General features: G+C 62.0%; 38 protein-coding genes and 1 pseudogene. 19 read left to right on the top strand and 20 right to left on the bottom strand.

Annotation, left to right across the window (positions count from 1 at the left end; genetic code table 11):
* From ABI660_RS11375 to ABI660_RS11395, 5 genes and pseudogenes are all read right to left on the bottom strand, one after another.
* Positions 1-184 (bottom strand): annotated as a pseudogene (locus ABI660_RS11375) (methylmalonate-semialdehyde dehydrogenase (CoA acylating)); the annotation flags it as partial.
* A gap of 85 nt (positions 185-269) precedes the next feature.
* Positions 270-932: an ATP-binding cassette domain-containing protein gene (locus ABI660_RS11380; RefSeq protein ID WP_348068001.1), complete on the bottom strand. Its 663-nt coding sequence runs from the start codon at positions 930-932 to the stop codon at positions 270-272.
* 5 nt (positions 933-937) lie between these two features.
* Positions 938-1672, bottom strand: coding sequence for an ABC transporter ATP-binding protein (locus tag ABI660_RS11385; protein WP_348068003.1), 735 nt, complete (start codon positions 1670-1672; stop codon positions 938-940).
* A complete protein-coding gene (locus tag ABI660_RS11390) occupies positions 1669-2412 on the bottom strand; it encodes an ABC transporter ATP-binding protein (RefSeq protein ID WP_348068005.1) in 744 nt (247 codons plus the stop codon). Before ABI660_RS11390 ends, ABI660_RS11385 begins: the two co-directional genes overlap by 4 nt.
* Complete coding sequence (locus ABI660_RS11395) at positions 2409-3422, bottom strand: branched-chain amino acid ABC transporter permease (protein ID WP_348068007.1); 1014 nt, start codon at positions 3420-3422, stop codon at positions 2409-2411. The genes ABI660_RS11390 and ABI660_RS11395 overlap by 4 nt, the downstream gene beginning before the upstream one ends.
* Before the next feature lie 154 nt (positions 3423-3576).
* Between ABI660_RS11395 and ABI660_RS11400 the strand changes: the two genes are divergently transcribed.
* The 7 genes from ABI660_RS11400 to ABI660_RS11430 all read left to right on the top strand — a co-directional run bounded on the left by ABI660_RS11400 (position 3577) and on the right by ABI660_RS11430 (position 11462).
* Positions 3577-4449 carry a MurR/RpiR family transcriptional regulator gene (locus tag ABI660_RS11400; RefSeq protein ID WP_348068009.1) on the top strand — a complete coding sequence of 291 codons (873 nt, stop codon included), beginning with the start codon at positions 3577-3579 and terminating at the stop codon, positions 4447-4449.
* Positions 4446-6365, top strand: a complete 1920-nt coding sequence (iolC, locus tag ABI660_RS11405; RefSeq protein WP_348068011.1) for a 5-dehydro-2-deoxygluconokinase — start codon at positions 4446-4448, stop codon at positions 6363-6365. Before ABI660_RS11400 ends, iolC begins: the two co-directional genes overlap by 4 nt.
* Before the next feature lie 23 nt (positions 6366-6388).
* Entirely contained in the window at positions 6389-7291 is a 903-nt protein-coding gene (locus tag ABI660_RS11410; RefSeq protein ID WP_348068013.1) for an NAD(P)-dependent oxidoreductase, read from the top strand.
* Positions 7292-7320: 29 nt separating this feature from the next.
* Positions 7321-8670 (top strand): ABC transporter substrate-binding protein, encoded by a 1350-nt coding sequence (locus tag ABI660_RS11415; RefSeq protein ID WP_348068015.1) that lies wholly within the window; start codon positions 7321-7323, stop codon positions 8668-8670.
* Positions 8671-8781: 111 nt separating this feature from the next.
* Entirely contained in the window at positions 8782-9711 is a 930-nt protein-coding gene (locus tag ABI660_RS11420; protein ID WP_348068017.1) for a branched-chain amino acid ABC transporter permease, read from the top strand.
* Between the two features lie 143 nt (positions 9712-9854).
* Positions 9855-10598 carry an SDR family NAD(P)-dependent oxidoreductase gene (locus ABI660_RS11425; protein WP_348068019.1) on the top strand — a complete coding sequence of 248 codons (744 nt, stop codon included), beginning with the start codon at positions 9855-9857 and terminating at the stop codon, positions 10596-10598.
* A 54-nt stretch (positions 10599-10652) separates the two neighbouring features.
* Entirely contained in the window at positions 10653-11462 is an 810-nt protein-coding gene (locus ABI660_RS11430; protein ID WP_348068021.1) for an SDR family oxidoreductase, read from the top strand.
* 11 nt (positions 11463-11473) lie between these two features.
* Here ABI660_RS11430 and ABI660_RS11435 read toward each other — a convergent pair whose 3' ends face one another.
* Together ABI660_RS11435 and ABI660_RS11440 are read right to left on the bottom strand one after the other, a co-directional pair.
* Positions 11474-12370 (bottom strand): DMT family transporter, encoded by an 897-nt coding sequence (locus ABI660_RS11435; RefSeq protein WP_348068023.1) that lies wholly within the window; start codon positions 12368-12370, stop codon positions 11474-11476.
* 28 nt (positions 12371-12398) lie between these two features.
* Entirely contained in the window at positions 12399-12917 is a 519-nt protein-coding gene (locus ABI660_RS11440; protein ID WP_348068025.1) for a flavin reductase family protein, read from the bottom strand.
* 65 nt (positions 12918-12982) lie between these two features.
* Between ABI660_RS11440 and ABI660_RS11445 the strand changes: the two genes are divergently transcribed.
* Positions 12983-13834: a M14 family murein peptide amidase A gene (locus ABI660_RS11445; RefSeq protein WP_348068027.1), complete on the top strand. Its 852-nt coding sequence runs from the start codon at positions 12983-12985 to the stop codon at positions 13832-13834.
* A gap of 123 nt (positions 13835-13957) precedes the next feature.
* On the opposite strand, the gene ABI660_RS11450 is transcribed toward ABI660_RS11445, so the two are convergent.
* Positions 13958-14263, bottom strand: coding sequence for a hypothetical protein (locus ABI660_RS11450; protein WP_348068029.1), 306 nt, complete (start codon positions 14261-14263; stop codon positions 13958-13960).
* A 225-nt stretch (positions 14264-14488) separates the two neighbouring features.
* Here ABI660_RS11450 and ABI660_RS11455 point away from each other — a divergent pair, with 225 nt between their 5' ends.
* Positions 14489-18634 carry a PAS domain S-box protein gene (locus ABI660_RS11455; RefSeq protein ID WP_348068031.1) on the top strand — a complete coding sequence of 1382 codons (4146 nt, stop codon included), beginning with the start codon at positions 14489-14491 and terminating at the stop codon, positions 18632-18634.
* A 14-nt stretch (positions 18635-18648) separates the two neighbouring features.
* Here ABI660_RS11455 and ABI660_RS11460 read toward each other — a convergent pair whose 3' ends face one another.
* Positions 18649-19200: a hypothetical protein gene (locus ABI660_RS11460; RefSeq protein ID WP_348068033.1), complete on the bottom strand. Its 552-nt coding sequence runs from the start codon at positions 19198-19200 to the stop codon at positions 18649-18651.
* Positions 19201-19267: 67 nt separating this feature from the next.
* Between ABI660_RS11460 and ABI660_RS11465 the strand changes: the two genes are divergently transcribed.
* Complete coding sequence (locus ABI660_RS11465) at positions 19268-19600, top strand: hypothetical protein (RefSeq protein WP_348068035.1); 333 nt, start codon at positions 19268-19270, stop codon at positions 19598-19600.
* 50 nt (positions 19601-19650) lie between these two features.
* Positions 19651-22272 (top strand): CHASE domain-containing protein, encoded by a 2622-nt coding sequence (locus ABI660_RS11470; protein ID WP_348068037.1) that lies wholly within the window; start codon positions 19651-19653, stop codon positions 22270-22272.
* A 57-nt stretch (positions 22273-22329) separates the two neighbouring features.
* Here ABI660_RS11470 and ABI660_RS11475 read toward each other — a convergent pair whose 3' ends face one another.
* Positions 22330-23184 (bottom strand): metallophosphoesterase, encoded by an 855-nt coding sequence (locus ABI660_RS11475; RefSeq protein ID WP_348068039.1) that lies wholly within the window; start codon positions 23182-23184, stop codon positions 22330-22332.
* A 227-nt stretch (positions 23185-23411) separates the two neighbouring features.
* Between ABI660_RS11475 and ABI660_RS11480 the strand changes: the two genes are divergently transcribed.
* Positions 23412-23588 (top strand): hypothetical protein, encoded by a 177-nt coding sequence (locus ABI660_RS11480; RefSeq protein ID WP_348068041.1) that lies wholly within the window; start codon positions 23412-23414, stop codon positions 23586-23588.
* 158 nt (positions 23589-23746) lie between these two features.
* Here ABI660_RS11480 and ABI660_RS11485 read toward each other — a convergent pair whose 3' ends face one another.
* Positions 23747-24703: a LysR family transcriptional regulator gene (locus ABI660_RS11485; RefSeq protein WP_348068043.1), complete on the bottom strand. Its 957-nt coding sequence runs from the start codon at positions 24701-24703 to the stop codon at positions 23747-23749.
* Between the two features lie 145 nt (positions 24704-24848).
* Between ABI660_RS11485 and ABI660_RS11490 the strand changes: the two genes are divergently transcribed.
* Complete coding sequence (locus tag ABI660_RS11490; protein WP_348068045.1) at positions 24849-25376, top strand: hypothetical protein; 528 nt, start codon at positions 24849-24851, stop codon at positions 25374-25376.
* Between the two features lie 152 nt (positions 25377-25528).
* On the opposite strand, the gene ABI660_RS11495 is transcribed toward ABI660_RS11490, so the two are convergent.
* From ABI660_RS11495 to ABI660_RS11505, 3 genes are all read right to left on the bottom strand, one after another.
* Positions 25529-27397 (bottom strand): phosphoenolpyruvate carboxykinase (GTP), encoded by a 1869-nt coding sequence (locus ABI660_RS11495; protein WP_348068047.1) that lies wholly within the window; start codon positions 27395-27397, stop codon positions 25529-25531.
* Positions 27398-27711: 314 nt separating this feature from the next.
* A complete protein-coding gene (locus ABI660_RS11500; RefSeq protein WP_348068049.1) occupies positions 27712-28881 on the bottom strand; it encodes a glycosyltransferase family 9 protein in 1170 nt (389 codons plus the stop codon).
* Positions 28882-28885: 4 nt separating this feature from the next.
* Complete coding sequence (locus ABI660_RS11505; RefSeq protein WP_348068051.1) at positions 28886-30121, bottom strand: O-antigen ligase family protein; 1236 nt, start codon at positions 30119-30121, stop codon at positions 28886-28888.
* 99 nt (positions 30122-30220) lie between these two features.
* Between ABI660_RS11505 and ABI660_RS11510 the strand changes: the two genes are divergently transcribed.
* Positions 30221-30913 (top strand): methyltransferase domain-containing protein, encoded by a 693-nt coding sequence (locus ABI660_RS11510; RefSeq protein WP_348068053.1) that lies wholly within the window; start codon positions 30221-30223, stop codon positions 30911-30913.
* A 105-nt stretch (positions 30914-31018) separates the two neighbouring features.
* On the opposite strand, the gene ABI660_RS11515 is transcribed toward ABI660_RS11510, so the two are convergent.
* The gene (locus ABI660_RS11515) at positions 31019-31186 is read right to left on the bottom strand and encodes a hypothetical protein (RefSeq protein WP_348068055.1); all 168 of its coding nucleotides are present in this window, start codon (positions 31184-31186) and stop codon (positions 31019-31021) included.
* 157 nt (positions 31187-31343) lie between these two features.
* Here ABI660_RS11515 and ABI660_RS11520 point away from each other — a divergent pair, with 157 nt between their 5' ends.
* Positions 31344-31811 carry a glycine zipper family protein gene (locus tag ABI660_RS11520; RefSeq protein WP_348068057.1) on the top strand — a complete coding sequence of 156 codons (468 nt, stop codon included), beginning with the start codon at positions 31344-31346 and terminating at the stop codon, positions 31809-31811.
* A 34-nt stretch (positions 31812-31845) separates the two neighbouring features.
* On the opposite strand, the gene ABI660_RS11525 is transcribed toward ABI660_RS11520, so the two are convergent.
* Positions 31846-32265 (bottom strand): PaaI family thioesterase, encoded by a 420-nt coding sequence (locus tag ABI660_RS11525; RefSeq protein ID WP_348068059.1) that lies wholly within the window; start codon positions 32263-32265, stop codon positions 31846-31848.
* On the bottom strand, positions 32262-33464 hold the full coding sequence (locus ABI660_RS11530; RefSeq protein ID WP_348068061.1) for a threonine ammonia-lyase: 1203 nt from the start codon (positions 33462-33464) through the stop codon (positions 32262-32264). Before ABI660_RS11530 ends, ABI660_RS11525 begins: the two co-directional genes overlap by 4 nt.
* 440 nt (positions 33465-33904) lie before the next feature.
* On the opposite strand from ABI660_RS11530, the gene ABI660_RS11535 reads away from it, so the two are divergent.
* A complete protein-coding gene (locus tag ABI660_RS11535; protein WP_348068063.1) occupies positions 33905-36268 on the top strand; it encodes an AAA family ATPase in 2364 nt (787 codons plus the stop codon).
* Positions 36269-36344: 76 nt separating this feature from the next.
* Here ABI660_RS11535 and ABI660_RS11540 read toward each other — a convergent pair whose 3' ends face one another.
* On the bottom strand, positions 36345-38105 hold the full coding sequence (locus ABI660_RS11540) for a 7TM diverse intracellular signaling domain-containing protein (RefSeq protein WP_348068065.1): 1761 nt from the start codon (positions 38103-38105) through the stop codon (positions 36345-36347).
* A 302-nt stretch (positions 38106-38407) separates the two neighbouring features.
* Here ABI660_RS11540 and ABI660_RS11545 point away from each other — a divergent pair, with 302 nt between their 5' ends.
* Together ABI660_RS11545 and ABI660_RS11550 are read left to right on the top strand one after the other, a co-directional pair.
* Positions 38408-38923, top strand: a complete 516-nt coding sequence (locus tag ABI660_RS11545) for a serine O-acetyltransferase (protein ID WP_348068067.1) — start codon at positions 38408-38410, stop codon at positions 38921-38923.
* A 22-nt stretch (positions 38924-38945) separates the two neighbouring features.
* The gene (locus tag ABI660_RS11550; protein ID WP_348068069.1) at positions 38946-39938 is read left to right on the top strand and encodes a glycosyltransferase; all 993 of its coding nucleotides are present in this window, start codon (positions 38946-38948) and stop codon (positions 39936-39938) included.
* A gap of 32 nt (positions 39939-39970) precedes the next feature.
* Here the strand turns inward: ABI660_RS11550 and recQ are convergent, their stop codons facing one another.
* Positions 39971-41854, bottom strand: coding sequence for a DNA helicase RecQ (recQ, locus tag ABI660_RS11555; protein WP_348068071.1), 1884 nt, complete (start codon positions 41852-41854; stop codon positions 39971-39973).
* A gap of 98 nt (positions 41855-41952) precedes the next feature.
* On the bottom strand, positions 41953-42345 hold the full coding sequence (locus tag ABI660_RS11560) for a rhodanese-like domain-containing protein (protein WP_348068073.1): 393 nt from the start codon (positions 42343-42345) through the stop codon (positions 41953-41955).
* 209 nt (positions 42346-42554) lie between these two features.
* On the opposite strand from ABI660_RS11560, the gene ABI660_RS11565 reads away from it, so the two are divergent.
* The gene (locus tag ABI660_RS11565; protein ID WP_348068076.1) at positions 42555-43601 is read left to right on the top strand and encodes a homocysteine S-methyltransferase family protein; all 1047 of its coding nucleotides are present in this window, start codon (positions 42555-42557) and stop codon (positions 43599-43601) included.
* Positions 43602-43861 lie beyond the last annotated feature (260 nt).

The raw sequence follows: 43861 nt of genomic DNA on the forward strand, positions 1-43861 counted from the left end.
CTGCGGCGACTGCGGCATCGACTTCGGCGGCGCTGGCCAGCGCGACTCGGCCTGTTACCTGGCCTGTGGCGGGGTTGAAGACGTCTTGGTTGCGGGAGGAGGTGGCGGTTGACAGGCGGCCGGCCGTCCAATGCCCGATGAGAGGAAGGACGGAGCGGGAGGCCAAAGGAGGAGTGGTGTTCATGGAGCTTGATTCAAGAGATGACGGTTGTGAGGCGAGCGGAAGCGAGCTGCGCTTCCGGCCCGGCCTTCAATGAAGTGGGCGACGCTCAGGTGGCGTGCGCAGCCAGGGGAAGAGCCTCGGGCGCTGCATCCACGGCTGGCGCCAGCGCACCCAGATAGGTGCGTACGCGCGGGTCGCTGGTGAGCGTTGCAAAGTCGGCTGCTTCGGTCACCACGCCCTTCTGAACATAAATGAAGCGCTCGCAACTTTTGCGCAGAATGTCGATGTGGTACGGCTCGTTGGGGTGAAGGCAGAGAAATACGATCCGTCCCTGGCTCTTGAGTTTGCTGAAAAAATCGAGCATGAAACCGATGTAGCCATCCTGGGTGTTGAACTGGGGTTCATCAAACAGGTGCACCAGCGGAGAATTACCTTCAGCATGGGCCAACATGAAGTCGGGCTTGCTCTTCTGGAAAGACCTGACCTGGTAGGACTGGTGGTAGTGAACTGCGAGACGGTCGCGTTCACGGGTCCGCACCTGGTGAATATCCTGGCCGTTGACCAGCACCCGGCCGGCGCTGGGGAGGTTGCTTCCGGTGATCATTTCGAACAAGGTGGTTTTGCCCGAGCCGTTGGGGCCCATGACACCGATGACGCAGGGCTTGTTGACTTCGAAGTCAGCCGTCAGGGAAAACGTGGTTTTCTTGCGGATCAGCCCGCGCTGGTATTGCTTGGCGAGTTGTTCAACACGCAAAAGAGGGTGGTGCATGCAGACTAAACTCCGAGAAGCTGCCGGCGCAGGGCAGCGTTGTTGCGCAGCTCTGCCGCGGGACCTTCATGGACGATCTGGCCCATGTTCATGACATAGACGCGGTCAGCAACTGCCAGCGCGCTCTGAACGTTCTGCTCGACGACCAGCACGGCAATGCCTTCGGCCTTCAACCGCGTGATGGTTTTCATCACGTCCTGGACCACCTTGGGTGCGAGGCCCTGGCTAGGCTCGTCGAACAGCACCAGCCCTGGCGAGCCAAGCAGCGCGCGGGAGATGGCCACCATCTGCATCTCTCCGCCGGAGAGGTTTTCGCACTCCCGCTCCATCAGGTATTCCATGGCGCTGAAAATTTCAAAACATTCCTTTTCACTCCACTTGCGAAAGCGGGTGGTCTTGCGTGCAATGGCCAGATTTCGTGCCACCGTGAGGGTCGGGAAAATGCGCCTGTCGTCAGGAACCCAGCCCAGGCCTGCTCGGGCAATCTCGTGGGTAGGCATGCGCGTAACGTCCCGCCCATCGAATGAAATGTTGCCCTTGCGGGGCGCGGTCAAGCCCAGGACGGAACGCAGCGTGGTCGTTTTGCCTGCCCCGTTGGGCCCGAGCAATGCCACCACTTCACCCGCACCGACACGCAGGGAAACATCGAACAGGACCTGTGTTTCACCGTAAAAGGTGTCGATGTGTTCGACCACCAGCATGTCGGCGGGAGCCGCTGAAGGCTTCAATAGGGCGTTCATGCCAGCGCTCCCAGATTGGAGCGCTGGACCCACTCGTTTTGTTTCAACTCGGCCGGTGTGCCTTGCGTGATGACCTGCCCCCAGTGAATCACCGAAATCTGGTCTGCCAGATTGAAAAGAAAGTTCATGTCGTGCTCGATGATCACAATCGTCAGTTGCCGCTTGAGTTCCCTGACCAGGTCCATCAACCGGTCCGTGCCCTCAGCCCCGAGACCTGCCGTAGGTTCATCGAGAAACAGCATGCGTGGCTCGGCGGCCAGCGCAACACCAATTTCAAGCGCGCGGCGCTGACCGTACGACAGGCTGCTGGCCATCACGCGCTCCTTTCCCTTGAGGCCCACCCGTTCCAGCACTGCCGCAGCCATCTGCTGGGCGGTGGTGTCAGCACCGAGATCGCGCCAGGCGTTGAAGCCCTGTTTACGCACATGCGGCATGGCCACCAGCACGTTGTCCAGCGCGGTGTAGCTGTCGAACAGGTTCATGATCTGAAAGGAGCGCGATATTCCCTTGTGGGAAATTTCTCGCGGGGACAAGCCTGTGATGTCCTCTCCGGCAAAAGTCACGCGGCCACGGTCCGGCTTGTAGCGCCCCGTCAGTACATTGAAGCAGGTGGTCTTGCCAGCACCGTTGGGGCCCATGATGCCGGCCAGCTGGCCTTCCTCAAACCCGAGCGTGATGTCCTGCAACACCATCTGTGCGCCGAAGCGCTTGGACAGGCCATGGGCTTCAAACAGCTTCACAGCACACCTCCTGCGCGTGTTGCGGCTGCCACCGGGGTCTTGCGAGGCCTGGCTTTCCAGGCCTGCCAGACTCCGGCGATTCCCTCCGGCTTGAACAGCACCATGGCCATGAAGATCAGTCCATACCAGAGCAGCCAGGTCTCGGTGTAGGCGCCCAGCAGGTCACGCGCAAGAATGAAAAAGGCGGCACCAATCACCGGCCCCCAGAAGCTCACCAGGCCGCCGCCAATCAGCACCATCATGACCACAAACCCGGAGGTGTGCAGGCTCATCACATTGGGGTACGCCGATTGCTGCGCCATCGCAAACATGGCGCCGGCCAGTCCCGCCACCGCCGCGGAAAGCGTGAAGGCCAGCCATTTGTAAAGCCAGACGTTGTAGCCTACAAACGCTGCGCGGGTTTCGTTTTGCTTGATGGCGCTGAGGATGCGACCCAGCGGTGAATGAATCAGCCGCCAGAGCCCGAGCAGCACCACTGCAAAAAGAACCAGGCAGAAAAAGAACAGCGCGTTGTTGCTGGCAAGGTCAAAAGAGACAAAACCAAAGTCTGCCGGCAGGCGCTTGATATTGAGCAGGCCGTCCTCACCGCCCGTCACGGTATGCCATTTGTTGGCGACAAACCAGAAAACCTGTCCGAAGGCAATGGTCAGCAAGGCGTAGTAAATGCCGCGCCGGTGCGAAATGAATGCCGCGACCGCAGCTCCCAGGAAAGCGGTGACCAGTACGGCGCCCAGCAGGTCAAACCAGAGGTTGGGCCAGACGCGCAATTGCAGCAGGCCAAAGGCATAGGCGCCCACGCCAAAAAATGCGCCATGGCCGAAGGAAGGCAAACCGGTGAAGCCCAGCAGCAGGTTGTAGCCCAGGGCAAAAAGCACCCAGATCATGATTTCCAGGGCCAGGTATTGGTAAAGGCCGACGCGTGCCACCCACAGAGGAGTGGACAGCAGAACCACCAGGCAAATCAGCATCGGCACAGGAAACAGGGGTGCGCGGCCGGAGGCAAGTTGCATGAGCGTTGTGTCTCGGTTGATTTATTCGATTTGAAAAAGAGGTGGACAAAACAGAATATACATTCTAATATTTAGTCATGCAAGAATATTTGTTCTATTTACACGGTGCGCACGAGCAGCTGGCCCGTGTGTATTTTTCAGGCGGCGGAGACCCATGGACCCTGTGACTACTTACGAGGACCTCAAGGTGTTGATGGCCCGGGCTTATCCGGACATGTCCAAGCAGCTGCAGCGTATTGCGCGTTATGCCATGGAGCAACCCAATGAACTGGCGCTGGGCACCGTGGCCACCGTGGCGGAGTCAACGCAGGTGCAACCTTCGGCTGTGATCCGGTTTTCAAACGCGTTGGGTTATGGCGGCTTCTCGGAAATGCAGCAGGTGTTTCGTGGTCACCTGCTGGAGCGCTCGGACAGCTACCGCGAGCGTATCGCGCAGATGCGACGCAAGCAGGTCAACGGTAGCCGCGCGCCGGCCGGGGTATTGCATGAACTGGTCGGCGAGTCTGTGGCCGAGCTGGGCCACCTTGAGGAAAAAATCCAGCAAAGCGACCTGAAATCGGCGGTGAAGCTGATGGCTGCCGCGCCGCGAATCCACGTGCTGGCCCAGCGGCGTGCATTTCCGGTGGCCGGTTATCTCGCCTATGCGCTGAGCCAGCTGGAGCTCCGCACGCATCTGCTGGACGGCACCGGCGGCATGCTCAGGGAAAGCCTTCGTTCGATCGCACCTGGTGATGTGCTGATCGTCGCGAGCTTCCGCAATTATTCGCCTGAGGTCATAGACGCGGCTGTTGCTGCGGAGAAACTGGGCGCGACGGTGATTGCCATCACGGACGGTCCCGTGTCGCCACTCAAGGCGCCGGCCACGGTCTGTTTTGAACTGGCCGACGATTCGTCAAAACCGTTCCGCTCCCTGGTCGCTCCCCTGTGTCTGGCGCAGGCGCTGGTGGTCAGCACCGGACACCACATCGCAGAACAGGGCGCCGGCAAACCCGCAGGCAAGCCGGCGCGGCGCAAGGGGACGGCATGACTCGCGCGCTGGATGTGATCTGCATGGGCCGCGCCGCGGTCGATCTGTACGGCGAGCAGATTGGTGGCCGCCTGGAGGACATGCAGAGCTTCACCAAGTATCTGGGCGGTTCACCCGCCAACACGGCAGTGGGCGTGGCCCGGCTGGGGCTCAAGGCGGCCATGCTGACCCGCGTGGGCGATGAGCACAATGGGCGCTTTGTACGTGAAACCCTAAGCGCAGAGGGTGTGGACGTGGGCCACGTCAAGACCGATCCGAAGCGGCTCACGGCGCTGGTTTTCCTGGGCATCCAGGATCAGGAAACCTTCCCATTGGTTTTCTACCGCGATAACTGTGCCGATATGGCTGTCAGCCAGGATGACTTCGACGCGGCCTTTATCGCCTCGAGTTCGGCCCTGCTGCTTTCAGGCACCCACCTGTCGCAGCCAACCACTTACGAGGCATGCCGCAAGGCCATCACTTTTGCCAGGCAGGCGGGCACTCGCGTCGTGCTGGACATCGACTACCGGCCAGTGTTGTGGGGCCTGACCAGTCCCGGCATGGGTGAGCAGCGCTTTGTGCCGTCCGGCGAGGTCAGCGCGCATTTGCAGACGGTGATCGGCCAGTGCGACCTGGTGGTGGGCACCGAAGAGGAAATCCATATTGCGGGGGGCAGCACCGATACGCTGGCGGCGCTGCGCTGTTTGAGGGCGCTCACGCCAGCCACCCTCGTGGTCAAGCGTGGCCCCATGGGCTGCGTGGTGTTCGAGGGTGCCATTCCGGACGAGCTCGAACAAGGGCTCAAAGGCCCGGGCTTCCCGGTGGAGGTCTACAACGTCCTGGGCGCGGGTGATGCCTTCATGGCCGGCTTTCTGAGAGGCTGGGTACGCAACGAGCCCCTGACGCAGTGCTGCGCTTATGCCAATGCCTGTGGCGCGCTGGTGGTGTCGCGCCACGGATGCGCTCCCGCCATGCCCAGTTGGGAAGAGCTGCAATTTTTCCTGCTCCACGGATCGAACACCCGCAAGCTCAGGGAAGATGCGCGGCTTGAGCACCTGCATCGGGCCACTACGCGTACAAGACGTTGGGCCGAGCTGGTCATCCTGGCGTTTGACCACCGCGTGCAGTTGGAAGAGCTGGCCGCACGGCACAACGCGGGTCATGAGCGCATCCGGCTTTTCAAATCGCTGATTGCGGAGGGCGCCAGGCGGGGTGCCAGGGGCCGGGCTGGCGTCGGCGTCATCGTGGACGGGCGCTTCGGTGATGAAGTCTTGCCCACCATGACAGGCAAAGGCTGGTGGGTCGCGCGGCCTGTTGAGTTGCCCGGCTCACGGCCCCTGCAATTCGAAGCAGGCGCCCATTTGTCGCAAGCCATGCGTTCCTGGCCCGCCGAACACGTGGCCAAGTGCCTGGTGAGTTATCACCCCCAGGATCCGCTTTCGCTGCGGGAGCAGCAGCTGGCCAGGCTGGCGGAACTGCAGCGTGCGAGCACAGACACCTTCCATGAATTCCTGGTGGAAGTGATTCCGCCCAAGGAAATGCCGCGAGACAGCAACACGCTGGCGCAAGCGCTCGAGCAGATCTATCGCGCCGACATCTACCCCGAGTGGTGGAAGCTGCCGCCCGCTGAATCGGCACAGGAATGGGAAGCCATTGTTGCCGTGATCGAACAAAACGATCCGCACTGCCGTGGCGTGTTGTTGCTGGGCCTTGAAGCCAGTGAAGACCGCCTGGACCAGAGCTTTCGCATTGCAGCACCGCATGCCATCTGCCGAGGTTTTGCCGTCGGGCGGTCCATCTTCTCGGAAGCCGCGGCCGGCTGGTTTGGGGGGCGCATGGATGACGAACAGGTCATTGACGACATCGCACAGCGCTACGCCAGGCTCATCCGGCTCTGGGACGAAGCCCGGGCCGGCGTGGCCGAAGCCGTGAGCTGATCAATTAACAAGGAGACAGACACATGACACAAAAAATCGGATTCATAGGGATCGGCATGATGGGCCACGGCATGGCCAAAAACCTGCTCGCCAAGGGTTTTGCCCTGACCTTCAAGGTCAACCGCAACCGTGACAACCTGGCGGACCTGATTGCCGCAGGCGCGCAGGAAGCGGCGACCAATGCGGCCTGCGCCCAGGCCTCGGACATCGTCTTCATCTGCGTGACCGGTTCGCCCCAGGTCGAAGAAATCATTTACGGAAAAGACGGCTTGCTGGAGTGCGGACGCAAGGGCTTGATCGTCGTGGATACGTCGACTGCCGAGCCCGCATCGAGTACCCGTATTCGCAATGACCTGGCCGCCAAAGGCATCAAGCTGGTGGATGCACCCCTGGCCCGCACCCCCAAAGAGGCGGAGGAAGGCCGGCTCAACACCATGGTGGGAGCAGACGACGAGGACTTCCGGGCGGTCGAGCCGGTGTTGAAAGCCTTCTGCGAAAACATTTTCCATGTGGGTCCGCCCGGCCACGGCCACGTCCTCAAGCTGGTCAACAACATGATGGCGATGAGCTTTGCCGCATCGATTGCCGAAGCCTTCGCCGTCGCGGCCAAGAGCGGCCTCGACCTGAACCGGCTGTATGACGTGATTTCAGCCGGTGGTGTGAACTGCGGCATCTTCCAGATGATGGCCACCAAAACCCTCAAGGAGGGTGATGTGACCGGCTTCAAGTTCGGCATCGCCAACGCGCAGAAAGATCTGCGTTATTACACCCATCTGGCGGAAATGCTGCCCGTGACCAGCTTCATGGGCGAAGCCGCGCACCAGAGCCTGATTCAGGCAAGCAACGCCGGCTTTGGCGGCAAGTTGATCGCCTCCCTTTTTGAAGCCCAGGAAAAACTTAACGACGTCAAGATCGTTCCCCGTTAACAACAACCCAACCACAGCAGGAGACAAGCATGAACGACACCAAAAAACCTACCAGCCCGGAATCGTCAGAGGACGCCCCTTCGGCGTCGCGTCGCGATCTGTTGAAGAAGTCCAGCCTCGCGCTTGTCGGTGCCGGCCTTTACGGTGCGGCACCCTTCATGGGGCCATGGAAACACAACCATGCGTGGGCCCAGACTGCCCAGAAAAAACCGCTGACCATCGGCCTGACCATGGATGCGTCTGGTCAGTACGCCGCATCCGGCGGCATGGAGCGCCTGGGCGCCATGATGGCCATCAAGGAGTTCAACGACAAGGGTGGCGTGCTGGGACGGCGCATTGAAGCCATTCACATCGACACCGAAACCACGCCGGCGACGGGCTCACGTGTGGCCGAACGCATGATCACCCGCAATGAAGCCGCTTTCCTGATCGGCGCGGTGCATTCGGGTGTGTCCAATGCCATCTCGCAGGTGGCGCAAAAATACGGCACCATTTTTCTCAACACCAACTCCAGCTCCCCGACCGAGGCGGGCAAGGACTGCCACCGGACCAAGTTTGTCTGGGACGGCAACGGCACCAATTTCTCCAACGCCACGGTCAAGAACGCCATCAAGGCCAGCGGCCGCAACTGGGTGCTGCTGACCAATGACTACGTCTGGGGGCACACCACGTCCAAGGCCACGCGGGCGATTGTCGAGGCCAATGGCGGGCGCATTGTTGAAGAGCTCCTGGTGCCGCAGAACACCCGTGACTTCTCTGCCTACCTGCTCAAGCTGCAGCAGCTCAAACCTAACGTGGTGGCGACAGCCGTCGGCGGGGACGACATCAAGGCGCTGCGCCAGCAGGTGGTGCAGCTCAAGATGAACCAGTCCATGGCCTGGATCAACAACCAGCAGGACTGGCCGGATGTGTATGGCCTGGGCCCGGACGCGATATTTGGTGTGTTTGGCACCACCTGGTACTGGAAACTCAATTTGCCGGGCGTGAAGGAATTCGTGGCGGCTTACCAGAAGCAGTTCCCGGGCATGGCCATCCGCGTGCCGGGCAATGTCTTCCACAATGGCTACATGGCCACGCGGGAACTGTTGCGTTGCGTGGAAGAGGCGGGCACAACCAACAACATCGCCGTCATTAAAAAGCTCGAGGGACGCAAAATGACAGCCGTCGACCGCCTGCAGCATTACGACGCATGGATGGACCCGGTCACCCATCAGTGCCAGCAGACGATTTACATGGCGACGTACAACGAAGCGCCGACGGAGAAGGATGACATCTTCAAAATCCTGACCCAGGCCGACCCCAAGGATGTGCAGGACAAGGACTCCCTGGGCGCCTGCAAGCTCGAGAGCTATGAAGCCACACCGAGTTACGAAGTCTAGGCCTGCCATGGACGCCAATGAAAAGTCCGCGACGCTGCCCGGGTGGCATCGATGCAGCGCAGGCGCTGCCAGCGAATCCTGACTCGGACCACGCCCTAACCGCAGAAATTTATGGACTTCCTTTTCCAGCTTTTCCCCCACCTCATCAATGGCGTGTCACTGGGCCTGTTGTTCGCGCTTATCGCTCTGGGCTTCATGCTGATTGTCGGGGTGATGGAAACCATCAATCTGGCACATGGCTCGCTATTTGCGCTGGGCATGTATTTCGCGCTTTTCATGGTGGCGCCGCAGCTGGGGATGTTTCCCGAGCTGCAGGCCTGGTACATGGCTTTTCCCATTGAAACGCGGTATTTGATTGCGCTGATTCTGGCGCCGGTCTTCGTCGGACTTTTCGGCATGCTGCTGGAGCTGTGCATGCGCCGCACCTATGGGCGCGACCCTCTCTATGGCTTGTTGCTGACCTTTGGCGCTGCCCTGGTGATCGAAGAGGCCATACGTATTGTGTGGGGCTCTTCCGAAAAACAGCTGCAGCTGCCAGAGGCTATTTCGGGCGCGGTGCTGCTGGGTGATCTGGTGTATTCCAAGTACCGCTTCTTTGCCAGCGGTTTTGCTATTCTGATGATTGTCATGCTCTGGTTGTTTCTGCAGAAAACGCCCTATGGGGCCATCATCAAGGCCGGAGCGCACGACAGCGAGATGGTGCGGGCGCTTGGCATCAACCTGTCGCGCCTGCGGCTTTTTGTCTTTGGCCTCGGTGTGGCGCTTGCGGCGATTGCCGGGGTTGTCATGGCGCCCATCTGGGGAATCCGGCCTCATGTCGGTGTCGATGCCGTGGTGCCGGCTTTCCTCATCATCGTCCTGGGTGGGGTGGGTTCGCTGTGGGGTGCGGTCATCGCCGGGCTGATGGTGGGCATGGTGGTGGGGCTGACCGGCTCCTACGCCTCGGAGTGGTCCCTGATGTCCATGTATTTGCTATTTATTGCCGTCGTGACCTTTCGCTCCCGCGGTCTGTTTGGAAAGAAGAGTGTGCTGGATGCATAAGTTGGGCTCCCCCGCCTCGGCTCACTGCGTGTAGCCGGACCCCCCCTAAAGGGGGCGCCATCTGCAGCCCGGCGGAGCCGGTTCTGCGCTGGCCCTGAAATAAGATTAATCCGGCCAGCTAACTGGCTTCACAGGTGACGGTGATGAAACCTCTCAAAGACAAAGTGGCCCTGGTCACTGGTGCGGCAGGCACCATGGGGGCCGCCGCCACACGCGTGCTTCTGGAAGACGGATGCAAAGTGGCCATGGTTGATTTCAGCGAAGAGCGAAACCGCGCACTGGCGGCAGAGCTTGGTGGGAGCGCCTTCCCCTTTTGCTTTGACATCAGCGATGCAAAGGCGGTACGGGAGGGTCATGCCCTGATCGTTCAGGCGCTGGGGCCCGTGGATATCCTGGTCAACAACGCCGGCATCCTTTCCAACAACAAGGTCGAGGCGACCGATGCACAGGAGTGGCGCCGCGTGATGGGTGCCAACCTGGACGGAGCCTTCTACCTGTCGCAGAAGGTGGTGCCGGCCATGAAGGCGCGGCGTTCCGGCCGCATCATCAACACCAGTTCGCTGGCGGCCAAAACCGGCGGGCTGACCGCCGGAACGGCGTACTCGGTGTCCAAGGGTGCGATGAGCGCACTGACCTTCTCGCTGGCGCGTGAATTGGCGTCTTTCGGCATCACGGCCAACGCCATCGCGCCGGCTTACGTGAAGACCCCCATGCTCACCGAGCAGCTCAATGAAGAGCAGCGGCAGAAGCTGCTCAGGGACATTCCGGTCGGCCGGTTTTGTGAGCCTGAAGAGTTTGCGCATGTGGTGCGCTTTCTCGCTTCCCCGCTGGCCGGCTTTATCACAGGCGAGATCATCGATCTCAATGGCGGCCTGCTGATGGATTGAAACGGGAAAGCCCTTGCGTTCAAGAAAGTATTTCCATACACAATCCGGTCATTCATGAGCCTCACTCCCCGCATTGATTTCACCTCGGCCCTGAAGGGCCTGTTCGACCTGAGCGGCAAGGTCGCGTATGTGCCGGGCGGGTACGGAGGCATTGGCGAAGCCATTGCCTGGGCCTTGGCGATGGCTGGTGCCAAGGTTGCCGTTTCGGGGCGGAGCGAGAGCAAGGCGCGCGATGTGGCCTCGGCCCTGTGCGCTGCGGGGCACGATGCCATCGGGCTGACGATGGATGCTCATTCAGTTCCGCACATGCAGGCGTCGGTAGACGCCGTGGCCGCACACTATGGCCGGCTCGACATCCTGATCAATTGCGTGGGCATGCAGCGCGAGCAGGCGCTGCTGGAGGTCACTGAGGAAGCATTTGACGAAGTGCTGCAGGTCAACCTGAAAGCGGCCATGTTCCTGGCACAGGCGGTGGCCAAGCAACAGATAGCCGGGGCGCGTGGGGGCGCTCAGGTTCATCTTTTGTCAGTGCGGGCGCAGCTGGGGCTGCGTGGCCGCGGCTATTCGGCTTACACCAGCAGCAAGGGTGGGCTGGTCATGCTGATTCGCCAGCACGCCAGTGAGCTGGCGCCACACGGCATCACGGTCAATGGGATCGCTCCCACGGTCGTCCAGACGGAGATGGCGCGTCATTGGCTGGAAAACCCCGAGACGCACCGGCAAGTGCTGGAGCGGATTCCGTTGGGCCGCGTTGCCGATCCGCAGGACGTGGCCGGGGCCGCGGTTTTTTTTGCAGCACCTGCCGCATCTTTTGTGACTGGCCAAGTCCTCTACCTTGATGGCGGCATCACCGCCTCGCAATGAGCGGTGGCTGCTCAGGACGCGGGTTTGCGATTCACCAGCACGATGCCCACAGCCACCATCACCAGCGCAGCCAACAGGCTGGGTGTGACGGACTCCTTCAGCCAGAGGGCGCCGAACAGCAGTGCAAACAGCGGCGTGAGGAAAACAAACACTGAAATCTTTGTAGCCGGGTAACGGCCGAGCATCCACATCCACGCCAGGTAACTGGCAAAGGCGCCAACCACCGTCTGCAGCAGCAGCGAAGTGATGGCGAAGGGGCTGAAGGCCCAGACCCATTGTTCACCGAGCGCCAGTGACAGAAAAGGCAGGGCCGCCGTACTCACAGCCACCTGGTAGAACAGCAGCTTCTCAGCCGACACCCGGGCCAGCGAAGATGCGCGTATCACCACGGTGGTCAGGCCCCAGAACATGCCGGCGGCCAGCGCGAGCAAGTCTCCGGACCGGGTGGAGGCGGCGCCGGCGCTGAAACCTTCGCGCAGCGCAAACACCACGGCCGCGAAGGCGCAGGCCAGCCCCACCCATTGCAGGCTGCGCAGTTTCTCGGATGCAACCCGCAGCGGCAGCAGCACCGCTACCCAGAATGGCGAGGTGTAGAGAAACACCGTCAACCGCGAGGCACTGGTGTACTGCAAGCCCACATACAGGCAGGCAAACTCGACGGCGAACAGGCCTCCGGCCAGCAGGCCGGCACCCAGCGTGCCGTCCCTGGAAAACAGCTTGACGCCGCGCCAGGCGCACCACAACCATAGCAGCAGCGTGGCGCCGGCAAAACGGATGGAGGCCTGGAACACCGGGGGCACCTCCGCCAAGGTGGCCTTCACCAGCACCTGCTGAAAGCCCCAGAACAGGCAGCAGGCGAGCAGCAGCGAAATCGAAAGGGTGTCGAGATGGGTTTTGCGGGTCGTCATGAGGCGATGATGGTGGCTGCGCTTGTGCTTACAGCGGATGCTCGGTATAAAACCTGCCACCGTGAAACAGCAGCGGCGCAGCACCCTGGCGGTGGGCGCAGCGCTCAACCTCGCCGACAAAAATCACGTGGTCACCTTCTTCATAGCGGCTGCGGTTGAAACACTCGAAGGTGGCGGCCGCGCCTGTCAGCAGGGGCGAGCCGCTGATGCCCTCGGTCCAGGCGACACCGTCCCACCGGCCTTCGCGTTTCGCCGCAAAACGCTCGGCCAGCTCTTTCTGGTCGGCGGCCAGGATGTTGATGGCGTAGTGGGAGCCGGTACTCAGCGCCGGCATGGAGCCGGCCGCCTGCGCCAGGCTCCAGAGCACCAGGGGTGGCGCCAGCGAGACCGAGTTGAAGGAGTTGGCCGTCAGCCCGACCAGTTCACCGTTCGCCGCGCGCGCGGTGACGATGGTGACGCCGGTGGCAAACATGCCGAGTGCTGCGCGGAACTCGGTCGTTGAAAAATCCGGGCGGCTGGCCTGGCGCAAAGGCGTGGGGGGCGTCATGGATGTAATTTACCTGAATCGGCTTTGCCGGCGCGGCCGGCCGGCATGGCGCGTAAAATCGGCCCATGCGCTTGTTCTGTCCCGCCGCTCTTATTTTTGCTTCTCTTTTGATAGCGAATAGCGCACAAGCGACAGGGCCTTGCGACGATTTTGTCCGAAAACTGCCGAACCTCAAGCGGAGCCTGTGCGAAGCAGCGCAGCTGCAGGCCACAGCGGCCCGTTCGGTCCAGGGCCAGACCCTGTGGATGCGCGATGTCAAGCCGGAAGAGCCTCGCCAGCGTGTCCTGGTGCTGGGTGCCATCCATGGTGACGAGCTGTCGTCAGCCTCGGTAGCCCTGCACTGGATCGGGCTGGCCAAGGAGACGACGGCGCCCTGGTCACAGGCGATTCACTGGCGCTTTATTCCGGCGCTCAATCCCGACGGCCTGCTGGCCACCCCGCCGCGACGCGTCAATGCCAACGGGGTGGACCTGAACCGCAATTTCCCCACGCCGTTTTGGGAGCGCGATGCCAAGGTGTATTGGGAAAAACGCACCGGCAAAGACCCGCGGCGCTGGCCGGGGCCCAAACCACTGTCAGAACCCGAATCGCGTTTTCTGCATGAAGAGATGCAGCGCTTCAAGCCGCACCTGATCGTCAGCATCCATGCGCCCTATGGCGTGCTGGATTTTGACGGGCCGTCGGTGCCGCCCTCCAAACTGGGCCGGCTTTACCTCGACCAGGTGGGCATCTTCCCCGGTTCGCTGGGCAATTACGGCGGGGTGCACAAAGGCGTGCCGGTGGTGACCATCGAATTACCCAATGCCATGCGCACCCCGCTCAATGCCGAGATGCGCCAGATGTGGCTGGACCTGTTGCGCTGGATGTCCGAGCGGCTGCCCCCTGGCAGCGCCGGGGGGCTGGGGCGCACGCCTTGAACTGCAGAACGCGCTGCCGTTATTGACACGTCAATTATGGGTCAAATCAGCCTCTAGACCTTTGTGGACGGGCACTGACAGCTATAAAAAAAGTAGCAATTCGCGCGCGCGAATGTCTCCGTTTCAGCGCTTGAGCTTCCTGTAGGCCTCGTTCATGGGCTTACCTTTGTCCGTGTCCTGTAGGCCGCGGCCGAGGTCGCGGCTCGCCTGTTCCACCTGGGGGTCGGCTTTGGCATCGGTCATGTCGGTGGACTGGTCGCGTTCATGCGGCAAGGACAGGCCGGTATCGGCCAGGTCTGCCAACACATTTTCCTCATCGCGCAAGGGGCGGTCTTTGGCTGGTTTGACCGAAGCCATGCCTTCGCTGGTCCCAGCCTCACGAGACGGGCTGTCGGGCGAGGGGGATGCGGGGGGAGCGGGTGCGGCCATGCGTGTTTTTCCTCGCAGCCACTGTGGCTGCAGGACCTCAGTCTGGTCGGTTCGGGAACAGGCACCTGTCAGCGTGCCCTGGGTGGCGATGTAGGAGGAGGGCGACCCGCCGCATGACGGCGGACGGGAAAACGCCAGACTGTCACGCTTTCGGGTCATATTGGCGTAGCCTCGTGTAGGCAATGCAATGCCAAAGGACTACGATATCCTTCAGCGGCGCGCGTTATGCGCGCTCGCCTTTTCCTGGTCCTGCAACAGGCGCTGCACGACCCTGTGCAAACGGAAGGCACAAGGCAAGGTCATGCGATGGTGAGTTCCCTGGGGCTTCGCGCCCGTCTGGTGTTGTTGATCGTGGTGGCGCTGGTGCCGGTTTTCGGCCTGTTCGCCTGGGTGGCGGCCAGCAAGCAGGCGGATGCCCTGAAACTCGCGCGCTCCACGCTGCAGTCGCAGGCCCTGCTAGCCGCAGCCGGCCAGCAGCCGCAAGTCGAGGTCATGAAACAACTGCTCAGCGACCTGACCAGCGCGCCTTCCATCAGGCGCAGGCCGCCGGACGCATGCGGCGAGTACCTGCGGGATGTGCAGGCTAGCCATGCGCATTACACCGATCTGGGATTGGTAGGGCTCGACGGCACCCTGTTGTGCCATTCCGAGCCGTCGCTGATCGGCACCAACGTCAGTACGCGGCCCTATTTCAGGCGTGTGCTGGCAAGCCGGCAGTTCTCGGTGGGCGAATACGGCACCGGTCGAAGCAGCCGCAAGGCAGGGGTTGCCTTTGCGGCGCCCGTTCATGATAGCGCAGGTGTATTGAATGCAGTGGTATTTGCCGCGCTGGATGTGCAGGCCTTCAGCCTCCCGCTGGCACAGCTGGCGGTGCCGGCAGGGATGAGCGTGGTTCTCACCGACCGCCAGGGCACCATTCTCGCGTCACATCCCGCGGGTCCCGACCCGGTGGGCAGCAGGCAACCCGACGACGCCGTTCAGGCTTTTTTGCGGGCTCCGCGCGTGGGCATCGAGGAAGCGCCGGACGCGAACGCAGAGCAGCGCATGTACGCCTTTGCGCCGGTGGAGGGCGCGGCACAGGGCGCGCTGTTTGTCGCGGTCAGCATGCCGCGCGAACTGGTCTCGGCGGAACCCGCAAGGGCGCTGGCGTTCGAACTCGCTGTTTTGTTCGCTGCCGCGCTGTTCGGCATGGCCTGCGCCTGGGCCATGGGCAGGCGCCTGATTGTCAACCCGGCCAATGCCATGCTGCGTGAGGCGGAAGAGCTTGCAGGCGGCAACCTTGCGGCGCGCGTCGAGATTGGCCCGCTCTACCAGGGCGAGCTCGGCCACCTCGCCAAAACCTTCAACCGCATGGCTGAATCGCTGCAGTTGCGCCGCGACGAGCTTGATACGGCGCTGGACCGCATCGGCAAGGAGCGCGGCCTGCTGGATCTGATCATCAACAGTATGAGTGAAGGCGTGCTCGCGATTGATGTCGAGGGCCGCTTCCTGCTGTTCAATGCGGCAGCGAAGAAAGTCTTTCCGGCCATTGACGAGGAGACGACCCTCGCGGCCTGGCGGCAGGACCACGAGGCCGTGTTGCTGGACGGGAAAACGGTATGTACACCGCAAAACAGACCGCTCAGCCGTGCCATACGCGGTGAAAGCGTCGACAACTGGGACGTTTTCCTGCGCCGGCCCGGTGTCAAAGACCGGGTCCTGCGCAACAATGTCCGCCCCTTGCATGACGAAACAGGAAAGCTGGTTGGTGGTCTGGTGGTGTTTACAGACATCACCGAGCGCAAGTTCACCGAGGATTTTGTCCGCGACCAGGAGCAGGTGCTTGAGCTGATTGCCTACGGCGTGCCTCTGGCGCAGGCGCTCGAAGCCATCGTGCGCTTGATCGAAGGCCGCTCTCCCGGGAGCCTGTGTTCCATTTTGCTGTGCGAAGGCCAGCAACTGCGCCACAGCGCGGCACCCAGCCTGCCGGACAGCTACAACCAGGAGATCGACGGACTGGAAATCGGTGAGGGCAGGGGTGCCTGTGGAACGGCGGCCTTCCTGAAAAAGGAAGTGGTGGTGGTGGACGTGGTCGGCGACCCGCTGATGCGCGACTACCGTGACCTGCTGAACGAGTATGACCTGCGCGCCTGCTGGTCCACACCCGTGCTGGCCAGCAGCGGCGAAGTGCTGGCCACTTTTGCCATTTATCACCGGACCCCCTACCAGCCGCAACCGGGAGACCAGGACCTGGTGGAAACTGCCGTCCGGCTGGCGCGTATTGCCATCGAACGTTCGCGTGCCGAGGAAGCCCTGCTGGGCAGCGAGGCGCGGTTCCGTGAACTGGCCGAAAACATCGAGGACGTGTTTTATAACCGCGACTTTGCCAGCGGGCGTTTCCTGTACATCAGCCCGGCTTACGAAACCATGTGGCATCGCCGCCGGGAAGAGCTGTATACCGCGCCGGATGCTTACCGCGACACCATCCATTCCGAGGACCGGGCGGCGGAGGCTGCAACCAAGCACTTGCAGGCCGGAGGCGCCACCACCGACCTGGAATACCGGATTGTTCGCCTTGACGGCGAGGTTCGCTGGATCCGCGACCGTTCCTACCCGATTTTCAATGCAGCTGGCTTGGTGGAGCGTATTGTCGGCACGGCGCGCGACATCACCGGGCGCAAACGTGCGGACCGTGAGTTGGCGCGTACCAACCGGGCGCTGCAGATGCTCAGCCGCTGCAACGAAGCGCTGACCCGCATCGACGACGAAACGGAACTCCTCTCCCAGGTATGCCGCCTGGCAGTGGATGTGGGCGGCTACCGCATGGCCTGGGTTGGCTACGCGCGGGATGATGCGGCCCTCACCATCGTGCCCATGGCGCATGCGGGCCACGAGGAAGGCTATTTGTCCGCCATCCAGCTCACCTGGGACGCAGAACAGCAGACCGGGCGAGGACCGGCCGGCCAGACCATACGCACCGGCGAGGTCCGGGTCAGCGAAAACATCTTCCAGGGCGCCAACCAGTTTCACTGGCACGAGATCGCCACGGAGCGCGGTTACCGCAGCGCCGTGTTCTTGCCCTTGCGTGATACAAACCGCACTTTCGGCCTGCTGGGCCTGTACTCCGGCGCGCTGGAAAAACTGGCCGCAGATGAAATCAAATTGCTCCAGGACATGGCCGACAACCTGGCCTTTGGCATTGGCAGCCTGCGCACCCGGCTTGAGCGCCTGCGCAGCCAGGAGGCCGCGCGCCAAGCGGCGGCCCAGGTGCGTGAACAGGCGTCGCTGCTGGACCGCGCGCAGGATGCCATCATGGTGCGCAACCTCGACCGGACCATCCGGTTCTGGAACAAGGGCGCCGAACGCCTGTACGGCTGGACAGCCGACGAGGTGCTCGGAAAAACCATGGACGCGCACATGTACCGCGGCCCGCAGGTGCTCATGGACGCGATGAACCAGACCCTGGCCAAAGAGGGGGACTGGACCGGCGAGCTGGAACAGGTGGCCCGGGACGGCTCGGTCATCAGCATCGAGGCGCGCTGGACCGTGGTGCGTGATGAAAACGGGCATGTCAGTGGCGTGCTCGGCATCAATACCGACATCCGCGAACGCAAGCGGGCGCGCGAGGAAATCCTGCAGCTCAACGCCAACCTGGAAGAGCGGGTGCAGCAACGCACGGAACAGCTGGAATTTGCCAACAAGCAGCTGGAAGCCTTTTCGTACTCCGTGTCGCATGACTTGCGCACGCCGCTGAGCGCCATCGACGGATTCAGCAACCTGCTTGCCAGGGACCTGGAGGCCAGCATGGTGAGCGAACGCAGCAAGCACTACCTCTCCCGCATACGCGCCGGCGTGGGGCAGATGGGCGAACTGATTGATGCCTTGCTCTCGCTGGCTCAAGTTTCGCGCATCAGCCTGCGCTGGGACAAAGTGGACCTGAGCGCGATGGCGCAGCGGATACTGAATGGCTACCAGGAAACGGAGCCAGACCGGGCGGTCTTGCTCGATATCCAGCCGGGACTGCTGGCGCATGGCGACGGGCGGTTGCTTCAGCAGGTGCTGGACAACCTGCTCGGCAATGCCTGGAAGTTCAGCAGCCAGCAGCCCCAAGCCCTGATTTCATTCAGGCGGGAGACCGGCCCGGACGGCGAGACCATGTATTTGGTGCAGGACAACGGGGCCGGTTTTGACATGGCCTATGCAGAAAAGCTGTTTGGCGCTTTCGAGCGGCTGCATACCGCCTCCGAATTTGCCGGCACCGGCATCGGCCTGGCGACGGTACACAGGATCATCACGCGGCATGGCGGCCGGGTCTGGGCTGTGTCCGCTCCGGGGCGTGGGGCAACGTTTTATTTCACACTGGGTGACACATCTTCCGGCGATCCGCTGTGACAGTCGCCCCACCCCTACAGGTCGCGCTGCAGCAGGGTTTCGCGCAACTTGTGGGCCTTGTCGGCATCAAACGCGCCTTCCGCGCGCGCCAGCACGTCCCCCTCGCGGTTGATCACCACGGCATAAACCTGGTCGGTTCCGTTCAGGCCGGCAGAGCGAACAAAGCGGGAGCGGTCGGTAAAGACCGGAACCAGACGGGCGCGTTCGGCATCGGCAGGGTAGATATGCAGAAGCTTGGTTTCGATGGCGCTGCGCGCCGCGGTGTTGCCCGGATCGTTGAGAACCGGCATGCGCACCCAGGCAATGGACGGGTCGGCATCGAGGTTCAGGCCCCGAACCCAACCGTCGATGTGCGCGCGCTGGGTGCTGCGAAAAGCGATCAGGGCCAGAGTGCGCTCGGCGGGCAGGCCGCCGGGCACCGTGATCGGTTGCTGAGCCAGCGTTCGAGCCATGAAGGACGGCAGTTGACCCATGACACTTCTTTCATTGGGCGCTGCCACGGCCAGCGCCAGCGCTGCAGAAACTGCCAGCAGCCAGGCCAGAGTGCTGGTCCAGGTGGTTTTCATGGTGCACGCTCCGTCAAGGAGAAACAAAAAGCCAAAGAAGCCGATAACGCAAGATACATGGACGGCCATGGCACTGGCGCACCTCTTGGGAACAAATTGTTCGCGGCCACAGTGCTTTATTGCAACGCACAAGCCAGCGCAATCAGCCGATCCGCCCGCTGGGAGCTGCCGCACACAGAACGACAGGGCGTGCTTCGATGGTTCGATACGCGTGGGCGGCCGGCAAAGCAGCGAAGAAATCATGAGCGGCATGATCAGCACCAACTTCCACAGGCTTCACGTCCAGCTGCTGTTGCCAAAAGCGGAATTTGCATTACATTGCGTAACCCTTTTCCTGCCGCCACGCGCGGCAGAAGGTTCTTTTTTGCAAGGGAAAATCCGTCTCAACCAACCTCCATGAGGCCATGAACCCATGAAGTCGTCTGTACTGCACATGAAGCTCACCAGGCCATGAGCCGGCACCTGGCCTCCTCAGACCTGCAGTCCCTGCGGAGCCAGCGCTTTGCCGTGGCCATGGCGGGGCTGGCCCTGGTCATCGGCCTGGTCTTTACCGGGCTGGGCGTTTTCTGGGTGCACAGCACCATTCAGCGCCAGGCGCGGGAACGTTTTGAGCTGCTGGTGGAGCGCGTACGGGCCGACGTGCAGGAGCACCTGAACGCTCCTCTGCAAGGCCTGCATGGCGCTGCCGGTGTATACGCAGCGAGCAGCGCGGTTATGCGGGACGAGTTCCGCGCCTATGTGCAGTTCAGTGAGCTGGCCCGCGATTTCCCCGGGGTGCGTGGCTTTGGCTTCATGGTGCGGGTCATGCGCAGTGAACTCGACAGTTTTGTGGCGGCCGTGCGTGCCGACGGCGAGCCGGCTTTTGCCGTCCACGCGATGTCCGGCGGGCCCGCCACCGACCACGCGCCCGACCTGTACGTGGTGCAGTTCCTGGAGCCGCAGGCCGGCAATCAGGCAAGCCTGGGGCTGGATGCGGGGGCCGACGCCCTGCGCCGCGAAGCCATCGAGCATGCCATCGCCACGGGGGAGCCCACCCTGAGCAAAAAAACCACCCTGGTGCAGGATCGGCAACAACAAGCGGGGTGGCTCTACCTGCTGCCGGTCTATCGCGTAGGGTCGGCCCCTGCCACGCCTGCGCAGCGCAAGGCCGCCTTGCTGGGGGTGCTGTTTGCCCCTATGGTGGTGAGCGAGGCGCTGCAGGGGGCGGCCCTGGCCACCCAGGGGCAGGCAGATTTTGAACTGTTTGACGCCGAGCGAGCCAGCGCGGAGGCGCTGGTGTATGACCTCGATGGGCATCTGGCGGTGGCGCGCGGGAACATCATGACTACCCACTACACAGGCCGCCTTTTTTCCGCGTCGCGTCTGGTCGCTGTGGGCGGGCGCAACCTGAGCCTGCGTGTCAGTACCACGCCTGCTTTTGAAGCGGGGGTTGTCAGCCCCTTGCCGCTCCTGCTCGGCCTGGGCGGTGTGGCGCTGAGCTTGCTGCTGGCCTTTTGCATCTGGCTGCTGGGCAGCAGCCGGGCGCGGGCGCTGTCGGTTGCGCAGCACATGACGCTGAGTCTGGCCCGCGAGCAGCAGCGTCTGCTCAGCATTGTGGAAGGCACCAATGTCGGCACCTGGGAATGGAATATACAAACCGGCGAAACCCGTTTGGACGAACGCTGGGCAACCATTACCGGCCACACGCTCAATGAGCTGCAACCCCTGGACATCCAGTCCTGGCGCTCGCTCATGCATCCTGGGGATCTGGTCGGCGCTGACTTGCTGCTCAAACGGCACTTCGCCGGCAAGACGCCTTATTTTGACTGCGAGATGCGCATGCGCCACAAGACCGGCCACTGGGTCTGGGTCTTGTCGCGCGGCCGCGTCTGCGCCTGGACCAGGGAGCGCCGGGCCGCCTTGATGGCCGGTACCCTGATGGACATTACCGAGCGCCAGGCGGCCCAGCTGGCCCTGCGCAACAGCGAGGAACATTTTCGCCAGCTCTTTGAAACCAGCCTCGAAAGCATCCTGCAGGCCCGGCCCGACGGGCAGGTCACCCATGCCAACCCGGCCGCCTGCGAGTTGTTTGGCATGACGGTGGAAGCCTTGCGCCAGCGCGGGCCGCGCGGGCTGGTGGACCCCCAGGACACGCGTCTGAAGGCTTTTCTCGACGAACGCCAGCGCGAAGGCCGGGCCCGCAGCGAGCTGCGCATGGTGCGCGGGGACGGCACGGTTTTCGAATGCGAGGTGTCGTCGTCCATTTTTCTGGACCCGAACAATGCACCCTGCGCCAACATTGTTTTGCGCGACATCACCGCGCGCAAACGATCGGAGGCGCGCATCGTGCAGCTCAACGCCGAGCTGGAGCAGCGGGTGGGGCGCCGTACCGCCGAGCTCGAAGCTTCCAACCGGGACCTGCAGGAATTTGCCTATTCGGTGGCGCACGACTTGCGTCAGCCTTTTATTGCCATTGGCGGTTTCAGCGGATTGCTGGAGCGGTGGGTGACGGACGAACGCGGCAAGCATTACATCCAGCGCATCAAGGCGGGCGTCAGGCAGGCCGGCGAGCTGACCGAAGCCCTGCTGGCCCTGGCCAATCTGTCGCGTGTGCAATTGCGCGTGCAGCCGGTGGACCTCAGTGCCATCGCCCGCCGCGTGGTGGACACCCTGCAGCAGGAAGATACGGCGCGTGCCGCCGACATCAGCATTCAGGACGGCCTGGTGGTGCAGGGCGATCCGATGCTGCTCGGGCTGGTGATGGAAGAACTGCTCAGCAACGCCTGGAAATTCACCTCACGGCAAAACCGCACCGACATCCGCTTTGCCGCGTTGCCTGCACAGGCCGGGGACGCGCGCGCCGAAACCGTTTATGTGCTCAGGGACAACGGCGAAGGCTTCGACATGGCGCATGCCGACAAGCTGTTTCGCAGCTTCCAGCGCCTGCACGCAGCTCAGGATTTCCCCGGCGCGGGCGTGGGACTGGCCAATATCCAGCGCATCATTGCGCGCCACGGGGGCCGGATCTGGGCGGAATCGGCCCAGGGCGAAGGCGCCTGCTTTTTCTTCACGCTGGGCCATGCCGGGCTGTGAGGTTTTCTGCGCAATTTGCTATTGAATTTATAGCTGCTTGCGCCCGCTGTGTAAGGGCTAAAAGCCGATTTCTATCAATAAATTCGGCTTGAAGCCTTCCTGCTCGCCCTTGCGCGCATAACCCAGCGGGTTGGCCACCACGCGGCAGCCGTTTTTCACGTAGTCGCTGGGGCAATGCAGGTGGCCATGCAGCCAAAGCTGCGTCTGGCCCAACAAATCATCCAGTGAATTGCAGAAACCGGCGGTGCCGGGTGCCAGGCCATACCGCGGATCGCCACTCAGCAGGCTGGGTGCAAAGTGGGTGACCACCACCGTCGGGCCGTCAAAAGGGCTGGCCAGTGCCTGCCGCAGCCAGGCCTGGCTTTGCAGGCCCAACTCGCGCACGGCCTCGGCCAGCATGGGCTGGCCGTTCTGGAATGAGTGGTGTTTGCCCAGGTAGAAGTTCGCGGCCCGAAAGGCCTTCTCACGTGCCTTGAGCAGCTCTTCGCCGTTCGGGGTGGAGCCTGCCGCCGTTGCCAGGCCCAGCGCGTCAAAGTCGGTCCACAAGGTGCTGCCGACAAAACGCACGCCCTGCAACTCCACTATCTCGCGCTCCAGCCAGACCAGGCCCAGCCGCTCGCAGGTTTTGCGCAGGCGGGCGTGTGCCTCGGCAAATTCAAGTCCGTCGTACTCGTGGTTGCCCGGCAGGAAAAATACCGGTGTCGGCCAGCCCGCACCGCCCTGCGCTGCCGGCAGAGGCGAAAAGCGGGCCAGCCCGAAATCGGGGTCATGCAGCAATTCGGCCAGCAGCGAACCGGGCTGGTAGGAGCCAATGTCCCCCGCCAGCACCAGCAGGTCGGCGCCCGGCGTAGGCCGGGCCACAAAATGCGGGTTGGACTCAAGGTGCAGGTCGGACAGGAGCTGGATGTTCACCCCGTCGATTGTGCAAGAAGCCGGGATTGACCCGTCCTTGTCATGTTGCCTTGATCTGCGGTCTGGACCTCCCTGACGGAAAGGAGGATCCGTAAGGGTTCATGCAGGCTCGCGGGCAAGATATGCGTTTTATGCATGGTCAGGGTGCTGTTTTGGGCTTGCAACCCTAGGGAAAACCCTTACTCTAGATGCATTGCCACTTTCGTCCTTCACCGGACGCCTCCGTCATGTACAAGCTTTTTTCGCAAATCTTCCGTTTTCTGCCTTTGCGCCCGGCCCTGGCGCCCATTCATGGGGTGGCGCGCAACCTGATGGAACGTGCCGAAGCGCGTGCTGGCCGCAACCCGCAACAGGCGCAGGAACTGCGCGGTGCAGCGCGCGCCTACCTCAGCGTGGTTCGCTGAAGCGCGTGCCGGTTTCATTTGCCAAGCTCGCAAATTCATGCGGGATTGGTAAAGCGTTGCTACTGAAACAGTAGCTTGAGGCGCCCGTGTATAAAGGGCTAGAGGCCGTTTTTACCGGAAATGCACGACGCCAGGAGCGCTGAAGGCGCTTGCGGGCTTCAGGCCGAGAATGCCTTGTCGGAGGCACGCACGATCGCTTGGCGCAACCAGGCATGGGCGCTGCGCTGTTGTGAGCGCCGGTGCCACACCGCGTCCACGTGCACCGGCGACACGTCAAAGGGCAATGGGCGCAGCACCAGCTGGTCAGCAATGCCGGTGACGCGTACAAAGTGGCGCGGCAGCACCGTCAGCAGGTTGGAATTGGCCACTACCCGGCCTGCAGTGAAAAACTGGTTGACTGTCAGCACCACCTTGCGTTCCCGGCCCAGCGAGGCGAGTGACTCGTCAATAAAGCCATAAGGCCGGCCCGAAAAGCTCACCAGCATGTGCCGTGCCGCGCAAAAACGGTTCAGATTGAAAGGGCCGCTGGCCAGCGGGTGGCCGGCGCGCATCACACACACGTATTCGCCGTCATAAAGCCGCAGGTGGCTGAATGGCAGAGGTTCACCGCTTTGCGCCCGGGCCGTCAGGTCGGCCAGCACCGCCGGGAAGTAGCCCACGGCGAGGTCGCAACTTTCTTCATCCAGCAGCCGGCGCGGATCACGCGTTGTCAGCGGCACGACCCGGACAGTGACACCGGGCGCTTCCTGCTCCAGGATGTCGACCAACCCCGGGATCAGCTCGGCGGCCGTGGCGTCGGCCATGGCCAGCACAAAGGTGGTGTTGGCCGTGGCGGGCACAAACTCGCTTGGGATCAGCGATTCCTGCAGCTGCTGCAGGGCTTCGCGCACCGCCGGCCAGATGGCAAGGGCACGCGGGGTCGGCGCCATGCCCTGGCCGCTGCGCTGGACCAGCTCATCACCGAGTGTCTCGCGCAGGCGCCGCAGCGCGTTGCTGACGGCTGGCTGGGTGAGGGAGAGGTTGCGCGCCGCCCGCGTGAGGCTGCGCTCAGCCATGACTTCGTCAAAAACGCGAAGCAGGTTCAGGTCCAGGGTGCGGAAATTGGGCGGGTTCAAGGGATGATTTCCTTGCAAAAGCTTAATTCATCACAGTTGTGAATAATCAGAATCATAAAGATAAAGTTGAGCAGCATGGGTATTAACCCTAATATCTCCTTGTGCCCAAACCAATACCGGTGGTGGCACTCATAGGGGAACCATCATGACCAGCTTTGTCAACGTCAAACATCCAGCCGAACATCCCGGCGTGGCCCGCTTCGAGTCGGCCCTGGGCACGGCACGTCAAATGCGCCGTGGCTTCGACGGCGTCAAAGGCCTGGCAGCCATGCTGCTTGCCGCTCTTGTTGCCGCCATGGTGGTGGTGGCCGACCAGCTGGTCGTTAACTGGGCCGATGGCCATTTGCTGGTAGGCTGGGTCGCCCTGTGGGCCGTGGCTTTTGCAGTGATCGCCCTGTTCGCTGGCACAGCCCGCGTGCTGGCCGCGCGCGCGGTCACGGCATTGGATGCATGGTCCAGAGCTATTGCCCAGGCCCGTGCTGATGTCCGCCTGTGGGAAGCCGCCAAAGCCGATCCGCGCGTGATGGCCGACTTGCAGGTTGCCATGGCGCGTCATGAGGCTGCGAATGAAGCGGTTTGTGCCTCTCCGGCCGTAGTTGCCAAGTCTGAGGAAGACCGCCCGATAGACTTGGGTAGCCGCTTGCTGCGCGCCAACCCAAGCTACTACATTTAAATTTCCGGGCGCGCTGGACGCGCTCACCGCCGTCCAGAACGGCAAAAAAAAGCCACCCGGTCGGGTGGCTTTTTTGCGTCTGGACGGTTTGCCCGCGACGTCAGGGCACTACGCAGATCGTGCGTCGTGCTGCGGTCTCTTTCGGCTACCGGTCAGGCAGCCAGTCGGCGCTCAATGGCGGCTTTTGTCTCCCCCAGCTCTTTCGGCAGGTGATGTTCGAGTTGCTGGAACAGCTCGGTGTGCAGTTCCAGCTCTTTCAGCCAGGCGGCCTTGTCGATGCTGGTCACGGCTTGGAACTGCTCGGCGCTGAAATCCAGCCCAGTCCAATTCATGTCTTCGTAGCGCGGGCTGACGCCTGTAATGTGTTCCACGCCCTGGCCCTTGCCTTCGATGCGGTCAATCATCCATTTCAGCACGCGCATGTTCTCGCCATAGCCGGGCCAGACAAACTTGCCGTCCTCGCCCTTGCGGAACCAATTGGCGGTGAAGATCTTGGGCAGCTTGGCGCCCGAACCTTCCAGTTTCTTGCCCACATTGAGCCAGTGCTGGAAGTAGTCGGACATGTTGTAGCCGGCAAAAGCGATCATCGCGAACGGGTCGCGGCGCACTACGCCGACCTGGCCGGTGATGGCGGCCGTGGTTTCCGAGCCCATGGTTGCGGCCATGTACACGCCTTCCACCCAGTTGCGGCCTTCGGTGATCAGCGGCACGGTATTGGAACGGCGGCCGCCAAAGATGAAGGCGTCAATCGGCACGCCGGCGGGGTCGTCCCAGGCCGGGTCCAGCGCCGGGTTGTTGATGGCGGCGACGGTAAAACGCGAATTCGGGTGGGCTGCCTTGGCGCCGGTTTCCTTGGCGATCTGCGGTGTCCAGTCCTTGCCCTGCCAGTCGATCAGGTGCGGCGGCAAGGCCTTGCCCGGAACGTCCTGCTCCATGCCTTCCCACCAGACGTCGCCATCGTCGGTCAGGCCGACGTTGGTAAAGATCACGTCGCGGTCCAGGCTGCGCAGGCAGTTGGGGTTGGTCAGCATGTTGGTGCCCGGTGCCACGCCGAAGTAGCCGGCTTCCGGGTTGATGGCGTAGAGGCGCCCGTCCTCGCCGGGTTTGATCCAGGCGATGTCGTCGCCGATGGTGGTGACTTTCCAGCCTTCAAAGCCTGCCGGCGGCACCAGCATCGAGAAATTGGTCTTGCCGCAGGCCGACGGGAACGCGGCCGCAACGTGGTACTTCTTGCCCTCGGGTGAGGTCACACCGAGAATCAGCATGTGTTCGGCCAGCCAGCCTTCGTCGCGGCCCATGTTGGAGGCGATGCGCAGTGCAAAGCACTTTTTGCCCAGCAACGCATTGCCGCCGTAGCCCGAACCGTAGGACCAGATCTCGCGTGTTTCGGGATAGTGCACGATGTATTTGGTTTGGTTGCAGGGCCATTTCACGTCCTTCTGGCCTTCGGTCAGCGGTGCGCCCACGGTATGCACGCAGGGCACGAAATCGCCATTGACGCCGAGCACGTCGAATACAGCCCTGCCCATGCGCGTCATGATCTTCATGTTGACCGCCACATAAGGGCTGTCGGACAGCTCGATGCCGATATGCGCAATCGGGGAGCCGAGCGGGCCCATGCTGAAGGGCACCACATACATGGTGCGACCTTTCATGCAACCATCAAAGAGGGGCTGCAGCGTGGCGCGCATGTCGGCGGGCGCCATCCAGTTGTTGGTTGGGCCGGCGTCCTCTTTTTTTGCGGAACAGATGAAGGTACGGTCTTCCACGCGGGCGACGTCGCTTGGGTCGGAGCAGGCCAGGAAGCTGTTCGGGCGCTTGGTTTCGTTGAGTTTTTTGAAGGTACCCGCATCGACCAGCTGCTGGCACAGGCGCTGGTATTCGGCATCGCTGCCATCGCACCAGTAAATGGTGTCGGGTTTGCACAGCGCCGCCATGTCGGCAATCCAGGCAATCAGTTTTGCATTCTTGACGTAGCTGGGCGTGTGAAGGTTAAGCCCTTGCATCGCGGGGTGATTCATCGAAATACTCCAAAGTTAAAAAGCGTCATTTCGAAAAACGTCGGGCGATGGACAGCAGGCTGTGGCATCAGGACGCTTGCCGGAATAAGGCTTGAAATAGCGGGTCACGTCTGGTCGGCGGGCGGGGGCTCACAGCCAGGATGTGCTGCGGGTGCGGGCGCTGAAAAGCGGTTTGTAGGTGCTTTTCCGGGGTTTTCGCGGGACGGCCAGAAGTTCATTCTAAGAACATCGGCGCGGGTTACCTGCGAGTTACAGCTGAAACTCATGCAAAACTTGCATGAGGTTATGCATCATTGGCGGCCGGGTTCAGGCAGTCATAACGAGGAGGCAGGGAATGCCGAATGCGAGACGTTCCTGTCCCCTGTCGCTTCGTACAGCGACAGGGTCTTTTCCGTGATTTCCGCCGGCGATATGTCGTTGACGTCCGCCGAGCTGGAGCAGGCAAACAATGTGAGCGGTCGCGAAGGAGAAAGCCGCCACCCCGGCCGGATGACGGAGCTGAAAAGGCCGACCAGGGGCGTTTGGGTGGTGGCTGCCAGGTGCATCAGCCCGCCATCGACACAAACAATGACGCGGGCAGCGGCCAGCAGCTTATGGCTTTGCGCAAGGGAGCATTTGCCCACGTAGTTGTGCACAAGCGCTGAGTTGCCTAATTCCAGCTCTATTCGACGGGCCTCCGCCAGGCCATTGTCGCTACCGATGAGAATGAACTCGGTTTTGCCCTGGAGCGCAAGCTGTGCCATCACCGCCGGCCACTGCTTGTAAGTGCGGAGTGTATCCACGCCACCGACCGAAAGGGCAATAGCCTGTCCCACCTTTGCGGCATTCTGCGTCAGGCCGGTGGGCGCTGTGCTGGGCCTAAGTTTCTGGCGAGCGTGGCGGGCAAACTCCTCCGGTTTCAAGTCCAGCTCCAGCAAGTCGGCAAGACGCTGGGTGGCATAGGCGGCTCGGTCAAAATTGGGTCCTGTGAAGTCTTCCAGGATCGATACCCAAGGCAATGCCCGGAAGTGGCGGATCTTGGGTTGAAGGGAGCGCCGCTTGTGGCTCAGAATAATTACAAAATCGTAGGGTACCTTGGCCACTGCGGAAATGTCATCGGTGGCGCGGGTAAACCAGGGGTCGTCTTGAAACAGCCGGGCAATGGTTGTATCGGTCAGCAGGTCCATGCTGAATCCATGCGCGTGCAAAAGGGAGCGCGGCGCCAGATCCATCAGGGCGTCGCCGATTTGCCCTTCGCCAAAATAAAGCCACAGCCCGCGTTTCCCGGCATCTTTCAGCGAATCGATTTTTACCTTGGCCTGGCCTGACATCATGAACACCAGGCGCCTTCTCAAGGCACGCCACCCGAGTTTGCGGTGCCCCACTTCAGAAATATATTCCTGCGCAGAGGCGGCGCTGACGGGTTTCTTCAGCTGCGGCGTTGTTGTTGCAAGGGCCACTTGCTTCAATTGACGATCCAGTGCGAAGAAAAACGTCTTGAGCATGAATTCAGGAAATGTTCGCGTCCGCCGGGCGGATGCTGGCGAGGCATGCCAACAATACAAAAGTCCAGCCCTCCGATTCGTTGTTCAGCGACGAATCGGTCATGGCGTTGATCAGGAAAATGACCAACCCAAACCTCACCACACCCTTCAGCCAGGGGTCGTGCCGCCCGGCCTGTCGATGGATCTGGTAGACCAGAAGCAGGAACAGGATCAGGCCGGCCAGGCCGTGTTGGGACAGGAGGGTCAGGTACTCATTGTGGGCATGCTTGTGTGTTTCGGTACGCAGCGGATTGTTAGGCCGCAGAAGGTTCTCGCGGAAGGCTCCCGGACCCTTGCCGAACAGAGGTGCCTCGACGAACATGCCAACACTCGCGCTCCAGTAATTCAGCCGGATGCCACCGCTTGTCTTGACGCCTGGATCTGTCATGTAGACGCGCGCTTCCTGCGTCACAGAATCAATCCTTGCATGTATTTTTCCCGAGAAGTGGTAAGCGCACATGCTGGCTGCAAAGATGGCAACAAGCAAGCCAACACGAAGGCGCAGACTGGAGATGTAGCTGATGGCCATCATCAGGCTGACTGCCAGCAAAGTAATCAGGGCAATTCGCCCACTGATGAAAAACAGGATATTGAGAACACAAATTGCAGCTACGGCAAGGAACAGCCACGCCAGCCGTCGATGGCGGATTGCCGACAGGATGCAAATGACGAACAGCATCGATGCATGGAAACCATGAACAATGTGGTTACGCCAATAGACCAGCGTCTCCGGGGAATAGCCGATGTTCTGGAACCTGGTCAAGTCGAGCGACAAGATTTTTGCCAGACCGGTTCCATCCAGCATCGTGGGCATCATTAGAACCAAGGCGCCGCAGCCATAGGCCACAACCAGACGGTACGCCCATTTACTGTCGCGATAGAGCATCAAAAATATCGGGATCAGCAGGAGCTTGCGGTATTTCTTGACGTCATGGATGGCCAGGTCCATCGGCGCATGCGTATAGAGCAGTCCTACCGCGATGTATGCAAAAAGCAAAATTGCCAGCAACGCGATGTTCTCCCGGCAGACCGTGATGAGCAGCCTGTAGTAGGTCGGCGAAGCAAGCAGGCAGGCAAGCATTCCCACCAGCCCGATGTAAAAAAAGGCGTGCGACCAGGGATCGCCAAACATCATGATCAGGCCAAACCAGCCTGCCGCGGGATAGGCAAAATTGGAAACCCGTTGAAGGATCTGCTTCATCGTTGGAGTTCAGCGGCTCTGGCCGGTTGGGTGGAAGGTACACGCCGGCGTCGAATGCAGGCCCCTGCGCCATGAGCGGGTCTGTTATCCTTCGCGCGGATGAAAGAGTCGAGCAAAACTATAACTATTCGCGGGTTCGCCCCACTTCAACAATTTCTGAAGGGGCGCGTGATTGACATTGGTGCGGGCAATGATTTGATCTGCCCTTCGGCCGAGGGCTTCGATGTTTCGCAGGGCGATGCGAACTATATTACGAAATTCAGGCCAGCCGGTGCTTATGACGCTGTTTGCAGCTCACATTGCCTCGAGCATATGTTCAATGCCGATGATGCGCTTGTCGAATGGTGGGCCCTGGTCAAACCGGGTGGCTACCTTCTATTGACGGTACCTGACGAAGACCTGTACGAGCAGGGATTTTTTCCAAGCCGGTTCAATTCGGATCACAAGGAGACCTTCCGGTTCCGAAAAGCGGACTCATGGAGCCCGGTGTCCCATGACGTTGAAAGCATGGTTTCGCGACTGCCTGGAGCACGCATTATTTCCGCCGAATTGCAGAGCGACAACTATGATTTTTCCCTTCAGTTCAAATTCGGCGACCGTATCGGCAGCAGCCGGCTGCTGACCAGGGTCTACCTGAAGCTGGAGAAAAAGTTGGGTTATGACAGGCCTGTGGTGAAAGCCTTGCGGCGGAGCCTGTTCCGGAAAGGGGTACCCATCGATCAGACGCATGGAAATGTTCTTGCCCAGATTCAGGTGATAGCCCAAAAAATGGGTGACCTGCCTTTGGCCTAGACGGCGTGAATGGGGGTATCACCACCCTCCCGAAGGGCGGCCAGATTGATGGAATTTCTGGCCCACGCTGATCAGGCGCTCGAAGCGGCGCCGCTCTCTCCAGGCTCAAGCCATGTAAATGGCAATAAAGGCCAGCAAAAACATCAGCACACCGCCTGCCGCAGGCAGCACCAGCGGCATCAGCGGCACAATGGCTTCTACGGCGTCCTGTTCCTGGGCGTGGGTAGGGCTGTTGTGAGTGGCGTTGGTAGAGTGGTCGGCGGGGCTTGACATGATGGTTCCTGAAAACTGATGGGGACTTGGACGATTTTACCTTCTTGGCCCCGGGGGCGGCAAACCATGTGCGGGCCGCTGCCAATCTGCATTCAGGGCCTTCGCCGGTTTGTCCTCGATGGGTTGGCCGGTATTTTCTTTTAGTCATGGCGTCAGCATGCATGGGTTTTTAATTAAATGGCGTGGGCTATGTGCAGCGGTGCTGGTGCTCGGCGTGTTGCCAGGTTGCGCCAGCACGGGCTCGGCCAGCCCTGCTGCTCGGCCGGTGCTGTATCCGAACGCCACCCTGAACCGCGTCGGTGAAGCGCAGGGCCGCGCCGAAGCCGACGCATGCATGGCCAGGGCGGCTTCGGCAGGCTTGACGCCGGCCGAGAACACCAACGCCGTTGCACGCGGCGCCGGTGTAGGTGCTGCCACCGGTGGGGTGGCAGCCGCCGTGGGTGCACTGATCACCGGCCGGGGCGGCGAAGGCGTGGTTCGCGCTGGCGTGGGAGGTGCGGCCGTCGGAGGTTCGGCCGGGGCTGTACAGGGGGCGTTTCGCAATGACCGGCCCAGCAGCACTTACCGCACGTTTGTGCAGCGCTGCCTGGGTGAGAAGGGCTTTGATGTGATTGGCTGGAACTGAGGTCGTAGCAGGCTGGATAAACCGACCTCTGAAATCAAAGCAAGGCGTAGGTGGTGGTAGCCCGGCAGACGCTTTTGCCGTCGCCAGCGCCGCGAATATCAATCTCTCCAAAAGCCAGGGACTTGCCGGCACGGATCACACGCGCTTCGATCAGTGCATCCTGCATGGACAGGGGTTTGAGAAAACTGCTGTTCATCTGCACCGTGGTGCAGGGTTTGAATTCGCCAAAGTGGTTGATCAATGCCAGCACCATGGCGGTGTCTGCGGCTGCCATCATGGCCTGGCCACACAACATGTCGCCTACCCGCGAAAGTTGCGCATTCTGCGGCAGGCGCAAAGTCACACTTTCCAGGTCGAAGGCTTCGACCTGCAGGCCAAGTGTCTGCACCCAGGGTGCGAAATACTCCGGCAGGGCGGCCTGCAGGGTGCCGATGTTCATTTCGGTTTTCGTCATTGCTGTTCCATGGCCTCGAAGCCGGCCGCCTTCAGGACAGCCAGCACCTGCGCAATATGCTCCCGCCCGCGCGTCTGGATGACGAGTTCAATATCCACGTTTTGCGCAGCCAGCATGGTAAAGGCCCGCTGGTGATGCACCTCGTCGATGTTGGCGCCGGCTTCGGCCACCGTGGCGGTAATCTTGGCCAACGAACCCGGCACGTCCCGCGCGCTGACGCGGATGCGAGCCAGGCGCCCGGCGCGCACCATGCCGCGCTCGATGATGGCCGCCAGCAGCAGGGGGTCGATGTTGCCACCGCATAACACCAGGCCGACTTTTTTGCCTTTGAACCGCTCCGGGTATTTCAGCAGCGCGGCCAGGCCGGCGGCGCCCGCGCCCTCGACCAGGGTTTTCTCGATTTCGAGCAGCATGACCATGGCCTGCTCGATGTCCCCTTCCTCGACCAGCACCAGGTCATCCACCAGGCGCGCAATGATGGCCTGCGGAATCACGCCGGGTGTGCCGACGGCAATGCCCTCGGCGATAGTACTGCTGCCCTGCGGATGGTGTGTGCCCTTGATGGCGTTGACCATGGCCGGAAAGCGCGAGGTCTGCACGCCAATGATCTCGATGCCCGGTTTGATGGCCTTGGCCGCGGTGGCCATCCCTGCGATCAGGCCGCCTCCGCCTATGGCCACGATCAGCGTGTCCAGGTCCGGCACGGCATGCAGCATCTCCAGGCCGACGGTGCCCTGGCCGGCCACAATGGCTTCGTCGTCATAGGGATGGATGAACACCAGGCCTTCGCGTTCGGCCAGGTCCAGCGCGTGGGTGCGTGACTCATCCAACGTGTCACCGAGCAGCACCACCTCTGCACCAAAGCCGCGTGTGCGCTCGATCTTGACGCCGGGGGTAAAACGCGGCATCACGATGACGGCGCGCAAGCCCAGGCGCTGCGCGTGATAGGCCACACCCTGTGCGTGATTGCCCGCACTCATGGCGACCACGCCGCGCCGGCCTTCCTCGGCCGAGAGCTGCGCCAGCTTGTTGCAGGCGCCGCGCTCCTTGAACGAGGCGGTGTATTGCAGGTTCTCGAATTTCAGGAAAACGTCCGCCCCGGTAATTTGCGACAGGGTTTTGGATGCCACGCAGGGCGTGTCGAGCAGCTGGCCTTGCAGGCGAAGCGCTGCAGCCTCAATATCGGTCAAAGCAAGCATTGGAAAGGCCTCCGGAGAAGAGCCGATTGTGGCGCGGTTTTGTGGCGCAATTCACACGGGGGTACTCAACCAGGGCCTTTTCACGCTATTTATGCAAGATGCGTTGCGAGTCAAAAAGGCCATGCGTGAGGCGCAAAATGCAGCCGGGCTGGAGCCCGGCAAGGCTTTGCAACGCTGCGCATGGCCTTTCTGGCCGCAACCCGGAGGGAACGTGGTGAAAACAGCACCACTCTGCGTTGCACTCCTACGCCAGACGCCCGGTCTGGCGGTCGTCGCGCGTCTTGATTGGCGCTGTTTTCACCACGTTCGCACTTGCATAAATAGCGTGAAAAGGCCCTGGCGTCTTCCATCGGGCATAAAGCTGCGTTATGGTTAGGCGTACGTCATCAGGGTGCATATGTGTAACTGCTGTGGCCTTCTTCCGGGCCGGAGGTGTCTCAATGAGCAAGCGTTCGGGTAGTGCTGACAGGCATGGTCCGCTGCTGCTTTCTCCCGGCTTGAAAGAGGCGCCTGTGCTGGACCTGATGTGCTCGCATTTTGTGCTGACGCTGGCGGCCCGGCAGGGTGCCAAGTTCAATGTGCGGCGCGATCTGAACAGCCTGCTGTCGCTTTCGGGCCGCCATCTGGTGTGGCCTTTGCCTGCCCTGCAGCGCCTGCGGGAATTCCTGGGCCGCCGCTGCCGGGACAATGAATTCTGGCAAGGCCACGAAGCCCTGAGCGACACCGGCTTCATGGGCCGCCACGGCGCATGGCGCGGCCCCTATGAAGAAGGTACCCTGTTCTTCTACCTCGACGAATACGCCAAGGACCAGCCCAAGGACCTGCTCTCCGTGCTGTCAGCCACCGGTGAGTGGCTGACCAACGCGCTGAAAAAGCAGTCGACCCTGGTGGAGAAAAACATCGATGCGCTGGCCAATCTGCTGCAGCTCAACCAGGCCGAACGCGCCTTGCTGCTGTACGGCACGCTGGCGCGTTACCAGCGCGACCTGCGTTCCATGCTGGTGGAGTTCAAGGTCAGCAACGCGCCCGAAGCCTATGCCGCAATCGCCGAGGTCGCCGGTGTCAAGGCCAATGAAGTCGCTGAAGCCTTGCGTGCGGGGTCCCGGCTGGAGCGCATCGGCATGGTCGAAAACCTGATTTCCGAGCACAACATCACCGACCTGGCTGATCTCATGAAGGTCAGTGAAAAACTGCCACCGGTGCTGATGCGCGAATACCGTGACCAGAATGAGTTGATGGCTGTGTTTACCCGGCCGGTGGATCGCAGCAGCCTGGGGCTGGCCGACTTCGCTTTTGCGCGTGAGGACGTTCAGGTGCTGGTGTCGTTGCTGCTCAATGCCGTTGCCGCCAGGGAGCAGGGCGTCAATGTGCTGCTTTACGGCCCGCCGGGCACGGGCAAGACCGAACTGGCCAAGGTGGTGGCGCAGGCGGCCGGGCTCGACCTGTTCGAAGTCGAATATGCCGACCGTGACGGCAACTCTCTCAGTGGCCGCGACCGCTACCGTTCGCTGCAGATCGCGCAGGTCTTCCTCAAGGGCAGCGCTCATGCCGCGCTGCTGTTTGACGAGGTGGAGGATGTTTTTCCGGCCCTCTCCAGCGAAGCCGCGCAGTTGCTAGCGCGCTCCGACCAGATGGCAGCCCCCGGCAACGGCTCTGTCAACGGCAAGGCCTGGGTCAACCAGATCCTGGAATCGAACACGGTGCCTACCTTGTGGGTGACCAACCGCATCGAGCAGATCGACCCTGCTTTCCGGCGCCGCTTTGCCTATCACCTGGAGCTCAAGTCGCCGCCGCCTGGCGCCCGTGAGACGCTGGTACGAAAGACGCTGGAAGGCGTGCCGGTCAGCGATGCCTTCATGGCCAGGCTCACGGCACGCAAAGGCCTGACGCCGGCGCAGATCCGTACGGCGGTGCGTTTCGCCAAGCTGGCAAGCACTCCGGGCGCCAACACCGATGCCGCGGGCATGGAGGCCGTGCTGTCAGGCGGTCATGCGGCGCTGATGGAGTCGTTGATTGAGCGGCAGCTCAAGAATGCGGACCAGGCCCTGGGTAACAAGGCCGACGCGCCCGGCGGGCGGCGTAACGTCACGACCTACGATCTGTCCATGCTCAATGTGGAGTCCCGGTTCGAGGTGTCGCGCATCGTGGAGGCGCTCAAGACCCGGGGCCACGGCACCCTGTGCTTTTACGGCGCGCCGGGCACCGGCAAGACGGCATTGGCAGAACACATGGCCAAGGCGCTGGACCGCCCGCTGATCATCAAGCAGGCCAGCGACCTGATGAGCAAATACGTGGGCGAGACAGAGCAGAACATGGCCGCCATGTTTGCCGAGGCTGAAACCGAGAAAGCCGTGCTGCTGCTCGACGAAGCCGACAGTTTCCTGCAGGACAGGCGAGGCGCACAGCGGACTTATGAGGTGACCGAGGTCAATGAAATGCTGCAGGGCATGGAGCGCTTCAGCGGCATTTTTGTCTGCACCACCAACCTGCTGGAAAGTCTGGACCAGGCGGCCCTGCGGCGTTTTACCTTCAAGATCAAGTTCATGCCCCTGACGCCGGTACAGCGCGAACAGATGTTTGTCACTGAAGCGCTGGCGGGCGACCGGGAAGCGCTGACTGCCGCTTTGCGCGAGCGCCTGGGCCGGCTGAGCCAGCTTTGTCCGGGCGATTTTGCCGCCGTCAAGCGCCAGACCGACATTCTCTCGGCCGAATTCACAGCGGATGAATTTTTAAGCCAGCTTGAAGCCGAGCACCGCATCAAACCGGATGTGCGCGACATCCGGGGCATGGGGTTCATCCAGTAAAAAGCGTCGAATTGCTCCTGAATTTATAGCTGATTGCGCACGACTGACGAGGGGTTGTGGCAAATTTCAATAAAAATCACAGCTGAACCATGCGGATCGCCTTGCGCGAGCCGTCGTTCATCTCCTTCACCACCTTCATCAGCCTGTCCAGGCAGGACTGCGGCTGGGTCGTGGCGAGCTTGGCGGGCTCGCCCATGTAACCGATGGCGATATGAAAAAGCAGCGGGTCGGCTTCGGGCAACTCCCTGGAGGGCCGCAAGCCGCTGGCCAGGATCTTGGTGGCCACCTGGTTGACGCCGTCGCTGGTCATCGGCCCTTCCATCAGCAAGGCGAAATGGCTGTCGCCGACCCGGGCCACCGTGTCCGTGGCCTGGGCGGCGGTGCGGATGCGCGCTGCGGCCAGCACCATGGCACGGTCACCGGTCTCCCGGCCATGCAGCTGCTGCAGCTCGGCCAGATTGCTCAGGTTGACGACCAGCAGGGCGCAGGGCTGCTGGTAACGCTCGGCCGTGCGCAAGGCCTGGCGCAGTTTGGCCAGCATCAGCCTGGTTGATCCCAGCCCTGTCAGCGGGTCGGTGGTGCCCAGGGTTGTTGCCCGTGTCGCGGACTCGCGGCGCTGCGTCACGCGGTGCAACAAGCCGAAAAACAAAATGGGCGCTTCTACGGCCGAGCCCAGCATCAGCGCGTTCTGGGTGAGAAAACTGGACGCGAGCACGCCGAAATTTCTCAGCAAGGGAAAGAGGGTGGCCAAAATGATGGGCAAAAACCCCAGGGCCATCCAGCGTGCATGGCGGTCGCCTTCGAACAGCGATACCCCGACCACCATCAGCAAAACCGCCATGCTGGCACTGATCAGGATATTGATGAGGGCAAAGCTTTCAATCGTCGGAAAAGCCGCATCGACGAGCGCGATCACCGGCAGCAGCCCCATCAATGCCACGATGAACCAGTCCAGCGCCCGCGAAAAGCGCTTGGGGGTGGTGACGGTCCGGACAAACCAGAGGGCGGCGGCGGCAGCCGTCAATGGCAGCAGCACAATGGAAATATTGTTCAGCTTCGGCAGCTCCGGCCACAAGTACAGGCCCGCCACGCCGGCGAAGGCAGCCTGCGACCCCGCAAACGTGGCCATGTACAGGGCATACGTGGCAAACCCCCAATCCCGATAGGCCATGGCGTTGATCAGGGCCAAGACCGTCACCAGCGCCGCCAGTCCAAAATAGGCACCCAGCAGCAGGTGGTCCAGCTGGCGCGCCGTGGTGACCTGGGTGTCGCTCACCGCGCGCGGCAGCGCCGAGAAGGGAATCCGGGCATGCTCGACGCGAAGGTAGTAGCGAATCGTTTGCCCGATCTCATGGCTGAGCGACAGTACCGGATAGCGGCCGGGCTGCGGCCATGCGCTGATGGGCAGGGCGTCGCCGGCTTGCTGCACCACCCACCGGCCCAGGCTGTCCCGGTAATACAACGTGATCTTGTCGACGCCGGACATGGGCAGCTCCAGCTTCCAAAGGATTTGCGGGTTCTGGACCACGGCATCAAAACGCAGCCAGAGAGCGGCGTTGTCGATCAGGTGCGATTGGCCGGGTTTGACCGCCGCAAAAGGCAGGCTGCCGACACCGGCCTCGACTTTTTCCACCGGAGTCTGGTCCTTGGCATCGATCCAGAACTCCAGCGAGGAAGCCATGGCGACCGGCCCATGATCATCGCCCAAGGTCAACAGCTCGGCCTTCGCCCACGCGGGGCTGGCAGACAGCGCTGCTTGCAGGCAGAGCAGGGCCAGCACCGCTCGTACAAAAGCCGTTAGCCCTCCCCCGACAGCAAACTTTTTGATGACTTCCACGCGGCTATTGTGCCGCAGCGACTTTGAACGCCCAGCCCTTGCGCTGCGCGGGCTGGACCAGCGGTGTGCGGTGGCGTTTGAGCGGCTGCCATCTACCAGTTTCAGTGGTATGGATTTTGCGTTTATCCCAACAGGGTCTGAATCGGGTGCCCTTTTGGTGCCTTCCGATCCTGGCCGTGATTTCCATGCACCTGCCGCGGACTTCTCCCGGGAACTCCGAATAGCCACTAGCTGGAGCCCGCACCGGGCGAGTGCTTGTCACCTGTCAGTACCGGTACCGTGTGAATGAAAGCTCAACAACCATGGCTTTTTTCGAGGACATGCGTGCGGCGCAGGAAGGCGTTTTGTCTCTGGGCTTCTGGGCACTTCAGGTGTACCGGCTGGGGCATCTGCGTTACCGCTTCCAGTCCAGGCTGGTGCGCTACCCGCTGGCTGCATTGCACCTGGTACTCGCCAAGCTGGCTGAAATGTTCTGCGGCGTCACGATCGGCGTCTCGGCCCGGATCGGGAGGCGCCTCGTGATAGAACATTCCGGTGCGATTGTGGTGCATGGCAAGGCCGTGATCGGTGACGACTGCGTCATCCGGCAGGGCGTGACCATCGGTAACCGGCGCATGGACAGGCCGCTGGAGGCGCCGCACATTGGCAACCGCGTGAACATCGGCGCCGGCGCCAAGATCCTGGGCGCTGTGCACATTGGCGACGATGCCGACATTGGCGCCAATGCCGTGGTCCTCAGTGATGTGCCTGCGGGCGCCCTCGCCGTGGGCGTGCCGGCCCGCATCATTTTGCGCGGGGGAAATGATGCCGCCCCCTGACACCCCAGCCGCTGCATGCCGGGTGAGCATTGTCATCAAGGCCCTGAACGAGGAAAAGCGCATTGCGGCTGCGGTAGAAAGTGCGCTGACGGCCGTCCGGCGGGTCGGCGGCGAGGTGGTGTTGGCGGACTCCTGTTCCAGCGACCGCACGGTGGCCCTGGCCTCTGCCTATCCCATCCGTATCGTGCAGCTGGCGCGTGCCGATGAACGCTGCTGCGGTGCCGGCCCCCAGCTGGGCTACCAGCATTCGGCGGGCGAGTTTGTGTACATCCTCGATGGCGATATGGAAATGCTGCCCGGCTTTTTACCGGAAGCGCTGGCCTTCATACAGGCGCATCCTGACGTGGCCGGAGTGGGTGGGCAGGTGGTTGAAATGAATACCAGCAGCCTGGAATATGTCGCCCGTGTGGAGCGCGGTTTAGGCCACATGCAGGCCGGCCAGGTGGACCGGCTGGACATGGGCGGCCTCTACCGCCGGGCGGCCGTGGAGCAGGCGGGCTATTTTTCAGACCGCAACCTGCACAGTTATGAAGAGTTTGACCTGGCGATGCGCCTGCATGCCCGGGGCTGGAAGCTGTGGCGCCTGGGCATCGATTCCGTGCGGCACCATGGCCACGATGCGCCTCCTTACCAGCTGTTGGTGCGTCGCTGGCGCAGCCGCTACATCTGCGGCCTGGGCGAAGTGTTGCGTGCGGCTTGGGGAGAGTCGCACCTTGGCCTGGTGCTGGCCAGGGTGCGCGAGTTGCGCCTGTATGTGGCGGTACTGGGGTGGTGGGCTGTGTTGCTCGCCGTTTTAGTGGTGCCCACGCCGTGGATGTTGCGAATTGCGGTCTTTGCGGGAATTGCAGCGGCACCGGTGCTGCTGATGGCTTGGCGAAAGCGCAGCGCTACAAAGGCCGTGTTTTCTGTGGTGTCGTGGTGCTTCAACGCCGCCGGCCTGGTGCGCGGGCTGTTGACGCCGCAACGCCCCGCGCGCGCCGCCATAGACAGCATCGAGATCCGGGATGCACCTTGATGCAGACGCCCCGCTCCCGATGCAGGCGGGTTTCAGGCTGTTTCAGCACATACCCGCAGTACCTCGGCGCCATAGGCTTCGAGCTTTTTAATGCCGATGCCGCTGATGCCTTCGAGGTCGCTCATGCCCTGCGGGTTGCGCTCGGCAATGGCGCGCAAGGTCGCGTCGTGAAAAATCACGAAGGCAGGCAGGTTGTGTTCGCGGGCCACCTCGGCGCGCCAGGCTTTCAGGCGGCTCAGACGCTCCAGCGCTCCTGCATTGAGTGAAGCTTCTGCCAGGCCTTTGGCCGAGGTCTTGGTGCCTTTCTTGCTGCTTTTGCGCCGCTCGCCCGCGCCGCCGGCGGGCTGCTCGCGCAGCATCACGCTGACTTCACCTTTAAGCACCTGGCGCGCATCGGGCAACAGCTGCAAGGTGTTGAAGGCGTCGGGGTCGACGCGCACCATGCCCTTGGCAATCAGCTGGCGCAGCACCCCGCGCCACTGCACCTCGGCCAGGTCGGCGCCTATGCCGAAAGTGCTGAGTTTGTCGTGGCTGTGCTGCAGTACCTTTTCGGTCGCCTTGCCGCGAAGAATGTCCATCAGGTGGCCGGCGCCGAAACTGATGCCGCTGGCCTGCTGCACGCGGTAGATGCAGCTGAGCATCTTGCGTGCGGCTTCGGTCGCGTCCCAGACCACGGGCGGGCTCAGACAGTTGTCGCAGTTGCCGCAAGGCTGGCTGTCTTCGCCGAAGTAATGCAACAGGCTGACCCGGCGGCAGCGCGTGTCTTCCGCCAGCGTCAGCAGGGCGTCGAGCTTGCCGCGCATGACCTGCTTGAACTCCTCGCTGGACGCATCGCTCGTGTCTATCATGCGGCGCTGGTTCACCACATCTTGCAGGCCGTAAGTCATCCAGGCGTTGGCCGGCAGACCGTCGCGGCCGGCGCGGCCGGTTTCCTGGTAATAACCTTCAATGTTTTTCGGCATGTCCAGGTGCGCGACAAAACGCACATCCGGCTTGTCGATGCCCATGCCGAAAGCAATCGTCGCGACCATCACCATGCCTTCCTCGCGGAGGAAGCGGTCCTGCCGCTGCTGGCGCAGCGCGCTGTCCAGGCCGGCATGGTAGGCCATGGCTTTCAGGCCGGCGTCTTCCAGCATGCCGGCGACTTCCTCGACCCGCTTGCGCGACTGGCAATACACAATGCCGGCCTCGCCCGTGTGCTCGCTTTCAATGAAGCGCAGCAGCTGGCGCGTGGCGTCGGTTTTTTCGACGATGGTGTAGCGGATGTTAGGCCGGTCGAAACTGCTGACAAATTCGCGCGCGTCCTCGAGCTTGAGCCGCTCTATCATGTCCTGGCGCGTCAACGCATCCGCGGTGGCCGTCAGCGCGATGCGCGGCACGTCGGGAAAGGTTTCGTGCAGCAGGCTCAGCGAGCGGTACTCGGGCCGGAAATCGTGGCCCCACTGGCTCACGCAATGCGCTTCGTCGATGGCAAACAGGCTCAGCAGCCCGCGCTCGTGCAAGGAACCGAGCAGCCCTTTCATGCGTGGCGTGTTGATGCGCTCGGGCGCAGCGTAGAGCAGGGTCAGCTCATTGCGCAGCAGCTGTTTTTCGAGCTGGCTGCTTTCTTCCTGTGTCTGCGTTGAGTTGAGGAAGGCGGCCGCCACACCCGCTTCATGCAGCGCGCCGACCTGGTCATGCATTAGCGCGATCAGCGGCGAAATCACCACCGTCACGCCGTGACCGGCGTTTTGCCGCGCAATCGCCGGAATCTGGTAACACAGCGACTTGCCGCCGCCAGTCGGCATCAGCACCAGCGCGTCACCGCCCTGCACGACGTGGTCGACGATGGCCTGCTGCGGGCCGCGGAAGTCCGAATAGCCGAAAACCTGGCCCAGGATGTCCAGTGGGGAAGGGTGAGGCGTTGTATGCGGCAAGGTAGGAGCGTTAAAGACGGCCAAAGGAGTGCTATGAAAAGAGTAGCTGCTTGTGCCCGTGAAATAAGGGCTGAGGCACGATTTCACTCGAAAATCGGCTACATCTGCTCCCAGGGCAAACCGTCAAAGCGCCAGCCGCTCAGGGTGGAACGCTGGAACTGCTCGTCCAGCTCCCCTTCAAAGCCATGCACGACATTGATCACTTCACGAAACCCCGCCGCTTCCAGCGCCTGCCCTGCGGCCAGCGTGCGCTGACCCGAGCGGCAGATCAGCAAGACCGGCTGCGCTTTGCTGCTGGCTTCGCTTTCCACCGCTTTCGCAAACTTCTGCGCGTCAGGTGTCAGGTCGGGGTACTCGTACCAAGGCACATTCACCACGCCGGGCGGACGGCCCACGTACAGCGACTCGATTTCCATGCGCACATCGACGAACAGGGCGTCGGGGTGCTGCTGCAGGTAATCCCAGGCATCTTTGGGTTGGAGGTGTTTCATGGTGAGGACTCGGACGGAAACGCTATTGTCAGGGGTAAATGAGGCCCCCACGCTTTTCACTTCGTGTAATGCGCTGCCCCCCGAGGGGGCGCTGCGCCTGCGGGCCGGCAAGCCGGACCCGCGGCCCCTGCTTGAAGGGGAAAATCCCCACCGGTTGGAAAATAGACTCAGTGTTTGTCCGTCTATGGCCCGCGCCTTAAAATCGAGGCATGAAGCAAGCCATCTACACCCGCGGAGCTGCGCTCCCTGCCATCCTGGAAAAACGCATCGCCATCCTCGACGGCGCGATGGGCACCATGATCCAGCGCTTCAAGCTCAATGAAGCGCAGTACCGCGGCGAGCGCTTCAAGGACTTCCACAAGGACGTCAAGGGCAACAACGAGCTGCTGAGCCTGACGCGCCCCGACGTCATCCAGGACATCCACGAGGGTTACCTGGCCGCCGGCGCCGACATGATCGAGACCAACACCTTCGGCGCCACTACCGTGGCCCAGGCCGACTACGACATGGCCGACCTGGCCATCGAGATGAACTACGAGTCCGCCCGTATTGCGCGCGCAGCCTGCGACAAGTTCTCCACGCCCGACAAGCCGCGGTTTGTCGTTGGCGCCCTCGGCCCGACCCCCAAGACCGCCAGCATCAGCCCGGACGTGAACGACCCCGGCGCGCGCAACACCAGTTTTGAAGAGTTGCGCAAGGCCTATTACGAACAGACCGAAGCGCTGGTCAAGGGCGGCGCTGATGTGCTGCTGGTCGAAACCATTTTCGACACGCTCAACGCCAAGGCTGCGCTGTTTGCAATCGACGAGTACTTCGACAACAGCGGTGAACGCCTGCCGCTCATCATCAGCGGCACGGTCACCGACGCCTCGGGCCGCATCCTGAGCGGGCAAACCGTCACCGCCTTCTGGCACAGCGTGCGCCATGCGCAGCCGCTGGCCATCGGCCTTAATTGCGCGCTCGGCGCAGCGCTGATGCGCCCCTACATCCAGGAACTGGCACGTGCGGCCGGCGACACCTACATCAGCTGCTACCCGAACGCTGGCCTGCCCAACCCGATGAGCGACACCGGTTTCGATGAAACGCCCGACGTGACTTCGCGTCTGCTGCGCGAGTTTGCCGACGAGGGGCTGGTCAATATCGTGGGTGGTTGTTGCGGGACGACGCCTGAGCATATTGGGGCGATTCACGAAGCCGTTAAACCGTTGGCACCGCGTGGTATCCAGCGTGGGTTCTTCTACAAGGAAGCTGCCTAAAAGGCTGTCATCCCGGACTTGATCTGGGATCCATGTGTGCTGATTACGTGCGTTGTTCTGGCTGTTGTGGTTTGCCAGCAAGCCGGGGGTTGCCCGGCGGCAAGTAACTTTCTTTTGCGTCGCCAAAAGAAAGTCACCAAAGAAAAGGCGACCCCGCTGCCTGCGTCCCTCCGCTTCGCTGCGGGCAGCCTGCGGTGCTCGGTCTAGCCGGGGTCGAGCTCGAACTCGCTACGCTCAGACAATCGCTCGCCCTGATCCGT

Source organism: Polaromonas sp., assembly GCF_039930745.1.
Lineage (GTDB): Bacteria > Pseudomonadota > Gammaproteobacteria > Burkholderiales > Burkholderiaceae_C > Polaromonas.

Excerpts from the sequence above, each read along its gene's own strand:
- ABI660_RS11380 (WP_348068001.1), bottom strand. The coding sequence starts at position 932 with ATGCACCACCCTCTTTTGCGTGTTGAACAACTCGCCAAGCAATACCAG.
- ABI660_RS11385 (WP_348068003.1), bottom strand. The coding sequence starts at position 1,672 with ATGAACGCCCTATTGAAGCCTTCAGCGGCTCCCGCCGACATGCTGGTG.
- ABI660_RS11395 (WP_348068007.1), bottom strand. The coding sequence starts at position 3,422 with ATGCAACTTGCCTCCGGCCGCGCACCCCTGTTTCCTGTGCCGATGCTG.
- ABI660_RS11400 (WP_348068009.1), top strand. The coding sequence starts at position 3,577 with ATGGACCCTGTGACTACTTACGAGGACCTCAAGGTGTTGATGGCCCGG.
- iolC (WP_348068011.1), top strand. The coding sequence starts at position 4,446 with ATGACTCGCGCGCTGGATGTGATCTGCATGGGCCGCGCCGCGGTCGAT.
- ABI660_RS11410 (WP_348068013.1), top strand. The coding sequence starts at position 6,389 with ATGACACAAAAAATCGGATTCATAGGGATCGGCATGATGGGCCACGGC.
- ABI660_RS11415 (WP_348068015.1), top strand. The coding sequence starts at position 7,321 with ATGAACGACACCAAAAAACCTACCAGCCCGGAATCGTCAGAGGACGCC.
- ABI660_RS11420 (WP_348068017.1), top strand. The coding sequence starts at position 8,782 with ATGGACTTCCTTTTCCAGCTTTTCCCCCACCTCATCAATGGCGTGTCA.
- ABI660_RS11425 (WP_348068019.1), top strand. The coding sequence starts at position 9,855 with ATGAAACCTCTCAAAGACAAAGTGGCCCTGGTCACTGGTGCGGCAGGC.
- ABI660_RS11430 (WP_348068021.1), top strand. The coding sequence starts at position 10,653 with ATGAGCCTCACTCCCCGCATTGATTTCACCTCGGCCCTGAAGGGCCTG.
- ABI660_RS11435 (WP_348068023.1), bottom strand. The coding sequence starts at position 12,370 with ATGACGACCCGCAAAACCCATCTCGACACCCTTTCGATTTCGCTGCTG.
- ABI660_RS11440 (WP_348068025.1), bottom strand. The coding sequence starts at position 12,917 with ATGACGCCCCCCACGCCTTTGCGCCAGGCCAGCCGCCCGGATTTTTCA.
- ABI660_RS11445 (WP_348068027.1), top strand. The coding sequence starts at position 12,983 with ATGCGCTTGTTCTGTCCCGCCGCTCTTATTTTTGCTTCTCTTTTGATA.
- ABI660_RS11450 (WP_348068029.1), bottom strand. The coding sequence starts at position 14,263 with ATGGCCGCACCCGCTCCCCCCGCATCCCCCTCGCCCGACAGCCCGTCT.
- ABI660_RS11455 (WP_348068031.1), top strand. The coding sequence starts at position 14,489 with ATGCGCGCTCGCCTTTTCCTGGTCCTGCAACAGGCGCTGCACGACCCT.
- ABI660_RS11460 (WP_348068033.1), bottom strand. The coding sequence starts at position 19,200 with ATGAAAACCACCTGGACCAGCACTCTGGCCTGGCTGCTGGCAGTTTCT.
- ABI660_RS11465 (WP_348068035.1), top strand. The coding sequence starts at position 19,268 with ATGGCACTGGCGCACCTCTTGGGAACAAATTGTTCGCGGCCACAGTGC.
- ABI660_RS11470 (WP_348068037.1), top strand. The coding sequence starts at position 19,651 with ATGAGCCGGCACCTGGCCTCCTCAGACCTGCAGTCCCTGCGGAGCCAG.
- ABI660_RS11480 (WP_348068041.1), top strand. The coding sequence starts at position 23,412 with ATGTACAAGCTTTTTTCGCAAATCTTCCGTTTTCTGCCTTTGCGCCCG.
- ABI660_RS11490 (WP_348068045.1), top strand. The coding sequence starts at position 24,849 with ATGACCAGCTTTGTCAACGTCAAACATCCAGCCGAACATCCCGGCGTG.
- ABI660_RS11495 (WP_348068047.1), bottom strand. The coding sequence starts at position 27,397 with ATGAATCACCCCGCGATGCAAGGGCTTAACCTTCACACGCCCAGCTAC.
- ABI660_RS11500 (WP_348068049.1), bottom strand. The coding sequence starts at position 28,881 with ATGCTCAAGACGTTTTTCTTCGCACTGGATCGTCAATTGAAGCAAGTG.
- ABI660_RS11505 (WP_348068051.1), bottom strand. The coding sequence starts at position 30,121 with ATGAAGCAGATCCTTCAACGGGTTTCCAATTTTGCCTATCCCGCGGCA.
- ABI660_RS11510 (WP_348068053.1), top strand. The coding sequence starts at position 30,221 with ATGAAAGAGTCGAGCAAAACTATAACTATTCGCGGGTTCGCCCCACTT.
- ABI660_RS11515 (WP_348068055.1), bottom strand. The coding sequence starts at position 31,186 with ATGTCAAGCCCCGCCGACCACTCTACCAACGCCACTCACAACAGCCCT.
- ABI660_RS11520 (WP_348068057.1), top strand. The coding sequence starts at position 31,344 with ATGCATGGGTTTTTAATTAAATGGCGTGGGCTATGTGCAGCGGTGCTG.
- ABI660_RS11525 (WP_348068059.1), bottom strand. The coding sequence starts at position 32,265 with ATGACGAAAACCGAAATGAACATCGGCACCCTGCAGGCCGCCCTGCCG.
- ABI660_RS11530 (WP_348068061.1), bottom strand. The coding sequence starts at position 33,464 with ATGCTTGCTTTGACCGATATTGAGGCTGCAGCGCTTCGCCTGCAAGGC.
- ABI660_RS11535 (WP_348068063.1), top strand. The coding sequence starts at position 33,905 with ATGAGCAAGCGTTCGGGTAGTGCTGACAGGCATGGTCCGCTGCTGCTT.
- ABI660_RS11545 (WP_348068067.1), top strand. The coding sequence starts at position 38,408 with ATGGCTTTTTTCGAGGACATGCGTGCGGCGCAGGAAGGCGTTTTGTCT.
- ABI660_RS11560 (WP_348068073.1), bottom strand. The coding sequence starts at position 42,345 with ATGAAACACCTCCAACCCAAAGATGCCTGGGATTACCTGCAGCAGCAC.
- ABI660_RS11565 (WP_348068076.1), top strand. The coding sequence starts at position 42,555 with ATGAAGCAAGCCATCTACACCCGCGGAGCTGCGCTCCCTGCCATCCTG.